Annotated in this window: 47 protein-coding genes and 2 pseudogenes (2 of these 49 only partly in view); 17 read left to right on the top strand and 32 right to left on the bottom strand. The window is 73.1% G+C overall.

All coding sequences use genetic code 11. The annotated features are described in order from the left end of the window. Positions 1–319: the 5' portion of a helix-turn-helix transcriptional regulator gene (locus ACFWFZ_RS01705; protein WP_387115005.1), read on the bottom strand. It extends 647 nt beyond the left edge of the window; only the first 319 of its 966 coding nucleotides appear in the window; the start codon lies at positions 317–319; the stop codon falls past the left edge of the window. Positions 320–436: 117 nt separating this feature from the next. Here ACFWFZ_RS01705 and ACFWFZ_RS01700 point away from each other — a divergent pair, with 117 nt between their 5' ends. After that, entirely contained in the window at positions 437–847 is a 411-nt protein-coding gene (locus ACFWFZ_RS01700; protein ID WP_387115002.1) for a DUF3224 domain-containing protein, read from the top strand. A gap of 85 nt (positions 848–932) precedes the next feature. Here ACFWFZ_RS01700 and ACFWFZ_RS01695 read toward each other — a convergent pair whose 3' ends face one another. The 3 genes and pseudogenes from ACFWFZ_RS01695 to ACFWFZ_RS01685 form a co-directional block, all read right to left on the bottom strand. Further along, positions 933–3,665, bottom strand: coding sequence for a DNRLRE domain-containing protein (locus ACFWFZ_RS01695; protein WP_387114999.1), 2,733 nt, complete (start codon positions 3,663–3,665; stop codon positions 933–935). 123 nt (positions 3,666–3,788) lie between these two features. Then, a pseudogene (locus ACFWFZ_RS01690) lies at positions 3,789–3,975 on the bottom strand (XRE family transcriptional regulator); the annotation flags it as partial. A gap of 48 nt (positions 3,976–4,023) precedes the next feature. Beyond that, on the bottom strand, positions 4,024–5,973 hold the full coding sequence (locus ACFWFZ_RS01685) for a glycoside hydrolase family 5 protein (protein ID WP_387114996.1): 1,950 nt from the start codon (positions 5,971–5,973) through the stop codon (positions 4,024–4,026). A 283-nt stretch (positions 5,974–6,256) separates the two neighbouring features. Here ACFWFZ_RS01685 and ACFWFZ_RS01680 point away from each other — a divergent pair, with 283 nt between their 5' ends. The 3 genes from ACFWFZ_RS01680 to ACFWFZ_RS01670 all read left to right on the top strand — a co-directional run bounded on the left by ACFWFZ_RS01680 (position 6,257) and on the right by ACFWFZ_RS01670 (position 8,231). Beyond that, the gene (locus tag ACFWFZ_RS01680) at positions 6,257–6,559 is read left to right on the top strand and encodes a hypothetical protein (protein WP_387114993.1); all 303 of its coding nucleotides are present in this window, start codon (positions 6,257–6,259) and stop codon (positions 6,557–6,559) included. Positions 6,560–6,691: 132 nt separating this feature from the next. Further along, positions 6,692–7,153: a Crp/Fnr family transcriptional regulator gene (locus ACFWFZ_RS01675; protein WP_387114990.1), complete on the top strand. Its 462-nt coding sequence runs from the start codon at positions 6,692–6,694 to the stop codon at positions 7,151–7,153. A 634-nt stretch (positions 7,154–7,787) separates the two neighbouring features. Continuing rightward, positions 7,788–8,231 carry a subtilase-type protease inhibitor gene (locus ACFWFZ_RS01670; RefSeq protein WP_387114987.1) on the top strand — a complete coding sequence of 148 codons (444 nt, stop codon included), beginning with the start codon at positions 7,788–7,790 and terminating at the stop codon, positions 8,229–8,231. Between the two features lie 114 nt (positions 8,232–8,345). Here the strand turns inward: ACFWFZ_RS01670 and ACFWFZ_RS01665 are convergent, their stop codons facing one another. From ACFWFZ_RS01665 to ACFWFZ_RS01655, 3 genes are read right to left on the bottom strand one after another with little or no spacing between them, the layout of a single operon-like run. Beyond that, a complete protein-coding gene (locus ACFWFZ_RS01665) occupies positions 8,346–9,200 on the bottom strand; it encodes a GNAT family N-acetyltransferase (RefSeq protein WP_387114984.1) in 855 nt (284 codons plus the stop codon). Further along, positions 9,197–10,156, bottom strand: a complete 960-nt coding sequence (locus ACFWFZ_RS01660) for an ATP-grasp domain-containing protein (protein WP_387114981.1) — start codon at positions 10,154–10,156, stop codon at positions 9,197–9,199. Before ACFWFZ_RS01660 ends, ACFWFZ_RS01665 begins: the two co-directional genes overlap by 4 nt. Before the next feature lie 48 nt (positions 10,157–10,204). Then, positions 10,205–10,663 (bottom strand): hypothetical protein, encoded by a 459-nt coding sequence (locus tag ACFWFZ_RS01655; RefSeq protein WP_387114978.1) that lies wholly within the window; start codon positions 10,661–10,663, stop codon positions 10,205–10,207. A 163-nt stretch (positions 10,664–10,826) separates the two neighbouring features. On the opposite strand from ACFWFZ_RS01655, the gene ACFWFZ_RS01650 reads away from it, so the two are divergent. Beyond that, positions 10,827–11,561 carry an NAD-dependent deacetylase gene (locus ACFWFZ_RS01650; protein ID WP_387114974.1) on the top strand — a complete coding sequence of 245 codons (735 nt, stop codon included), beginning with the start codon at positions 10,827–10,829 and terminating at the stop codon, positions 11,559–11,561. Between the two features lie 90 nt (positions 11,562–11,651). Here the strand turns inward: ACFWFZ_RS01650 and ACFWFZ_RS01645 are convergent, their stop codons facing one another. The 8 genes from ACFWFZ_RS01645 to ACFWFZ_RS01610 form a co-directional block, all read right to left on the bottom strand. Further along, positions 11,652–12,134 carry a VOC family protein gene (locus tag ACFWFZ_RS01645; RefSeq protein ID WP_387114971.1) on the bottom strand — a complete coding sequence of 161 codons (483 nt, stop codon included), beginning with the start codon at positions 12,132–12,134 and terminating at the stop codon, positions 11,652–11,654. A 126-nt stretch (positions 12,135–12,260) separates the two neighbouring features. Continuing rightward, positions 12,261–15,836, bottom strand: a complete 3,576-nt coding sequence (locus ACFWFZ_RS01640; RefSeq protein ID WP_387114968.1) for a CDP-glycerol glycerophosphotransferase family protein — start codon at positions 15,834–15,836, stop codon at positions 12,261–12,263. 193 nt (positions 15,837–16,029) lie between these two features. After that, positions 16,030–16,404: a hypothetical protein gene (locus ACFWFZ_RS01635; protein ID WP_387114966.1), complete on the bottom strand. Its 375-nt coding sequence runs from the start codon at positions 16,402–16,404 to the stop codon at positions 16,030–16,032. Between the two features lie 107 nt (positions 16,405–16,511). Further along, a complete protein-coding gene (locus ACFWFZ_RS01630; RefSeq protein WP_387114965.1) occupies positions 16,512–16,931 on the bottom strand; it encodes a roadblock/LC7 domain-containing protein in 420 nt (139 codons plus the stop codon). A gap of 68 nt (positions 16,932–16,999) precedes the next feature. After that, the gene (locus tag ACFWFZ_RS01625) at positions 17,000–17,791 is read right to left on the bottom strand and encodes a transcriptional regulator (protein WP_387114963.1); all 792 of its coding nucleotides are present in this window, start codon (positions 17,789–17,791) and stop codon (positions 17,000–17,002) included. After that, the gene (locus tag ACFWFZ_RS01620) at positions 17,788–18,195 is read right to left on the bottom strand and encodes a hypothetical protein (protein WP_387114961.1); all 408 of its coding nucleotides are present in this window, start codon (positions 18,193–18,195) and stop codon (positions 17,788–17,790) included. The genes ACFWFZ_RS01625 and ACFWFZ_RS01620 overlap by 4 nt, the downstream gene beginning before the upstream one ends. Before the next feature lie 160 nt (positions 18,196–18,355). Beyond that, a complete protein-coding gene (locus ACFWFZ_RS01615) occupies positions 18,356–18,598 on the bottom strand; it encodes a helix-turn-helix domain-containing protein (RefSeq protein WP_356812795.1) in 243 nt (80 codons plus the stop codon). A 221-nt stretch (positions 18,599–18,819) separates the two neighbouring features. Further along, entirely contained in the window at positions 18,820–20,304 is a 1,485-nt protein-coding gene (locus ACFWFZ_RS01610) for a helix-turn-helix domain-containing protein (RefSeq protein WP_387114958.1), read from the bottom strand. Between the two features lie 673 nt (positions 20,305–20,977). Here ACFWFZ_RS01610 and ACFWFZ_RS01605 point away from each other — a divergent pair. After that, entirely contained in the window at positions 20,978–22,402 is a 1,425-nt protein-coding gene (locus tag ACFWFZ_RS01605) for a PP2C family protein-serine/threonine phosphatase (RefSeq protein WP_387114955.1), read from the top strand. Positions 22,403–22,653: 251 nt separating this feature from the next. On the opposite strand, the gene ACFWFZ_RS01600 is transcribed toward ACFWFZ_RS01605, so the two are convergent. After that, entirely contained in the window at positions 22,654–24,150 is a 1,497-nt protein-coding gene (locus ACFWFZ_RS01600) for a hypothetical protein (protein ID WP_387114952.1), read from the bottom strand. 229 nt (positions 24,151–24,379) lie between these two features. Between ACFWFZ_RS01600 and ACFWFZ_RS01595 the strand changes: the two genes are divergently transcribed. The 3 genes from ACFWFZ_RS01595 to kstD all read left to right on the top strand — a co-directional run bounded on the left by ACFWFZ_RS01595 (position 24,380) and on the right by kstD (position 28,192). Beyond that, positions 24,380–25,504, top strand: a complete 1,125-nt coding sequence (locus ACFWFZ_RS01595) for an aminoglycoside phosphotransferase family protein (RefSeq protein WP_387114950.1) — start codon at positions 24,380–24,382, stop codon at positions 25,502–25,504. 198 nt (positions 25,505–25,702) lie between these two features. Further along, complete coding sequence (locus ACFWFZ_RS01590) at positions 25,703–26,320, top strand: hypothetical protein (protein ID WP_387114948.1); 618 nt, start codon at positions 25,703–25,705, stop codon at positions 26,318–26,320. A gap of 78 nt (positions 26,321–26,398) precedes the next feature. After that, a complete protein-coding gene (kstD, locus tag ACFWFZ_RS01585; protein ID WP_387114945.1) occupies positions 26,399–28,192 on the top strand; it encodes a 3-oxosteroid 1-dehydrogenase in 1,794 nt (597 codons plus the stop codon). An 83-nt stretch (positions 28,193–28,275) separates the two neighbouring features. On the opposite strand, the gene ACFWFZ_RS01580 is transcribed toward kstD, so the two are convergent. The 8 genes from ACFWFZ_RS01580 to ACFWFZ_RS01545 all read right to left on the bottom strand — a co-directional run bounded on the left by ACFWFZ_RS01580 (position 28,276) and on the right by ACFWFZ_RS01545 (position 37,344). After that, entirely contained in the window at positions 28,276–28,776 is a 501-nt protein-coding gene (locus ACFWFZ_RS01580; protein ID WP_030030746.1) for a hypothetical protein, read from the bottom strand. Positions 28,777–29,141: 365 nt separating this feature from the next. After that, positions 29,142–31,997, bottom strand: a complete 2,856-nt coding sequence (locus tag ACFWFZ_RS01575) for an ATP-binding protein (RefSeq protein ID WP_387114941.1) — start codon at positions 31,995–31,997, stop codon at positions 29,142–29,144. Positions 31,998–32,122: 125 nt separating this feature from the next. Beyond that, positions 32,123–32,530 (bottom strand): ACT domain-containing protein, encoded by a 408-nt coding sequence (locus ACFWFZ_RS01570; RefSeq protein WP_387114938.1) that lies wholly within the window; start codon positions 32,528–32,530, stop codon positions 32,123–32,125. Between the two features lie 177 nt (positions 32,531–32,707). Beyond that, positions 32,708–32,935: a DUF397 domain-containing protein gene (locus tag ACFWFZ_RS01565; protein WP_370466718.1), complete on the bottom strand. Its 228-nt coding sequence runs from the start codon at positions 32,933–32,935 to the stop codon at positions 32,708–32,710. A gap of 132 nt (positions 32,936–33,067) precedes the next feature. Further along, the gene (locus tag ACFWFZ_RS01560) at positions 33,068–34,234 is read right to left on the bottom strand and encodes a thiolase domain-containing protein (RefSeq protein ID WP_387114935.1); all 1,167 of its coding nucleotides are present in this window, start codon (positions 34,232–34,234) and stop codon (positions 33,068–33,070) included. Further along, a complete protein-coding gene (locus ACFWFZ_RS01555) occupies positions 34,231–35,304 on the bottom strand; it encodes a thiolase domain-containing protein (protein ID WP_387114932.1) in 1,074 nt (357 codons plus the stop codon). The genes ACFWFZ_RS01560 and ACFWFZ_RS01555 overlap by 4 nt, the downstream gene beginning before the upstream one ends. Then, complete coding sequence (locus ACFWFZ_RS01550; protein WP_387114929.1) at positions 35,304–36,284, bottom strand: Zn-ribbon domain-containing OB-fold protein; 981 nt, start codon at positions 36,282–36,284, stop codon at positions 35,304–35,306. Before ACFWFZ_RS01550 ends, ACFWFZ_RS01555 begins: the two co-directional genes overlap by 1 nt. 259 nt (positions 36,285–36,543) lie before the next feature. Continuing rightward, complete coding sequence (locus ACFWFZ_RS01545) at positions 36,544–37,344, bottom strand: crotonase/enoyl-CoA hydratase family protein (RefSeq protein ID WP_387114927.1); 801 nt, start codon at positions 37,342–37,344, stop codon at positions 36,544–36,546. A gap of 187 nt (positions 37,345–37,531) precedes the next feature. On the opposite strand from ACFWFZ_RS01545, the gene ACFWFZ_RS01540 reads away from it, so the two are divergent. From ACFWFZ_RS01540 to ACFWFZ_RS01520, 5 genes are all read left to right on the top strand, one after another. Then, positions 37,532–39,190 (top strand): acyl-CoA synthetase, encoded by a 1,659-nt coding sequence (locus ACFWFZ_RS01540; protein ID WP_387114924.1) that lies wholly within the window; start codon positions 37,532–37,534, stop codon positions 39,188–39,190. Between the two features lie 329 nt (positions 39,191–39,519). Then, a complete protein-coding gene (gene paaK / locus ACFWFZ_RS01535) occupies positions 39,520–40,836 on the top strand; it encodes a phenylacetate--CoA ligase PaaK (protein WP_387114921.1) in 1,317 nt (438 codons plus the stop codon). A gap of 116 nt (positions 40,837–40,952) precedes the next feature. Further along, positions 40,953–41,366, top strand: coding sequence for a cytidine deaminase family protein (locus ACFWFZ_RS01530; RefSeq protein WP_387114918.1), 414 nt, complete (start codon positions 40,953–40,955; stop codon positions 41,364–41,366). Positions 41,367–41,471: 105 nt separating this feature from the next. Next, complete coding sequence (locus ACFWFZ_RS01525; protein ID WP_387114915.1) at positions 41,472–42,041, top strand: hypothetical protein; 570 nt, start codon at positions 41,472–41,474, stop codon at positions 42,039–42,041. An 83-nt stretch (positions 42,042–42,124) separates the two neighbouring features. Continuing rightward, entirely contained in the window at positions 42,125–42,664 is a 540-nt protein-coding gene (locus tag ACFWFZ_RS01520; protein WP_387114912.1) for a hypothetical protein, read from the top strand. On the opposite strand, the pseudogene ACFWFZ_RS01515 reads toward ACFWFZ_RS01520, so the two are convergent. Further along, positions 42,661–43,225 (bottom strand): annotated as a pseudogene (locus tag ACFWFZ_RS01515) (flavoprotein). The gene ACFWFZ_RS01520 and the pseudogene ACFWFZ_RS01515 sit on opposite strands and share 4 nt — an antisense overlap. 129 nt (positions 43,226–43,354) lie before the next feature. Between ACFWFZ_RS01515 and ACFWFZ_RS01510 the strand changes: the two are divergent. Beyond that, positions 43,355–44,206, top strand: a complete 852-nt coding sequence (locus ACFWFZ_RS01510; RefSeq protein ID WP_387114909.1) for a YhjD/YihY/BrkB family envelope integrity protein — start codon at positions 43,355–43,357, stop codon at positions 44,204–44,206. Positions 44,207–44,405: 199 nt separating this feature from the next. Here ACFWFZ_RS01510 and ACFWFZ_RS01505 read toward each other — a convergent pair whose 3' ends face one another. From ACFWFZ_RS01505 to ACFWFZ_RS01490, 4 genes are all read right to left on the bottom strand, one after another. Beyond that, positions 44,406–44,636, bottom strand: a complete 231-nt coding sequence (locus ACFWFZ_RS01505) for a hypothetical protein (protein ID WP_387114906.1) — start codon at positions 44,634–44,636, stop codon at positions 44,406–44,408. Positions 44,637–45,175: 539 nt separating this feature from the next. After that, positions 45,176–46,348 (bottom strand): calcium:proton antiporter, encoded by a 1,173-nt coding sequence (locus tag ACFWFZ_RS01500; RefSeq protein ID WP_387114903.1) that lies wholly within the window; start codon positions 46,346–46,348, stop codon positions 45,176–45,178. Positions 46,349–46,827: 479 nt separating this feature from the next. After that, a complete protein-coding gene (locus ACFWFZ_RS01495) occupies positions 46,828–48,411 on the bottom strand; it encodes an acyl-CoA synthetase (RefSeq protein WP_387114900.1) in 1,584 nt (527 codons plus the stop codon). A 5-nt stretch (positions 48,412–48,416) separates the two neighbouring features. Further along, positions 48,417–49,532, bottom strand: coding sequence for an NAD(P)H-dependent flavin oxidoreductase (locus ACFWFZ_RS01490; RefSeq protein WP_387114897.1), 1,116 nt, complete (start codon positions 49,530–49,532; stop codon positions 48,417–48,419). 327 nt (positions 49,533–49,859) lie between these two features. Here ACFWFZ_RS01490 and ACFWFZ_RS01485 point away from each other — a divergent pair, with 327 nt between their 5' ends. Continuing rightward, complete coding sequence (locus ACFWFZ_RS01485) at positions 49,860–51,827, top strand: serine hydrolase (protein ID WP_387114894.1); 1,968 nt, start codon at positions 49,860–49,862, stop codon at positions 51,825–51,827. A gap of 14 nt (positions 51,828–51,841) precedes the next feature. Here ACFWFZ_RS01485 and ACFWFZ_RS01480 read toward each other — a convergent pair whose 3' ends face one another. Both ACFWFZ_RS01480 and ACFWFZ_RS01475 read right to left on the bottom strand, forming a co-directional pair. After that, positions 51,842–52,216, bottom strand: a complete 375-nt coding sequence (locus tag ACFWFZ_RS01480) for a VOC family protein (RefSeq protein WP_387114891.1) — start codon at positions 52,214–52,216, stop codon at positions 51,842–51,844. Between the two features lie 333 nt (positions 52,217–52,549). Beyond that, positions 52,550–53,182, bottom strand: a complete 633-nt coding sequence (locus ACFWFZ_RS01475) for a TetR/AcrR family transcriptional regulator (protein ID WP_387114888.1) — start codon at positions 53,180–53,182, stop codon at positions 52,550–52,552. A gap of 77 nt (positions 53,183–53,259) precedes the next feature. On the opposite strand from ACFWFZ_RS01475, the gene ACFWFZ_RS01470 reads away from it, so the two are divergent. Continuing rightward, a complete protein-coding gene (locus ACFWFZ_RS01470; RefSeq protein WP_387114885.1) occupies positions 53,260–54,525 on the top strand; it encodes an FAD-dependent monooxygenase in 1,266 nt (421 codons plus the stop codon). Positions 54,526–54,624: 99 nt separating this feature from the next. On the opposite strand, the gene ACFWFZ_RS01465 is transcribed toward ACFWFZ_RS01470, so the two are convergent. Continuing rightward, positions 54,625–55,407, bottom strand: partial view of an alpha/beta fold hydrolase gene (locus ACFWFZ_RS01465; protein ID WP_387114882.1) — the 3' portion only. Its footprint extends 222 nt past the window's final position; the window shows 783 of its 1,005 coding nt (coding positions 223–1,005); the start codon falls outside the window, past its right edge; it ends in the stop codon at positions 54,625–54,627.

The following is a 55,407-nucleotide window of genomic DNA, read 5'->3' as shown; positions in this document are numbered from 1 at the left end:
CCTGGAGCTTGAGCTGGGCGGCGGCCAGGTCCGCGCCGAGCCCGAGGTCCTGCGCGGGTCCGGGGGCGCCGGCCAGGAAGAGCGAGCCGGCCTGGGTGTCGGTGAGCCCGGTGAGGCGGGTGCGGTAGCCGTCGGCGAGCCGGTAGCCGCCCGCCGGGCCGCGGTCGGCGAGGACGGGGACGCCGGAGGCGCCGAGCGCGTCGATGTCGCGGTAGACGGTGCGCACGGACACCTCCAGCTCGGCGGCGAGCTCGGGGGCGGTCATCCGGCCGCGGTTCTGGAGCAGCAGGAGCAGGCAGAGGAGCCGGTCGGCGCGCATGGGGCCATTCTCTCCGTACCTGGCAGCCGTACCTGACAGAAGGTGTCAGGTACGCCTGCCAGCCTGGGTCGCGGAACGCCGGGCGGATGGTCCGTCCGGCCCGCCGAGAGGACTGTCATGACCGCGCCCGTAGAGACCCGTGGCCGCTTCACCTTCGCCGACTGGGAGGAGAACCCCGTGGGGCCGTCGCAAGTAACCCCTCGGCTCGCGCATGCCCGCGTCACCAACACCTTCAGCGGCGGTATCGAGGCGGCCGGTACCAGCTGTGACTACACGATCGCCTACACCGGTGAGAACACCGGGAGTTACGGCGGTATGGAGCTGCTGTCGGGCAGTGTCGACGGCCGCAAGGGCAGCTTCGTGCTGGAGGAGCGCGGCTCCTTCGACGCGGGCGGCACCGTCTGCCGCTTCGAGGTGGTGCCCGGCTCCGGCACCGGGGACCTCGCGGGCCTGACGGGCTCCGGCGGCTTCACCCACCGCCACGGGGACACCTCCGTCGAGTACGCGTTCACGTACGCGCTGGCCTGAGACCGCACCGGCCCCCGGACCTGCCTGGGGCGCGGACCGGTGTGGTCCGCGCCCCAGGTCTGCGTAGCCGGTCGGCGGCCTCAGGTCACGGCGCGCCGAAGGTGAGCGTCAGCTGCGGCGTGCCCTCGTTGGCCTGCGCCTCGGAGGACCACAGCCACAGGGCGTCCGTACCGGAGCTGCTCAGCGCCAGGCCGAGGCTGCCGCCGAGCGCCGCCGCGACGGATCCCGTCGTCAGCGTGGTGGTGTGCACGGCCGAGCCGTCCGGGATCCCCGGGTAGGCGCCGAGGGCCGGACCGCCCAGGGCGGGGCGGTTGTTGTACGTCGTGGTGCCTTCGCTCCACGCGCCGGTGACCGGGACGACCGAGACGGTGTCCGTCGTGCCGGCGCCGCTCGTCGTGCTCGTCTTCACGCTGAGGGTGGCCGACTTCAGCACCGTGCCCGCGGGAGCCGCCGGCAGGTCGAAGCGCAGGTAGCTCGCGTAGAACGAGGTGCCGCGCACGGCGAGCGAGGAGGAGGTGCCGTAGTTGGTACCGGGGGCTCCCGCGTTGGCGTAGGTGTCCTCCGCGGCGGTGGCCTGGATCACCGAGTCCGCGGGAGCGGTGGCCAGGGCGTAGTGGTTCTGCACCTGGGCCGCGCTCAGCACGGTCGGGTAGACGGCGCTCTCGTCGAGCTGTCCCGCCCACATGTCGCTGGTCGGGCGGTTGGGCCAGCCCCCGAGGCTGTCGCCGCCCGCGTGCCAGTAGCCGGAGTAGTTCTCGTGGGCGGTGACGGCGAGGGTGCCCCGCTGGACGCCGTCCACGTAGAGGGTCATCCCGCCGGGGCCCTGGGTCGCGACCGCGTGGTGCCACTGGTTGTCGTTGTACGCGCCGCTGGTGGTGATGGTGCGGGTGGCGCCGGTGTAGACGCCAAAGACCAGTCGGCCGTCATTGGTCATGTAGAGGTGCTTGTCGTACTGGTAGCTGCCGCGGTCCTGGTTGCTGCCGAAGCCGAAGAGCTTGCCGCCGCGGGTGGTGTTCGTCCTGAACCAGGTCTCGACGGTGTAGGCGCTGCCGATCGTCTGCCGCTTGTCCGCGTAGATCCGGGAGTCCGTGCCGTTGAAGCCGATCGCCGTGCTCGCGCCGGAGACAGCGCCCGGCGTCTGCCGCAGGGCGGGGCCGTTCATGTGCACGCCGTTCTCGTTGCCGCCGGCCGAGGAGTCCGCGGCGTAGGGCAGGATCGCGTCGTCGTAGCGCCAGTACAGCCGGGCCCCGTCGGCGCGGACCTGGCTCGGGTAGCTCTCCGGCCGGGTCGGCACGGTCACGCTCGCCGTGGCGGACAAGGCGCTGGTGTTGCCGGCCGCGTCGGTGGCCGTCACCCGGTAGGTGTACGACTGGCCCGCGGCGACGGTGGTGTCGGTCCAGGAGGCCTGCGGGCGCTTGAAGAAGAGCGAGTCCGCCGCGACCGTGGCGATCGGCGTGGCCGCGCCGTTGCGGTAGATCCGGTAGGTCAGCGCGCTGTCGTCGAGGTCGAGGCTGGTGCGCCAGCGCACCTGGACCTCGCCCGGCTTGAAGCTGACGGCGCTCGCCACGGGCACGGTGGGCGCTCCGGTGTCCCCGGTGGAGGCGAACCGCGTCAGGCTCTGCTGCGCCGCGCCGTTGACGGTGGTGAACTCGCCGCCGACCCACAGGTACTGCACACCGCCCTTGGAGCCGACCGTCATCACACGCGGGCCGATGCCCTCTCCGATGCCGTCGTTGGTGTCGGGGGCCCAGCCGAGTTTTCCGACGGCGGTGGTGGGCTGGGCGAGCAGGTGGTGGCGCCGGCCGTCGGGGAACTCGCCGACGCCGGCGCAGTCGTGCGCGTGCGAGGCGCTGTAGAGGACGTTCTGGTACGGCAGCACCGCCTGGGTGGCGCCCAGGCAGGTGTCGCGCCAGCGCTGGCCGAAGCCGGGGAGGTCGAGCGCGATCCGGCCGTCGAAGACGCCGCCGCCGGTGCCCTCGTTGGCCGTGTAGAAGCCGGTCGCGTCGGTCGCGATGTCCTTGACGACGGAGTTGGTCTCGATGAAGCCGGGGTAGGACTTGGTGAGTGCGCCGCTCGTGGCGTCGACGACGGCGAGCGCGTGGCTGTTCGTGCCGTTGACGGTGAAGAAGTCCCCGCCGAGGACCACGTTCCCGCCGTCGGGGGTGACCTCTACGGCGCGTCCGGGCTCGTCGGCGTCGGCCCTGAAGCCCTTGAGCGCCCCGTCGGCGGCGCCGACGGCGGCGAACCGCGCGCGCGGCTGGCCCGCGACGGTGAGGAAGTCGCCGCCGGCGTAGACCGTGTCGCCGGTGACGGCGAGGGCGCGGACGGTGGCCGCGAAGGCCGGACGGAACGCCGTCTTCACGGTGCAGCTGGCCACGTCGATGGCGGCGAGGCTGGAGACCGCGGTGCCGTTGACCGCGCCGAAGTACCCGCCGGCGTAGAGGGTCGACTTGTCCGGTGAGAGGGCGAGTGCCCGGACCGTCGCGGTGCCGGACCCGATGGTGAAGGACAGTTTGCAGGAGGTCGGCGCGCCCGTGGCGGCGTCCAGCGCCACGAAGTTCACGGCCTGCTGCTCGCTGCCGGCGCCGCCCGCGGGCGGGCGCACGGTGGAGAAGGTGCCGCCGGCGAAGACCTGTCCGCCGGCCTCGGCGAGGGCCCATACGACGCCGTTGGGCTGCCACGTGGACAATGCGTCGGCGGTGAAGGCCACGGGCGGGGTGAGTGCCGCCGCCTGTGGGGCGAGGGCGAGACCCAGCCCTGCTCCGGTTCCGGTCAGGGACAGGGCGAGAGAAAGCGCCAGCCCACGGTATCTGCGCATGAACCCCCCAGTTCGGTGTGCGGTGCGACCGTGGGGCACGGTCGGCGGCTCATGGCCGGAAACCGCCGTACTTACGTACACGGCCATGCTTACGGCGCACCCTAGAGCGAAACGGCGAGCAGTTCACCCTTCTTGACGCATTGGATGCCGAACCGCACGGGGCTTGGCACGGACGTGCACGCGCTCCCCCTGCCGCCCGAACAGGCTGAGGATCTCCCCCGGGGCGCCCGTCGTCGCTGGTGAACCGGTGCGGCAGCCGTGTGTCGCACTCGGCCACCCCGCCAGCGCCGAGGACCAGGTGGTGCCCGGCCCGGGGCTCCTCGGACGACGGGCCCGGTTGTTCGGCGAGACCGCCCTATCAGGGTCCGTCGGGACCCGGCAGCGGGCGGCAGAGCAGGGCGGCCGGGGACGGGCGCGAAGCGAACCGGGTCGTGAAGGCGATGCCCGCCGCGTACTCCGTGGGCAGGCACTGGCCCTTGTGGCTCCCGAAGGCGAAGTCACCGCCCGGGCCGCCCGGTGGGCGGTTGTCCCCGCGGTCGAACCAGAGTGTCCGGCCGCCCGCGGGCAGGACCGTACGGGCCGGCGCGCACAGCGCGGCCGAGACCCGCTCACCCCGCAGGCTGTAGCCGGTCATGAACTGGCCGGCCGGGCACTGGAACTTCGTGTACCCGGTGGCCCAGTCCCCGCCGGCGGGCACGTACCTCTCGTCGCGGACCACGGTGTGCCCGCCGCTCGGGGCTCGCAGATCGGAGCTGGTGCACAGGCCGCGGCCGCCGGTGTGGGCGAGGCCGGTGAGGCGGGCGCCGTCGGGGCAGACCGCCTTGCGGGCGCCGCTGTCCCAGTCTCCGCCGGCCCGGGTGAGCAGCGAGGCGTTGTGATCGCGGTGGTCGGTGGTCAGCTGGTACCAGGAGGTGCCGGCGCTGACGGGACCGGTGCGGCCGGGAGCGGTGAGGAGCCCGGACCAGCGTGCGGTGCGCCAGTCCCCCGGGTCCAGGACGCCGGAGCGGCGCCCGGCCGTGTCGTAGCGGAGCAGGGCCCAGGTGTCGCCGCCGGGGGCGCCCTGGGCGGTGGTGCTCCAGCCGACGAGGGGCCAGTAGGCGAAGTCCGCGTCGTTGCGGGCCAGTTGTCCGGTGAGGCGGTCGAACCAGGTGCGCGGGGCGGCGCCGCTCTCGTCGGCCCCGATGCCGAACTCGCTGATCCAGACGGGGGCGGTGAAGTGCGCGCCGGTCTCCGCGGAGACGAAGAAGGCCTGGTCGTAGAGGGTCTGTTCCAGTTCCGACGCGGTCATGTCCTGGTAGCGGGCGTCGTGGGTCTCGCCGATGCCGGTGGCCCCGCTGTGCCGGGGGCCGGTGTATCCGTAGAAGTGGGCGGCGTAGACGAGCTTGTTCGAGACGACCAGGGTGTGCGAGAGGGTCCGTACGGGGGTGAGGGTGGGGCGGCCGTGCGGGAAGCCGTCCACGGGCAGGCCGAACCAGTTGATGCCCTCGACCACGATCAGCAGGTTCGGGTTGGCCTCGGTGAGGATGCGGTCGGCGGCCTCCTGGGCTGCCGCGTGCCAGTCGTGGTTGTCGCCGAGGCCCCAGTTGGGGTCGTCCCAGACGTCGCGGCGGACCTCGTTGTACAGGTCGGCGCCGACCACGCGCGGGTTGTCGCGGTAGCGGCGGGTGAGGAAGACCCAGTCGTCGGCCCACTGGGCCGTGGAGCGGCCACTGTTCCAGCGTTCGTTGCCGTCGAGGCCGCAGCACCAACGGGTGGTGACGGTGTGGTTGTTGAGGATGACCGCGAACCCGGCGTCGGTGAGGGCGGCGACCACGGCGTCGTAGACCTGGAGGGGGGTGCGGCCGCGCAGCGACGGGTTGGCTGCGACGGCCGCGTCCGGGACCGGGGTGGTGGTGCGCAGCATCTCGTTGGAGAAGGGCAGCCGGATACTGTTCAGGCCGAGGGCGCGGAAGTCGGCGAGCAGGGTGGGCAGCGGGACCCGGTCCAGGCCGAGGGGGATGCCGTGGGCGTTCTGGCCGCTGTGGTGCGTGGCGGGGTCGTTGCGGTCGCCGGAGCCGTTCCAGGAGCCCTGGGCTCCGTCCCAGTTGCCGGAGCGCAGGCGGAACCGGTTGCCGTTCGCGTCGACGACGTACCGGCCGCGCGTGGAGAGCGGCGGGGTCCAGGCCTCGGCGGCGGCGGCCGGAGGCGCCCCGGCTGCTCGGGCCGCCTGGGGCGCTTGTGCTGCCTGGGCGGCTTGTGCTGCCTGGGCGGGCACGGTGCCGGCCGTCAGCAGGAGGGCGCACAGGACGGCGCGTAACAGGCTTCTCATCTCACTCCTGCCGGGTTCGGCCCCCCGGTCGGGCGGCTGCCGCGGGCCAAGTTACCGGCGGGTCGCGTCCGGGGGAAGGCGAACGCCCGCACGCTTTCGACGGGACTCCGCCGCTGTCGCGAGCCGGCCGGAGCCGGCCGGAGCCGCCGGACCTGCCGGACCCACCGGATCCGGCCGACCGCGCCCGCTCACGCACGGTCACCCTGCGGAAACGGCCCCGCGTGGGGCCGCGCCCCTCTACCGTGCCCTGAGTGGACGGGGCCGGCGGCGGAAGGCGGGGCGGATGAACGAGGAAGAGGACATGCGGCTGGCGGGGATGACTCCGGAGATCTCCCGCCGCACCCTCGTCATGCTGCGCGGCCTCGCGGGCCTGGAGCCGCCCGAGCAGGTCCCGGAGGAGGCCATGGTCGTCGCCGACGCGGTCCTGGCCGAGTACGGCACGGACGGGCTGCGGGTCCTGGTGATGACGCTGGCGGCCTGGGCCACGGCCCAGATCGAGAACGTCGCGGAACTGAGCGGGCGCAGCCACGAGGCCGTACTGGACGCGATGGAGCTGGCGTGCATGGAGGCGAACGCGGACGATTGAGAGGGTCTCCGGCGCAGTGAAGGGGCGATCCCGGCGGGAAAGAAAGGAGTGTCGCAGGCCGATCCGGATCGGGCCGCGTCAGCGACACTGGGAGCAGCAGGAGCGTCGCGGGGGGTCCGATCGGAGGCCGTCGTGAGCACACCTTCCACCATCCGCATAGCCGCCGTGTTGTCCACGGAGCACCGTGAACGGCTGATGGCGCAGGCCCGTGAGGTCAATTTCCCGGAGAACGCACGGATCTTCGACGAGGGCCGCCGGGCGGACTCCTTCTGGATCGTGCGCTCGGGCACGGTGACCCTGGAGGTGCCGGTGGCCGGCCGCCGACCCGCGCAGGTGGAGAACCTCGGCCCCGGCGAGCTGGTCGGCTGGTCGTGGCTGTTCCCTCCGTACGTGTGGCAGCTCAGTGCGGAGGCGATGACACCGGTGCGCGCGTACGAGTTCGACGCGGCGGCCGTACGGATGCTGATGGACGCCGATCCCGCCTTCGGGTCCGCGGTCGGGCACTGGGTCGGTCGCGTGCTCGCGATGCGACTCCAGCAGACGCGCACCCGGCTGCTGGACCTGTACGCCCCGCGCCTGGGCGGGCCCGGCTAGGGTCTGTATCGAGTTGCCCCGTGGAGCAAGGAGCGGCGTTCGGTGCGCCGAGGGTGCGTGCCGGGCGTCGCGACGCCGCGGGGCAACTCGATGCACTGGAAACCCCGCGAAGTACCGGACCGGGTCGGTGACCCGGCCGCGACGAGGGGTATGCCGGCGGCGCGGGCTCCGGAGCGGATCAACGCGACGCCCTCCCCCCATACGTGCCGGGCACCGCCCGCACGCGTTCCACGGCGCGACGCGATCCGACTCCGGCGCGCCGGCCGGGTCCACACGGCCGGCCGCCGCCCGGCGGATCAGGGTGGGGCCTGGGCCGTCGGGTCGGTTACGGCGGGCTCGGCCGGGCCGGTTCCGTGTCCCGACCCGGCCCCGCCGCAGGGCCGCTACACCCCTCCGGCCCTCCGTTTCGGGCGGATGACGGCGGGCCGCCGCATGTTTCGGGGAGGTCTTCCGGTCGGTGTTCGGCCGATTCGGCTGCCCGCTGCCGCACAGGTCACGCCTCCGCCGCGGCTGCGGTCTGCACTCATCCGTACACGATCGGTGACGAAAAATGGGGGGCCGAACGGGCGTTCGCGGCTCCCGTCGGCAAGACTCTGTCCGCTATCCGCAACACCAACCCAAGGGAGTGTTCGAAATGCGGTCCATCGCAAGGGGTCTCGGACTCGGTTCCGCCGCCATGGCGCTCACCGCGCTCACCGCGCTGGCCTGGCCCGGGACGGCCGGCGCGGCGCCGGCCGGTACGCAGAGTCTGTACGCGCCGTCCGCGCTGGTGCTCAGCGTGACGGCCGGCCCGGACGCCGACACCGGCACGGTGCTGCGGGCGGTGACGCTCGTCTGCTCGCCCGGGCCCGGCGGGACCCACCCGAACGCGGCAGCCGCGTGCCGTGAGTTACGTGCGGCCGACGCGCAGCTCGACCCGCTCGCGGCGCCCGCCGCCGACGCCGTCTGTACCAGGGAGTGGAACCCGATGACGGTGACGGCCGACGGGGTCTGGCAGGGCCGTCGGCTCAACTACACCTACACCTTCGCCAATCCGTGCGGCCTGCGGAACACCACGGGCGCGCTCTTCGGCTTCTGATCCCGCGTGACGCGATGGGCCGGGCGACGCCGTGCGACCGCCGCCCGGCCCCCAGCGGTCCGCATCCTCAGCGGCCCGCATCTCCACGGACCCGGCGCACAACGGTTTCTGGCCTCAGCCCAGTTCGAGGCTGGTCACGCCGAACAGCTCGGCCAGGGCGAGGTCCGGGACCGGGCCGGTGTACATCCGGGCGGTCTCGAAGGTCGGGACCAGGCCCAGGTCCTTGAAGAGCGCGGTCGCCTCCGGGTTCGCGTCGGGTACGTCCACGGAAACCAGCCCGCCCGGAGCGTGCCGCGCCAGCCGCCGCAGCAGGGTCGCCGCCACCGCGGGAGTGGCCGCGTACAGGGGGCCGATCCGGTGGGCGGCACTGCACGGGCGGATCACCCCCAGGCCCTCGATCCGGCCGTCGCGTACGGCCGCCAGGGCGGTCCGTCCGGGCAGCCCGGTCCAGGCGGACAGGAAGGCGTCCCGCGGTGCGGGGAAGAACCGCCGGTCGTAGGCGGCGAGCAGGCCGAAGGGGAGCGTGGCGGCGTCGACGATCTCGACGCCGTCGCCGGTGTCCGCGGCGTCGTCGCCCTGGGGCACGCCTTCGACGCGGATGTTGTTCCATGCGGAACGGAAGCCGGACTTGCGGTAGTTCTCCTGCTGCTCGACGACGCCGTCCAGGCCGACGAGCCGCCCGTCGAGGCGTTCCATCCCGGCCCGCCAGAGCCGGATGCCGTAGCCGCGGCCGCGGAAGGCGGGGCGGGCGATGTAGAGGCCGATGAAGCCGAAGCCGGCTCCGTAGCGGACGGCGGAGATGCAGGCCACCGGTTCCCCGTCGAGCCGGCCGACGAGGAAGCCGCCGGGGTCGGCCACGGCGAAGGCGAAGCGGTCCGAGTCCCCCGGGTTCCAGCCCTCCTCCTCGGCCCAGCCGCGGATCATCTCCATGTCGGCGGCGCTCGCCCCGGTGATCTCGAATCCCGTCATAGCGGTGTTGTACCAGATGCCGCCCGTGTACGCAGGGGTGCCTGACCGGCCGCCAAAATCCGGATGAAGGCGTCGAGATCGGCCCCGTGGTGCAGGTCGCTGACCTGCCCGTCGCCCACTTCGACGACGCGCCAGACGCCGTCGGCGCGCAGGGCCAGGTCGGTGGTCACGAAGGGGCATCCGAGCGCCTCGACGGCCTCGCGGACCGGTCCGAGGTCAGGGGTCACGACGTCGGCGACCGGGCTGTCGGGGTGGGCGGTCACCAGCCGCGGCTCCGCGTCCCGCCACCACACGCGCACCTCCGCGGCGACCGCCGTACCCGCTCGCGTCGGCGGCGCGACGAAGTCCTCGAAGACCCTCAGGACCACGCCGCCCGCCAGGAACTCCTCCTGGAGCGCGACGAACCGGCCGACCACCCGGTGCAGAGCGGCCGCGTCGCCGAGGTCGGGCACGTAACAGGCCTCGTCCCACTCGTGCTTGCGGGACTTCACGTAGTCCTTGACCACGCCGGCACCGGGCGGGAGGCCCGCGGCGAGGGCCGCGAGCCGCTGCGGGTCCGGCGTCCGCCCCGGATCCGCCGGGAGCCAGGCGCTGGCCGGGGTGAGGTCGGCGAAGGCCCCGTACCAGCCGGGGAGTTCATGCGCCCGGCGGTATTCCTCCGCGGTGACGGCGAGCCGGCCGCCGCGGCGGCGCAGGGCGGCGTCCAGTGCCCCGTACCGGTCCGCGGGCACCATCCAGCCCCGGTACCAGACCGCACCCGCGCCGTCAGGCACCCGGGCGAGGGCCCGCTCGGCGTCCCTGGCGAGCAGCGCGTCGTGGTCCACGAGCAGCACCCTGCCCCCGGCGGCGCGCAACCGCCGGGCCTCCTGCGCGAAGTGGGCATCGACCCGGCGCCCGTTCAGCGGGTCGCGGCAGTACAGGACGGTGGCGGTCGCGTCCTCGGTCGTCGTGGGCATGCGCCCACCTTACGGAGGACGGCGCGGACCGCCGCCGAACGGCCGGACTCAGCCCGCGCAGATCACGTCGTCGATCCGGATCGGCTTGGAGTCGAGGCGTACGTACGCGGTGAAGGTGTCGGTCCTGTCCGCGTCCCAGTGGGTGGTGACGGTGGCCCAGCCGACCCCGGCCGCCTGGGCGACGGTGACCGGGCCGATACCGATGTCCCGCGGTTCGTTCTGCGCGCAGAGCAGGACGTCGGACTGCGTGGTCGCCTGTCTTTCCAGGAGCACCTGCGAGACGTGGTGGCGGCGGTCGTGCGCGGACGGCCCGTGCGTCCTGTAGAAGCGGGCGAGGAAGCGGCCGATCTGGTCCGCGGTGTGCCCTCCGGGGGCGGCGGCGGGCGCTACGGGCGCGGCTGCGGCGGGGCCGGGGTCGGCGAAGGCGACGGCGGGGGCGGGCGCCATCACCGGCAGGGCCGACAGGGTCAGCAGCAGGGCACCAAGGCTGTGGGGCTTCAGCATCATGTCCGGTGTGTACCCGCCCCGCCGGCCCACCGGGAACCCCTGGCCCGGATCTCACTCCTGCGGGGGTCGGGATTCACCGCAGAAACGCCCCTGCCTCCCCCGTGCGGTCGGCGCGCGGTAATGGGGTCGCGGGCGGGCGGAAATCCTCCGTAGGGTCGGGCGCATGGGGAAGCCGCTCGTCGCAGTGTTCAGTGGGGCCGGGATGTCCACCGACTCCGGAATTCCGGACTACCGGGGGCCGCAGGGCCTGTGGCGCCGTGACCCGGACGCCGAGAAGCTCGTGACCTACGAGTACTACATGGCCGATCCGGAGGTCCGGCGGCGGTCCTGGCTGATGCGGGCCGAGATCGGCGCGCTCGGAGCGCGGCCGAACGCCGCACACGTGGCCGTGGCCGAGCTGGAACGCGGCGGCACCCCGGTACGGGTCATCACCCAGAACGTGGACGGACTGCACCAGCTCGCCGGGATGCCCGCGCGGAAGGTGTTCGAGCTGCACGGAACCGCCCGGTCCGTGGTGTGCACGGCGTGCCACGCGCGGTCGGAGATGGACGCGGCGCTGGCCCGGATCGCCGCCGGGGAACCGGATCCCGCTTGCCTGGCGTGCGGCGGGATCCTCAAGGCGGCGACCGTGATGTTCGGCCAGCGGCTCGACCCCGTGGTGCTGGGGCAGGCGATGGCCGTGGCCAAGGGATGCCAGGTCTTCGTCGCCGCCGGGTCGACGCTGCGGGTGCAGCCGGCCGCCTCCCTGGCCGGAATGGCCGCGGAGGCAGGAGCCCGGCTGATCATCGTGAACGCGGAGGAGACCCCGTACGACACCCTCGCCCACGAGGTCGTCCGCGAACCGATCGGCACCGCCCTCCCGGCCCTCCTGACCAGGATCGCCGCAGGCGCGGCGTAGCCGGTGCCGTGACCGCAGACGTTCGCTAGTGGACCTAGTGCCGCGTCAGGCAACGTTCGCCCCGTCGGGCAAACGTTGCCTGGCGCGGCACTAGCCTGCGTCGGCTGCGCGGCGCATCTCCGCCACGTCCAGCTTCTTCATCTTCAGCATCGCGGCCGTGGCCCGGGCGGCACGCCCCGGGTCCGGGTCGCTGACGAGCTCGACGGCACCGGGCGGGACGACCTGCCAGGACACCCCGAACTTATCCTTGACCCAGCCGCAGGCTGACTCCTGGCCGCCGTCCCGGGTCAGCGCGTCGTAGTAGTAGTCCGCCTCGGACTCGTCGGCGCAGTCGATCTGAAAGGAGATCGCCTCGGTGAAGGGGAACTGCGGTCCGCCGTTGAGGCCGACGAACCTCTGCCCGTTGATTTCGAACTCGACGGTCATCACCGAGCCCTCCTGCTCGGGGGTCGCGTGCGTGTAGCGCGCGATCCGCCCGATCCCGCCGTCCTTGAAGACGGACAGGTAGTAGTCGGCCGCCGCTTCCGCGTCGCCGTCGAACCACAGACACGTGGTGAAACCGTTGCCGCTCATCTCTGCCTCCAGGCCGGTGTATGGACGGTGGATACCGCTTCCACACATACAGACCGGCCCCGGGCCCGAAATTCATCGGTGGGCCCGGGGCCGGTCGTCATTCGGCCGGGAATTCGACCGTACGGCCTACTTCGCGGGCTCCGCGCCCAGGGCGAGCATCCGGTCGACGACGCGCTCGGCGGCGTCGCCGTTGTCCAGGTCGCAGAACTCCTCGCGGAACGCCGCCCGCGCCGCCGCGTACTCGGTTCCGACCGCGTCCGCGTTGCGCACGGCCTCGATCAGGCTGTCCGAGTCGGCCAGCAGCGGTCCGGGCGCCTTCTCCTCCAGGTCGAAGTTGAAACCGCGCAGCGTGTCGCGGTAGTGCTCCAGGTCGTACGTGAAGAGCAGGATCGGCCGGTCGGTGAGCGCGAAGTCGAAGATCGCGGAGGAGTAGTCCGAGATCAGCACGTCGGCGACGAGCAGCAGGTCGGCGGCGTCGGGCCAGCGGGACACGTCGACGACGAAACCGTCGCGGACGCCTTCGCGGACCTGCTCGGTGACGTGGTGGTGGCCGCGGATCAGCAGGACGTGGTCCTCGGCCAGCTCGCGGCGGGCCCGGTCCAGGTCGATCCGCTGGTCGAGCTTGTAGCCACCGGACCAGCCCTCGCAGTTCTCACGCCAGGTGGGCATGTAGAGGACGACCTTCTTGCCCTCGGGCAGGCCCAGCCGGCGCCGGACCTCGGCGATCCGCTCAGCGTCGGGCCGCACCAGCGCGTCGGTGCGCGGGCTGCCGGCCTCGATGACCTCGCCCTCGTAGCCGAGGGCGCGCTTGAGCAGGGGCGTCGCGTAGGAGCTCGGGGAGGCGAGCAGGGTCCACTGGGCACTGTCGTGCGCGAGGCCCTCCAGGATCTCCGGGCTCGTGTAGTAGTCGTGCACGAAGTCGTGGCCGATCTGCTTGATCGGCGTACCGTGCCAGGTCTGGACGACGACCTGGCCGGGGCGGCGCTGGAACAGGGCCGGCACGCTGTCGTTGGTCACGAAGTAGCGGGCGCGGGCGAGGACCTCCCAGGACTCCACGCTGCCGTACTGCACGGCGCGGGCGGTCGCGGGGACCTCGGCGCGGCCGTCGCGGACCAGCCAGACGTGCTCCAGCTTCTCGCCGCGGCGCAGCAGTTCCTCGTGGATGGCGCGGGGTGCGTCGCCGGCGCCCTGCCCCTGGAAGGTGTCGTAGACGACGATGTCCCTGACCGGCAGGGCGCGCTGCGCCGGGTACGTCTCGAAGCGGGCGACGCGCTGGGCGTAGCGGGAGCGGTCGTGCGGGCTCAGCAGCGGGTCGGCGACGAGGGCCATGCGGTCGTGGAAGCGGGTCTCGATCCGCATCCGGCGGCCCTGCGCGGTGAGGGGGTGCGGGCCGGCGAAGAGGAGGCCGGGTGCCATCTGGACCGGGGCCCCGCGGTCCACGCCGAGCAGGCCGGCGGTGGTGCCGCCCTGGGCGACCGGACGCAGGGTGGGCCACCAGCGGCCCTCGGGGAGCGTGGTGCGGCCTGCGAACGGCTCGGGGAGCACGGGCTTGAAGGTGGTCTCGAAGCCGTCGCCGTCGCGGGTGACCGGGTAGCTGAACTCCATGCCGTGCGCGTTGTGCAGGACGAGTTCGTAGGGCTCGTCGGTCGGCGCGACGAACCGGCCCCGCAGGGTCAGGGCGCCGTCCTCGACCTCGACGGCGTCGACGAGCGGCGGGGAGGGCTGCACGGAGAGGGTGAGGTGACCGGTGTTGCCGCGCTTGACGAACAGGGTGCGGCCCGCGGCCCCGCCGGGCAGGGGCACGACCAGGCCGTTGAAGCCGCCGCGCTCGTCGTGGACCAGGCGGTGCTCGGTGCCGTCGGCGCCGATCACGGAGAGGCTCCACGGCTCGGGGGTCCATTCGCCGGGCTCGCACTCGGCGTCCGGTACGGCGGCCAGGTCGGCCAGGGTGACGCGGGCGGTGAAGGGGGTGCGCCCGGCGGTGGCGGCGCCCTTCTCCACCGGGAAGTCGACGGTGGTGCCGGTGGAGACGTGGACGGCCTTGAGGCGGGCGGCCTCGACGCCGGCGGAGAGCTCGCCGACGATCTCCACGGCGTCGCCGCCGGCGGGCCGGGCGCCCAGGGCGCGGGCGCGGGCGATCTCGACCTGGATGGTGAGGGCGCCGGAGACCGCCGGGACGATCCGGACGTCGGGGGCGACCCAGAAGGGGGGCGGGTTCTGGCCGGTGTCGTGCTCACCGCCGCGGAGGCGGGCGCGGTGCAGGCCGCCGGCGCCGGTGACGGCGATGGACGTCGTCCATATCCCGTCGTTCCACTTGCCGCCCGACTGGAAGATGGAGGGGTCGACGACGGCGGTGAAGCCGGCCCAGTCGGCGTGCCGCAGCGCGAGGTGCGGGGACTTCACGGTGGCCATCGGGGAGGCCACCGTACGGGTGCTGACGACGGAGCGGCGGCGCTTGCCACCCTCGCGGAAGATCAGCATCTTGCGGGAGCCGAGGCGGCTCTCCGCACCGAGGTGGCCGGGCAGGGCGTAGCCGCGCAGCAGCAGCTTGCCGTCGGACCAGGCCGCCTGCTCCAGGCGGCTGACGACGCGGCGCTCGCGCGTGCCGAGGGTGAGGATCTTGGCGGGGACCGGCGGGCGGCCCTGCAGGAAGGGGTAGTCGGCCTGCGGGCGGGCGAGGCCCTTGACCGGCACGCTGTAGTGGTAGTCGCGCTGGTGGTGCAGGAGCGCGATGAAGTCCTCGACGCGGCCCTCTCCGGCGAGGTAGGCCTTGAGGCGGTCGGCGACGGTCAGGTCGGGCCAGGGGCCGGTGCCGATCTCGCGGACGAGGCCGCCGACCTCCTTGACGAACGCTGCGCGGAAGTCGGGGCCGCCCTCGGCGACGTACTTGTAGATGAGCGGGAGTTCCTCGCTCAGCACGTTGTAGTCGTAGTCGCGCAGGTAGCGGACGTACTTGGGGCCCTGCTTGGCCTTGAGGGACTCGCGGACCAGGCGGACGGACTTCACGCGGTCGATGAGGGAGATCGGGTCGGTGGAGCGCTGGGTGATGGAGCGCTCTCCGGTCTCGCGGACGCGCCAGTGGTAGACGCAGTCGCTGAGGATGTCGACGCTGGAGGCGAAGTAGTGCGCGGGGATGCTGACGGGGGCGTCCTCGTAGAGGATGCCCTCCGGGTACTGGAAGCCGTGCTCGTCCCAGAAGGTGCGCCGGTAGACCTTGTTCCAGGCGGTACGGTCGGTGACCAGCGCCGGGAACTTGGAGATGTGGGTCTTGAGCTGGGTCTTGGCGAAGGCTGCCCGGTGGCCCCACGACTGGTTCATGCCGACCGAGCGGAAGCGCTTGACGTTGCCGCCGGCGAAGTCCGAGCCCGTCTCGTCCAGGGCTTCGATCAGGCGCTGGTAGGCGTAGTCCGGCATGGTGTCGTCGCTGTCGACGAAGGCCAGGTACTCGCTGTCCGGGTGGATGTGGCGGGCGCCGGCGTTTCGGGCGGCGCCGAGGCCGGCGTTCTCCTGCATGACGACCCGGAAGCGCTTGTCGCGCGCCGCGAAGGCCTTGGCTATGACGGCGCTGGTGTCCGTGGAGCCGTCGTCCACGAGGATGGCCTCGAAGTCGCCGAAGGTCTGAGCGGCGATGGATTCCAGGCACTCGTCGAGGTAGAGCTCGACGTTGTAGACGGGGACGACGATGCTCAGGCGCGGGGGCATGGGTGGCGGTTTCTCCAGCGTTTTTTTTGCTTTTTCGATGATCAGCTCACAGCATCTTACTCTGTAACAGAGCTATAAACTCCACCCATATGGGGCATAGGGCGCTGATCGCCGGGGCGGACGGCAAAGAATTCAGCCGTCCGCCACTTCGCCGCTGTGGATGGGACGCGATCTGTCCCGGCCGGTGACCCGCTCAGATCTCCAGTTCGGCTTCGATCTTCTTCAGCTGATGGCGCGCCATGGCGAGGTTGGCCCGCTTCTTGTCGAGGGCCAGATAGAGGAAGAAGCCCACGGAGCCCCGTCCCTTCATGAGCCGGATCAGGTGGTACTGGCTGCCGAGGGTGATCAGGATGTCCTCGATCTCGTCCTTGAGGCCGAGGAGCTCCATCGTGCGGACCTTGGCGCGCACCACGTCCGTGTTGCCGGCTGCCGCGACCGCGAGGTCGAGGTCCTTGCCGCCGCCGATGGTGCCCAGGGCCATGCCGCTGCCGTAGTCCACCAGGGCCGCGCCGAGCGCACCCTCGATGACGGTGGTGGCTTCCTTGAGCGCGGTCTCCACATTGACCATGAGAGGTTCCTCTTTCCGTTTCGCTGTAGCTGGTTGCTGTTTCGAGATGACTGGCTGTAGTTGTCTGGAATGCGACGGTCCGCCCCTGCGGTCGGCCCGTGCGCGGATCAGTCGGGCGCGGTGCCGGAGCCCCTGCGCGCGAGGGTGTGTTCGATGAGTTCCGCTATGCGCAGGCTGGAGCGCCGGGCCTCCAGATGGAGGCGCCCGACGTTGACCCGCGGCTCGGCGGTCAGGGTGAGCACGGCCGCCATGCCCGCGGCGTAGGTCGCGACGTATCCGTCGGACCCTCGCACGAGAAGTTCGCGGAACGCGCCCTGTCCGGTGCTGTCGCTGAGCCGCTGGGCCACGCCGAGGGCGGCGGCGGTCAGGGCGGCGACGGCCTCTGCCTCGGCGGCGGCGCTGTCCTGGGCGAGGACGAAGCCGTCGGTACTCGCGGCGAGGGCGCCGGTGAGCTGGGGTAGGCGGGCCCGCAGCCTGCGGAGCTCGGCGAGTATCTCGGCCTCCGCCTCGGGGGGCAGCGTACTCATGTCCTTTCTCCTTTCGGGCTGCCTACGCTCGGAGCGGTCGGCGCGCAAGGCCGGTCGCAGCGGGAGCCTCACAGGCTTGCCTCCAGTGCGTCGCGTAACCGGCGGAGCAGCGCCACGTCCGGGGATTGGGCCTGGGTCATCCAGTCGGGCAGGGGTACCTCGACCGGTGGGGGGGCCGGGCTGTGCGGCGTTTCGACCAGTCCGGCAGCCGCGAGGCGGCGTACGTCGAGCAGTGTGTGGAAGGCGGGCCTGCCCAGCGCCCAGGCCAGGTCCGCCGGGGTGCGCACGCCGTCGGCCCGGTCCAGCAGCATCCGCTGCCGGGCGGTGACGGTCTGGCCCGGCGCGGCCGCGCGGGCCACCACCGGGGCGGTGTCGAGCAGGGGGTACGGCCAGACGGCGTCGAGCAGTTCGCGGCGGCGCCGCGTCTCGCGTTCGACGGCGGCGGCCGCGACGGAGCGGAGGGAGCCGATCCAGTGGGTGGCCCCGCGGCGGAACCGGGAAGGTCCGCTGCCCGGGGACAGTGCGAAGAAGGCGGCGTCGAAGATGGCGGCGAGGTGGCATATCTCAAGCTCCCCGTCGGCGAGCCCGCCGCTGTCCACGAGGAAGCGGGCGACCTGCCGGCGGGCCCCGGCCCGGTCCACCGCCTCGCGCCACCTTTCAGGGGCGAGGCCGCCGCCGGTGGTGAGGAGGACGTCGAGGCCGGGGGTGGCGGGGCTCTCCGCGTGGACTATTCGCCCGTCCTCCAGGAAGAGGGTGCCGCGGTCGCGGAGCAGAGCGCCGGTGGCCCGCTCCGCGGCGAGCCGGGTGAGGAGGGGGGAGACGGCCGCGAAGGTGCTCGGGGCCGTTGCCGGGACGGTCATCTGAGCACCAGTCCCTCGGCCAGGGCCCTGAGTCTGAGGCGGGCGAGGGCGAGGTTCCCGTCCGCCCGGTCGAGCCAGACGTGCAGGAAGACGCTGCTGTCGAAGCTCGTCTCGACGAAGCGCAGGAGGTGGAAGCCGCCGCGGGTCGTGACGATCAGGTCCTCGACGGCCGGGCCGGCGGTGCCCGCCCCGTCACCGGGACCCGTCTCCGCGCGGGCGAAGGACTCGTACTCCGCGGCCGCGCGGGCCAGCTCGGCGGTCTCGGCGGCGGTGGTCTCGTGGTCCCCCACGGGGGATTCCCCGATGGTGCCGAGAGCCAGACCGCTGCTCCAGTCGACCAGCGCGGCCCCCCGCGCACCAGGCAGGGCCATGGCTTCGAGCAGGCATTCGTCGATCCCGGGCACGCGGGCTCCCCTCCCGGCCGGACGTGCGGTGTGCACGGTAGTGCGGCGCGACAGGAGGGAACTTACTCAAGTTCCGCAGGGCGAAAGGGCGTTCTGGCATTTTCCGCTGGAACATGCCATTCAGCGTGTATGAGCTTGGCCGGAACGCGTCGGAATCTGATCACGAAGCCAGTGGAAGATCGTCCGCGAGACGGAACGACCCGCCCTCCCGCTCCACGTAGCCCTCGTGGCTGAGGGTGCGGAGCAGGTGGTAGACGGTCGGCAGGGGGATCCCGGTGACCCGCGCGAGCCGTTTGGCGGTCGCCCCGCCTTCCGCGTACATCGCTTCCACAAGGCGCAGCGCGCGCTGCACGGAACCGATCAGGGTAGGTGTGCTGTCCTTCTGGATGCGGTCGGTTCCCATGACTGGTCCCCCTGCTCCGGTGCGAGGCCTGGCACACCCATCAAAGTCGCTCGCCGCCCCCAAAACCAGCGGACGCGCGTAAACCCGAGCATAAGATCACCGGACCCGGTGGCTCCGGCCATCGCGTGCGGGTGACATATGCGGAAGCGGGAACCCCGGCCGGCGGCCGCCGCGGCCGGCACTCCGCGCCGAGACCGCATCTCCTTCGGTGAACATCCCCTTCACGGCGTGAGTCCCCCGGCGAGCTCTTCGGCCCGGTGGGCCAGCCACAGGTCGTACCGGACGCTCGGGGACTGCAGCAGCGAGCGCTCCAACAGGGTCTCGACCCGGGCCAGCCGCTTGCGGGCGCCGGGGACGGAGACCCCGAGCGCGGCGGCGGCCGGTGCGAGCCGGGCGTCGTGCTCCAGCCAGGTGCGGACGGTGGTCCGGGCGCCGGCCGGGGCGTCCGGGCCGGTCAGCCGGCTCAGGTGGGCGCGGGCCCACTCGGTCAGCCGCGGATCGCGCAGGACCGCGTCCAGCTCGGGGGCGGCCGCCGGGGCCGCGGTGCCGCTCCCCCGCCCCGCGGCCGGGGTCAGCCGGAGCGCCAGGGAGAGCGCCGCCTGGTCGCCGAGGCGGCCGAGGTCCAGCCCGAGCAGCGTCTCGACCAACCGGACCCTTGCGGCCAGGGTGTTGCGGTGGACCTTCAGCAGCCGGGTGGCGTGCGGGCCGAAGTCCAGCCAGGCGTGGGCGGTGGCGCGCAGTTCCTGCCCGCCGGGGTCCTGGGGGCGCCGGGGTGCGTACGAGTGGAGGGGCGCGAGCAGGGCTCCGGCCCAGTCGGCCCCGGCCTCGTGGGCCGCGAGAGCCAGCTCCGGACCGGGACCGAACCGGGCGTGCCGTTCGTCGCGGCCGCGGGCGACGGCCAGGGCGTGGAAGGCCTGGGTGTAGGCGGTGGGAGCCTGCCCCAGGGCCAGCTCCCCGCTGACCCCGACCGCACAGTCCGGGGCGGTCGCCGTCAGCGCCCCGGCCAGGGGGTCGTGCTCGGCGGACACCGCTTCCGCGTCGGCCGGGACCAGGATGATGAGGTGGCGCACGTAGACCGGGCAGCGCACGACCCAGGCCCGACCGCCGGTCAACTCCTGACACAGGCGGGCCACTTCGGCGCGCCGGCCGGTGCGGCACTCGGCGACGTACATCCGCATCGGGTCGGGCAGCGGGGGCCGCAGCGCCTCGGCGATCTGGTGGGCGGTGGAGAGCCGGTCGTTCATCAGCAGGTGGAGCACGGCCTCGCGGGCACGCGCCTCGGCGATCAGGGCCCTCTCCTCCCGCCGTTGGGCCTCCTCGGCACGCAGCACGAGGGCCAGCGGTACGGCCGCGTCCGCCAGCAGCGCGGGCGCGTCGGGCGGGTGCGGCAGCGGCAGTACGGCAGCCAGCGCACGTCCGGTGTCCCCTGCCCGCCCCGCGTCCAGCGCGAACAGCAGGGTGGCGGACCCGTCGCCGTGCAGGACGGCCGACCGTACGCCGCGGGCGCTCATCTCGGCGGCGCCCCGGACGGCGGCCGCGGGCGCTTGCCCGGCCTGCTCCCGGTCCGCCTCGGCAGCGCCGGGACCGCCTGCGCGCACCACCCCGGCCCATCCGCCGAGGCGGGCGGCGAGCCACTCCAGCAGCGCGGCCGACCCTCCGGTGTGGGCGAGCCGGTGGACCTTGAGTACGTCGTCGGACCGTGACACCGGCGCATTGAACCACCCGCCGCACACTGTGCGCTGTGATACCGGTCTCGGCCGGTCACTGGGCACACCGAACCCTGCGGACGGCCGCGCGCCCGCATAGGTTGGTCCACGAGCGGACGGATCCCGGCGCCCATGAGTACGAACACGGGGGAGGCACCGGGATCCGCCGCTCACATCCCGGCGGGCCGGCCCTGCGCAGGCGCCCCGGGCCTCTCGGGCCTCCCGGGCCTCCCGGGCCTATTACCGGCGCGTAGGGTAGCGGCTGGGACACCTGCCGGGAAGCCCCGATCACGCCGCCGTACCGGGCGCGGGGGTCCTCCGTTCGGGGGTACTGCGGTGCGCGCCCTGAACCGGTCCCGGCATGGACGGCGCGGCCGAACACCTCGTACACATCGGGCTTCTGATCGAGTCACAGCGTTCGGACGGCCGGATTCCGGCCATCGGTTCCCCGACGCACCTTCCGCCCCACCAGCAGACCCGCGCACCACGGCCCCGAAGCCCCTGACCGGATTCGTTCGCACACGGCGGCGGGCCCGCAAGGCCTGGGGCATATACCAGAAGCAAGAACGTAGCGGATGTTGCCAAACGTCTTACACAGTGTCGCCGCCTGTGCAACAGTCGTTACCGGTCCTTCCTTCAGACTTGGCCGTGCCGCGCCTGTATCGGAGTTCTCATGCCGTCCCACCTGTTCGCGGACCGTCCCGCGCAGCCGCCCGAGCCGGGGTCGGTGGACGCACTGATCTCTCAGACCCGGCGCCTCCGGGGGGACGTGGACGCGGTCCGCCGCGACACCGTCGTGGACGACGACGACGCCCAGGGCCGCTGGCAGCGCGCGCTGTGCGATCTCGCCGTGCACCACCTCGACGACCTCCGCGAGCACCTCGGCCAGCTCAAGGAGGGCCTGCCTCCGGTCCCCGAGGCAGCCGCGGCGTTCCCGCAGGCGGCTCCCGAAGCCGCGCCCGAGGCCCAGACGCGGGTCGGCAGCGCCGAGTGGAACCTGCTGACCGACGAGGTCAGTTGGTCCGACGAGCTGTTCCAGATCTTCGGCCGGTCCCCCGAGGCGGGTGCACTCCCCCTCGACGAACTGGGCTCCACCCTGTTCTCCGAGGACCAGCCGCTGCTCACCGCATGGGTCACCGCCTGCCTGGTGGACGGCAGGCCCATCGACGGGGAGTTCCGCATCGTCCGCGCCGACGGCCGGGTCCGGACGCTGCACATGAGGGGCGAGCCGGTACTCGACTCCGACGGCTGCGCGGCCTCCATGTGGGCCGTGCTGCGGGACGTGAGTGAACTGCGCCGCAGCCAGCGGGCGGTGCGCGAGTCCCGTGACTCGCTGCAGCGCCAGCGGGAGATCGCGCAGACCGAGCACCGGCTGGCGGTCGAGCTGCAGGAAGCCGTGCTCCCCCCGTGGCGCGGCTCCCTGCGGTTCCCGCACAGCGACGCCGGCTCGCTGGACGTGGCCGCGCACTACCTGCCCTCCGCGACGAGCGCACTGATCGGCGGGGACTGGTACGACGCGCTCGAACTCCCGGACGGCTCCTCGCTGCTGACGGTCGGCGACCTGACGGGACACGGCGTGACCGCCACCTCCGGCATGGCGATGATGCTCGGCGCCCTGCGCGGCATGGCCATGGCCGGGATCGCGCCGGGGCCGCTGATGGGCTGGCTCAACCAGCTCCTGGAGACCTCCGTCCAGCCCGCCCTCGGCTCGGCCGTGTGCTGCAGCTACGACCCCGTGCGCCGGGTACTGACCTGGGCCCAGGCGGGCCACCCGGCCCCCCTGCTGTTCCGCCGCGGATCGGGCCGCGCCCTGGCGCCGCCGGAGGGCATCCTGCTGGGCGCGACCTCCGGGGCCTCGTACGGGCAGGCCGAGGAGCGGCTTGAGGTCGGCGACCTGTTGGTCCTGCACACGGACGGCCTGACGCCGCGCAGCATCGAGTTCAGCCGGGCGGACGGGACCGAGCGGCTGCTCGCCCTCGCACCGCGGCTGTCGGCGGCGCGGTCGGCGCAGGACTGCGTACGGCTCGTGGTCGAGGAGTTCGGCGAGGCCGAGCGGGAGGACGACGCCTGCGTGCTCGTCGCACGGGTCGGCGGATAGGGCACCGGGCCGGCCGCGGGACCGTTCGTCCGCACTTCAGGGCCGCGCCGGACGGCGCGGCCTCTCTCGTCTCTTTCGTCTCGTGTGCGCTCTCGTGGTCTCGTGTGTGCGCTCTCGTGTCTGCGCACCCGTCGTCGACACGTCGGCGTACCCGGACTCGCAGGGCCCGGTCTCGACGTGCCGGTCTCGTCCTCGCACCGGCCGTGGAGGGCATGTGGAACCCGATGCGGCGCGGGGGCCGGCCGGGGGTCTTACGCCCCCGCCGACCGGCCGCTCGACGCCGGGGTGTCGGGGAGGGCCAGCTCGATCTCCTGGCGCAGGTCCTCGATGCGTGCGTACCCCGCGTACTGGGCGGTGAGCCGGTACATCTCGCGCAGCCGGTCCCAGGTCCGGTGCGAGGAGGTCTCGTTCATCGAGACGAGGGCCAGGCGCGCGTAGCGGTCAGCCTGTTCCGGCTCGTCGGCGATGAAGCAGGCGGAGGCCAGGGAGATGTAGTCGAAGATCTGCGAGCGCTGGTAGCCCTCGCCGCGCAGCCGCAGGGCTTCCTTGGCGTGGCGCGCCGCGATCGGCGCCGCCGTGGCGTCGTGGTCGGCGAGGGTCCGGTAGGCGAGCGCCTGCATGCCGTGCAGGTCCGCCTCGTCGAAGTGCTGCATCCAACTCGGCGGCGGGACGTCGCCCTTGTCGGAGACGAACAGCTCCTCCGCCTCGCCCAGGGTGCGGCGCATGGCCTGGCCCTTGCCCATGGCGGCCTGCGCCCACGCCTCGATGGTGTGCAGCATGGCGCGGGTGCGCGGGAGGGTCTGCTCGCCGGAGCCGGACTGGGCGAGCTTCATCAGGTCCAGGGCCTCGTTCGGCTTGCCGAGGTGGACCATCTGGCGGGCGGCGCGGGACAGCGCCTCACCCGCGCGCGGGCGGTCGCCGCCCTCGCGGGCCGCGTGCGCGGCGATGACGAAGTACTTCTGCGCGGTGGGTTCGAGGCCCACGTCGTGCGACATCCAGCCCGCGAGGACCGCCAGGTTGGCCGCCACCCCCCACAGCCTCCGCTGGAGGTGGTCGGGGTGGTGGTAGGCGAGCATCCCGCCGACCTCGTTGAGCTGCCCGACGACGGCCTTGCGCTGCAACCCCCCTCCTCTGGAGGCGTCCCAGGCGCGGAACACCTCGACGGACCGCTCCAGCGCCTCGATCTCCTGGGAGCCGATCGGGGCGGCCTCGTAGCGGTCGTAGCCCGCTGGGTCGGCCTGGAAGGAGTCCCCGAAGCGCGCCGGGGTCGTCTTCGCCAGGGCGGGGTCGGTGTGCAGCCAGTCGTACATGGCGTTGCTGAGGGCGGAGCCGGCGGTGAGCACGGCGCCCGCGCCCATCAGACCGCGACGGTTGAGCATGAGGTCCATTCCCGTGAATTCGGTGAGGACCGCGGCTGTGCGTTCGGGCGCCCAGGGCATGCCGTCGGGGTTCTCGCGAGCCCCGTCCGGCTGCCGTCTCGAGGTGCGCCGCTGCCGTACGAACCCGAGGTCCTCGATGGTCACGACACGACCGAGCCGCTCGGTGAACAGTGCTGCCAGTACCGTGGGCACCGGTTCGCGGGGGCTTTCCCCCATGTCGATCCAGCGCCGCACCCGCGAGGTGTCGGTGGCCAGTTGGGGGTGGCCCATGGCCGCCGCCTGCCGGTTCACCATCCTCGCCAGTTCGCCCTTCGACCAGCCGGCCAGGCCGAACAGGTCGTTCAAGCGGGTGTTTGGACCTTTGCTCACGTCAAGCCCCCAGGTTCTCGGCTGAGTTGACAGTAGCCCCCCGTCAGATGCCCAGCGACTATTCGCCAGGCTTCGCCAGGGCACGCCCGATGGTTCGCCACCTTGCGCCGGGTGTCAGGTAGGAATGCGCCTCCCCGCCCCGGTCACCGGCGGAACTCCCCAGGGTGAAGCACGGGATCGGCGGGGTGGCGTACGCAACTCGTCGGCGCACGAAGGGATCCGTATCACCATGTACGCAGCAACGTCCTCCGTGTCCGCACCGGTCCGGTCGCACCGCACGCTCCCGGCGGGCGGCGGCCCCTACCTCGAGCCGGGCCGCACGTCGGCCGCGGCGCAGGGCACACTCCGGGCGCGGCGGATGCCGAGCGCCGGGTCCCAGCCCGTCAGCGGAAGAATCGATCTCTCGGGGCCGCAGGGTGCGCAACTGCGCACCGCGCTCGCCTCGGTGCAGCGGATCTGTCCGGAGTTCGCGCCGGTACAGGTGCTGCGGCGCAGCGGCCGCTCGGTCCTCCTGGTGGGCACCACCGGGCGCATGACCGCCGTGGCGAAGGTTTTACTGGACCACTCGCCCGAGTGGCGTGAGCGCTACCGGCACGAAATAGCGGCATACCGGACGTTCGTCCGGCACCGCCCGCCGGTCCGGGTGCCGCGCCTGATCGCCGCCGACCCGGAGAACTGCACGCTCGTGGTCGAGAGGATGGCGGGCCGGGTCGCGGCGCTCCAGCGGCACCCGGTGGAGCCGCCGCCGCGGGTGGACCTCCGTGCGGCCCTGGGCGCGGTGTGCCGGGTCAACCAGTGGCAGCCGCCGGCCGAGCTGTTCGGCACCCCGATGAACTACGCCCGGCGGATCGCCCGCGACTACGAGTTGGGCCTGCTCACCGACCGGGACCTCGGCGACCTGCAGAAGCTGCTGCACGGGGTCAAGGTGTCGGGAACCGCGCTCCAGTTCAACCACGGCGACGCGCTGCTGTCGAACCTGCTGCTGTCCCCCGCCGGTCCGGTGCTGCTCGACTGGGAGCACGCGGGCTGGTACCTGCCGGGCTACGACCTCGCCACCCTGTGGACGGTGCTCGGTGACGCCCCCGCCGCCCGCGCCCAGATCAGCCGGCTCGCCCAGTCCGCCGGTCCGGTGGCCCGGGACGCCTTCCTGATCAACCTGATGCTGGTGCTGACGCGGGAGATCCGGATGTCCGAGACGGCGGTGCAGCGCTCGATGCTGGCGACCGCCCCGGCCCAGCCGCTGCCGATGGGCGCCCTGTCCTCCGGGGAGGAGCAGCGGCTGCTGCTCCGCCGCCTGCACGACGACGCCGGGATGGCGCGCAGAGCGGTGCGCGCGGCGGTCGGCACGCGCTGACCGTCCCCCGTACGCGAAGTCCTGTGGCCCCCACCGCCACGGGACTTCGCTCGTGCGCGGGCGCGTACGCCGCGAGGCTGATCCTCCTCCCCCGTACGGTGGCAGCGAATCCGTCCGGCGGGCGATCCGCGCGCACCGGGGCGGCTGCGATCTTCGGAGCAGACCGGGCAAGCAGTGCCCGCCGCTCCGGAGGAAGTCATGTCCGTTCATGCCGATGCCCGCCCGGCGGGCGGTCGCGTCAGCGCCGCCTGGAAGGCCGCGCACACGCCGGTGGCGGGGGTCCCGCGCTGGGCGCGGATCGCCGCGTACGCCATCCCCTTCGCCGTCCTGCCGTCCGGCCTCTGGCGGCTGGGCCTCCTCTTCGTGGACCACTCCGCGGCGGACAGCGGGAGTCTGCCGGACTGGCTGCCGCTCGAAATGTACGTCGTCATCCTTTCGGTCCTCTCCGAGCTGCTGGCGTTCACCGCGGTCGGGCTGGTGGCCGCGTGGGGGGAAGTGGTCCCCCGCCGGCTCCCGCTGCTGGGCGGCCGGCGGATCCCGGTGGCGGCCGCCGTCGTCCCCGCCGCGCTCGGCGCTCTCGCACTGACCGCCCTGTGGACCGTACTCGCGCCGGTGACCCAGGTGGCCGGTACCACCCTCCAGGGCGATCCGATGCCCGCCGACTTCCCCAGCGAGGCGGGAGGCTGGACCGCCCTCTGGTTCTACGTCTGCTACGCCCCGCTGGTGCTGTGGGGCCCGCTGCTGGGCGTGGTGACGGTGGCGTACTGGAAGCGGCGTACGGCAGACGCGGGCGCCGGATGCCTTGACATCACATGATCCCCCGAACACCTTTTCTGACTCAGCATCAGACATGCTGGAGTCTTCCCCTTCCCCCGACACCGCTGGAGCCTGCCCATGTCCGCAAGCGCTTCCCGCACATCCCCCGCCGCCCTCCCGTCCAGACGCGCCGTCCTCGCCGGTACGGGGGCCGGGGTGCTCGCCGCCACCGTGCTGCCGTCCGCCGCGGCGCGGGCCGACGGGGCCCAGGAGGGGCCTCCGCTCGGCGAGTACGACGTCGTCGTGGTGGGATCCGGGGCCGCCGGGATGACCGCCGCGCTCACCGCCGCGAAGCGCGGGCTGAGCGTGCTGGTGGTCGAGAAGGCGCCCACCTTCGGCGGATCGGCGGCGCGCTCCGGGGCCGGTATCTGGCTGCCGAACAATGCGGTGATCCTGGGCGCGGGCGTGCCGGACACCCCGCAGAAGGCGGCGACGTACCTCGCGGCCGTGGTCGGGCCGGAGGTTCCGGCCGACCGCCAGGCCGCGTTCCTCGCCAACGGGCCCCGGATGCTGGACTTCGTGATGGCCAACAGCCCCCTCGGGTTCCGTTTCATGGAGGGGTACAGCGACTACTACCCGAATCTGCCGGGCGGGCTGCCGAACGGCCGGTCCATCGAGCCGGACCAGATCGACGGCCGTCTCCTGGGCGGCGAACTGGCCCACCTGAACCCGGCGTACCTACCGGTGCCGGCCGGGATGGTGGTCTTCAGCCAGGACTACAAGTGGCTGAACCTCGCGGCGGTCAGCGCCAAGGGGCTGGCCGTGTCCACCGAGTGCCTGGCACGCGGGACGAAGGCGGCGCTGCGCGGCGAGAAGCCGCTGACGATGGGGCAGGCCCTGGCGGCCGGGCTGCGCGTCGGACTGCAGCGGGCAGGGGTGCCGGTATGGCTGAACAGCCCGCTGGTCGATCTGGTCCAGGAGGGCGGCGCGGTGACCGGGGTGGTGGTGGAGAAGGAGGGCGTCCGGGGCACCGTACGGGCCCGGCGCGGGGTGATCGTCGGCTCGGGCGGCTTCGAGCACAACGCGGCGATGCGGGCGCATTACCAGCAGCAGCCGATCGGCACGCAGTGGTCGGTGGGCGCGAAGGAGAACACGGGCGACGGCATCCTGGCGGGTCAGCGGGCCGGGGCGGCGCTGGCCCTGATGGAGGACGCGTGGTGGGGGCCGTCGATCCCGCTGCCCGGGGAGCCGTACTTCTGCCTGGCCGAACGGACCCTGCCGGGCGGGCTGATCGTGAACGCGAACGGCACGCGCTTCGTCAACGAGGCGGCGCCGTACAGCGACGTGGTGCACGTGATGTACGAGAAGGACCGGGGCGCGGCCGGGTCGCACATTCCGGCATGGCTGATCGTGGATCAGAACTACCGCAACAAGTACCTGTTCAAGGACATCCTGCCGACGCTTCCCTTCCCGGATTCGTGGTACCAGGCGGGCGCGGCGAAGAAGGCGTGGACGTGGGACGCGCTGGCCGGCCAGATCGGGGTGCCGGCGGCTGCGCTGCGGGCGACCCTGGGCCGGTTCAACGCGCAGGCGTGGAGCGGGACCGACTCCGACTTCCACCGGGGCGACACGGCGTACGACCACTACTACACGGACCCGAACGTGCTGCCGAACTCGTGCCTGGCGCCGGTCTGGGTGCCGCCGTTCTACGCGTTCAAGATCGTGCCGGGGGATCTCGGTACGAAGGGCGGCATCGTCACCGACGCACGGGCCCGGGCGCTGCGGGCGGACGGCTCGGTGATCCGCGGCCTGTACGCGGCCGGCAATGCCAGTGCCGCGGTGATGGGCCACAGCTATGCGGGGGCCGGGTCGACGATCGGCCCCGCGATGACGTTCGGCTACGTGGCGGCCAACGACATCGCGGACGCGTGACGTGATCGGACCCGGCCGCGGGCTCGGTCCGGGCAGCGCGCCCGGCCTGGGGGCCAGGGGTCCGGCCCGGGGGGTGAGGCGGGTCAGCCCTGCTGGAAGAGCTCGGCGGGGAGCGGCTTCAGGAGCGCGTAGAGGTCATCGGTGATCGGGCGGTCCCAGCTGGCGATGGTGACCAGCACGTTGTCGCTGCGGTCGAACTGCACGCACGAGATGCGGGACTCCGACAGCTTGATCTTCCGGACGATGAGGAGGTTGTCGCCCTGCATGACGGGGCAGTCCTCGACGCCCGTGACCTCGACGTCCTCGTCGTTCTCCAGCGCGTCGAGGAGCTGGGCCACCTCGAAGGGGACCTGGCCGTCGGTGAGGTCCCGGGCCGGGGACCCCTCGGGCAGGTTTCCGATGATCATCGCGGGGCCGCGTCCGCCGAACAGGTCGTAGCGGAGGAAGACCCCCTGGCAGCTGCCGTCGGGCGCGGGCAGCAGCCCGGCCCCGAGATTGCCCGGCCAGTCCCCCGGGTCCATGGCCAGGACATCGAAGTCCGGGCCGGCGGGTGTGGCGGCGCGGTGGCGGCGGAGGAAGGACATGCGGCCATGGTACGTGGCCGCGCGGGTTTTCCGGCCCGGGGGTCCGCATCCCGGGACCTGCCCAGGCCGGGTCCGACGGTCCGGGCCGTCGGACCGGCGGGACCAGGGTGAACCCGTGCGTGAGCAGTCCGGTGTCACCTGTGACGTGCAGGGTGGTGGGCGGTGGGCGGTGGGCGGCCCAGAGGAACAGGGCGAGGCCGCCAGGCCGTGCCCGCGACCTCGACGTCCGCCGATGAGGTGAGAGCGGGCACCGTGCGGACATCGTCACCCGAGAAGAGGACCCTCCAGGATTCCGGACCGTCGGTACGCCGGAAGCGGTACGTCTTGTCCGGCCCTAGGTCCTGTCCGCCGGGCGGCGGCTCCGATCATGCTGAGCTACGGGCGAAGGCCTCCAGTGCGGCGCGCAGCCCGGACCGGTCGGTGCCGAGTTTGCGGCAGGCGGCCGACAGCACCCAGTCGGGGGACGCCGGCCCGGGCTCCTTCTCCGACCGTACGGCCAGGTCGGCAGCCCGGATCTCCTCCTCGGTGACCCAGTCCGCACGGGGCCGCGCGGCGGGCAGGGCGCCGCCCATGCCCGTCAGGATCTCGGTCGCCTCCTCCACCAGCCCGTCGGCACCGCATTCCCGGGCCGTGACCACGGACGCCGCCAGCAGGTCCGCGTCGCGCAGCCCGTAGCCGAGGGCGGCCAGGGCGCGGGCGAGTTCGTAGCCGGCGGGTGAGGCCGAGAGCAGGGTGACGGCCTCCCGGAGGAGCTCGGTGCGGTCCCGTGGCGCGGCGACCTCCGCCGCGACCCTGAGGGCCTGGCCGATGGCGGACGGGGCGCCGAAGGCCCTGGCCCGGCGGACGGCGTCGGCGGCGAGGGCGCGGGCCCGCTGCGGATCTTCGGAGGCGACGGCCCGCGCGAGGTGCAGCTGCCACGGGCACCAGGCCGGGTTCTGGATGCCGCGCGGGGTCAGCCGCCGGTCCACCGACTCCAGTTCGGTGACGGCCGCGCGCACCTCGCCGCGGGCGAGCAGCAGTTCGGCGTAGACGGTCTGCGAGTCGGGGAAGACCACGGCGGCCGGGAAGGGGGCGCCGAACTGGTGCTCCTGTGCGAGCTCCCAGGCCTCGTCGACGCGGCCCCGGGCGAGCAGGGTCGTGAGGAGGATCGCTATGGCGTACCAGTGCACGGGGGTGCGCCGGCCCACGCGCTCGGCGAGGCGCAGTCCGGAACGGGCCAGTTCCTCGGCCTCCACGAGCCGTCCGCGCCGGTAGCGGATGTAGGCGCGCAGGCTGTACGCGAAGGACAGGTGGGCGCCGCGCCAGCCCTGGCGCTCGAACTCGGCGGTGCCCGCCTCGAACAGCTCCTCCGCGCGGCCGGGGCGGTCGGCGTACATGTGCACCATGGCGGCGAGTACCGGGACCTCGAAGCCGCGGTCCTCGTGGGCCCAGCTGAAGGGGCGCTCCAGCACCCGGCCGGCGTGGTGCAGGACCACGTCCACCGGTTCGCCCCGCAGGCAGGCGTCCCAGGCGCGCAGTGCGATCACGTACCGCTCGGTGAGGTCGCGGCCGGTGAGGCGGTCGGCGAGCCGGGCGAGGCGGCGGGAGCGGGCCGGGGAGTCGGTCTCGGCGGCGTTGAAGGCGTCCCACATGAACTGCTCGGACTGCAGGCGCAGGCGGGCGCGTACGTCCGAGGTCTGCGCGATCTCGCGGGCGAGTGATTCCGAGGCCTCGGCGAGGCGGTCGCTGTGCGCGAGGACCTGGGCGAGCCGGATGACGATGCCCTGGCGCAGCGCCGGGTCGTCGAAGGGCTCGGCGAGGGCCGCCCGCAGGTGGTTGACGGTGTTGGCGGGCTCGGTCAGCAGTGAGGCGCAGCCCAGTTCGTACAGTACGGCGGCTCGTTCGTCGAAGTCGGGTGGCTCGCGCAGGGCGCGGGCGAGCTGCCGGCGGGCGGCGTCGGGGGCTCCGGCGCGGAGGTTCTCCGCGGCTGCCTCGCGCAGGGTGCGCACCACCCAGGGGTCGTTCTCGGGGTGGGTCTCCAGCAGGTGGCGGGCTGCTGCGGAGGAGCCGAGGCCCGCGTCGACGACGGCCGCCGCGGCCTTGCCGTGCAGGGCGACGCGCAGTGCGTCGGGGATGGCCTGGTAGATGGCGGTGGCGATGAGGGGGTGGACGAACTCCAGCCCCGTCCCGGGTTCGTGGTCGGACGGGGATCCGGCGGCGGACAGGATGCGGGCGGCCCGCAGGCGTGCGGTGGCGCCCGCGGCTTCCTCGGTGCCGAGGGCGGCGACCCGGGCGGCGATGTCCTGCGGGATGGCGGTGCCGAGGACGGCGCAGGCCCAGGCGAAGCGGACGGTGGAGGGGCCGAGGCGTTCGAGGCGGGCGACGAGGCCGCTGCCGCGCTGGGCGGCGGCGAGGTCGGCCAGCTGCGGGGCGTTCTCCTCGACGGGCCGCAGTCCCCTGCCGCGGATCTTGGCGGTGAGTTCGACGGCTTCGAAGGGGTTGCCGCCGGTGACGGCCCAGGCTTCCTTGCAGAACGCGTCGTCGGCCTGGTCGCCGAGGGCCTCGCGGACCAGGGCGGCGACGGCGGCCGGGGTGAGCGGGGCGAGGGGCAGCGGAGTCTGTCCCGCCCGGCCGGGCAGCGTACGGAAGGCGTCGGCGTGCGCGGGCAGTTCGTCGGGCCGGTAGGCGACGACGAGGAGCAGCGGGAGGAGTTCGGCGCGCGGGGCGAAGGCGGCGAGCCAGCTGAGGGACTCGGGGTCGGCCCAGTGCGCGTCGTCGAGGACGAGGGCGACGGGGGCGCGTTTGACGACGAGGTGGGTGAGGACCCAGTCGAGCCCGTCGCGCAGGCCCTGGGGGTCGGGCGGGGCACCTTGTTCGGGGGCGCAGAGTCCGAGGGCGGGGCCGACGATGGAGTACCAGCTGCCGAGGGCGGCGCGCAGCTCCTGCTCGGAGGTGCCGGCCAGTTGTGGCTGGATGAGCTGGCGGGCGACGTGGAAGGGCTGGCTCTGCTCCTGTTCGCCGCCGCGTGCGGCGAGGACGGTGCAGGAGCGGGCGTGGGCGCGGCGGCGCAGTTCGGCGAGCAGGGTGGTCTTGCCGAAGCCGGCGGGCCCGGAGAAGGCCAGCAGCGCGCCGCCGGCGTCCGGCCCGGGACCGGTGAGCTGGTCCAGGGCCTCGTCGACGATCGCGAGTTCGGCATCGCGTTCGACCATGGTGCGCCGTATGCGCATCCGGTGGTCCGTCATGGCTGGTACCCCCCAGGCCTGTTCTGGGAGATCAGCGTACGCCCGCGCACATCGCGGGGTGTCCCACTGTCGGAAAGAATCCGATCTTCTTTTCCGACGGGGTTCCGAGAAGGATCCGAGCGCGATCAGTCCTGCCCGGAACGTGTCGCGAGGCGTTCGAGGAGGGCGACGGCCTCGGCGGCCCGGTCGGCCGCCACGAAGAGGTGGTCGTGGTGGTATCCGGCGATGACGTTGCAGCTCAGGCCGTGGGAGCCGAGTTCGGCGGCGAAGGCCGCGGTGAGGCCGACGGCGTCGAGCGCGGAGTGGATCCGCAGGGTGATCCACCCGGCGGTGTAGTCGTAGGCGAGACCGGCCGCGTCGGCGTCCTCCTGGCGCAGGACGAGGGTGAGGCCCTCGGGTTCCAGGACGGTGGCGACCGGTGCGGTCCCGGCGGGAACGGCTCCCCCGGGGACCGTGCAGAACACGTACACGCCGTCGTTCAGCTCGGGGCGCATCCCGCTCAGCAGCTTCCGCAGGTCGCTCTCTCCACTCATGCGGCAACTCTAGTGCCGCGCCAGGCAACGTTTGCCTGTAAGGAGCGGCGTCCGGTGCGTGCTCTCGGCGTGCCGGCCGGAAGCGCTCGTACGGGACGTACGTGGCTTTCGGCCGGTGCGCCGAGAGCACGCACCGGACGCCGCTCCTTGCTCCACGGGGCAACTCGTGGCGGGCGGTCAGGTGAGGTCGAACTCCCCGCCCCGGGCGTTCAGCACGAACTTGTGCCACTCGTCGGGCGAGAAGATCAGGGAGGGGCTCTCGGGGCGCTCGCTGTTGCGCATCGCGATGAAGCCCTCGACGAAGGCGATCTGGACGTCGCCCGCTCCCCGACTGCTCGACTGCCAGTCCGCCTCGGTGAGATCGAGGTCCGGCTTCCCCCAGCCGGCCAGGGGCTGTGAAGTCATGCTCTCGGCCACGTGCGTGCTCCTCCCGGTACGTCGTCCGGGGGCCAGGTTAACCATCGCGGCGGGTGCCGCACAGGCCACGGTGCGTCACTCGTGACCGGTCCGGCACCCGGGCGGGGCCGGCGGCTGCGTTCAGGAGGCGGGCTCCTGCGCCCCCACCAGCCACATGGCGAAGAACTGCGCGCCGCCGCCGTAGGCGTGCCCCAGTGCCCGGCGGGCTCCCGGCACCTGGTGTTCCCCGGCCTGGCCGCGTACCTGGAGGGCCGCCTCCGCGAAGCGGATCATGCCGGACGCGCCGATCGGGTTGGTGGACAGCACGCCCCCGGACGGGTTGACCGGGAGGTCCCCGTCGATCTCGGTGACTCCGGCCTCGGTGAGCTTCCAGCCCTCGCCCTCCTCGGCGAAGCCCAGGTTCTCCAGCCACATCGGCTCGTACCAGGAGAAGGGCACGTACATCTCGACGGCGTCGATCTCCCGGCGCAGGTCGGTGATCCCGGCCTGCCGGTAGACGTCGGCGGCGCAGTCCTTGCCGGCCTGCGGGGAGACGAAGTCCTTTCCGGCGAAGAGGGTGGGTTCGCTGCGCATCGCCCCGCCGTGCACCCAGGCGGGCGGCTTCGGCGAACGGGACGCGCCCGCCCGGTCGGTGAGGACCATCGCGCATGCCCCGTCGGAGGACGGGCAGGTCTCGGAGTAGCGGATCGGGTCCCACAGCATCGGCGAGGCCCGGACCTTCTCCAGGGTGATGCCGTGCTCGTGCAGGTGCGCGTACGGGTTCTTCAGCGCGTTGCGCCGGTCCTTGTACGCCACCAGCGAGCCGACCGCGTCGGGCGCGCCGGTGCGCCGCATGTAGGCGCGCACGTGCGGGGCGAAGAAGCCGCCGGCGCCGGCGAGCAGGGGCTGCTGGAAGGGGACGGGGAGGGAGAGCCCCCACATGGCATTCGATTCGGACTGTTTCTCGAAGGCGAGGGTGAGGACGGTCCGGTGGACGCGGGCGGCGACGAGGTTGGCGGCGACGAGCGCGGTGGACCCGCCGACCGAGCCGGCCGTGTGCACGCGCAGCATCGGTTTTCCGACGGCGCCGAGCGCGTCCGCCAGGTACAGCTCCGGCATCATCACCCCCTCGAAGAAGTCGGGGGCCTTGCCGATGACGACCGCGTCGATGTCGGCCCAGGTCAGTTCGGCGTCGGCGAGGGCGCGTACCGCGGCCTCGCGGACGAGTCCGGCGATGGACACGTCGCGGCGGGCGGCCACGTGCTTGGTCTGGCCGATTCCGACGACGGCCACGGGCTCTTTGCTCACCTTGCGTCCCCTTCCAGGACGGCGACCAGGTTCTGCTGGAGGCAGGGGCCGGAGGTGGCGTGGGCGACGGCCCGGTCGGATGCGCCGCGGTGGATGCGGGCGGCGGCCTCGCCGATGCGGATCAGGCCGGCGGCCATCATCGGGTTGGCGGCGAGCGCCCCGCCGGAGGGGTTGACGGCGACGGTGTCGCCGAGCCCGAGGGCCTTGCGGAGCACCACCTCCTGGGAGGAGAACGGCGCGTGCAGTTCCGCAGTGTCCACGGGGGCGTCGAAGAGCCCGGCGTGCCGCGCCGCGATCCGGGTGGACGGGGAGTCGGTGAGGTCGCGCAGGCCCAGGCCGTGCGCCTCGATGCGGTGGTCGATGCCGGTGATCCAGGCGGGGCGCTCGCACAGCTGCCGCGCGAGGTCGCCGGCGGCCAGGATCACCGCGGCCACGCCGTCGCCGACGGGCGGGCAGTCGCCGGTTCGCAGCGGCCGGACCTGGTAGTCGCCCTGCGGGACGGCGCCGCGCAGCTGGGCGTGCGGGTTGGCCTCGGCGTCGGCCCGGCTGCGCGCCGCGATGGCGGCCAGGGCGGGCTCGTCGGTCTCGCCCGCGTCGACGAGGGCCTGGGCCTGGAGGGCGGCCAGGGCCACCGAGTCGGGCCAGAGCGGGGCGAGGTAGTACGGGTCGAGCTGGCGGGTGAGCACGTCGCGTACGGATCCGGGCGAGGACTTCCCGTACGAGTAGACGAGCGCGGTGTCCGCCTCGCCGGTCTGGATCTTGACCCAGGCCTCGTAGAGGGCCCAGGCACCGTCCATCTCGACGTGGGACTCGGAGATCGGCGGCCAGGCGCCGACCCCGTCGAGGGTCATGGTGAAGGAGAAGGCGCGGCCCGCCAGGTAGTCGCTGGAGCCGGAGCAGGTGAAGCCGATCTCGCCGGCCTTCAGTCCGGTGGCGGCGAGCACCTGGTGGAGGACCGGCATGACCATCTCGACTTCGCTGAGCTCGTCGGTGCGGCGCAGGTGGTCGCTCTGCGCGAAGGCGACGACGGCCACGTCGCGTGCGTACCTGCTCGTCCTGGGCCCGGTCATCAGATGAGCTCCTTGTACGCGTCGTAGTCCGCGTCCGGTTCGCCGGTGGGGCGGTAGTGGTCGGGGTAGCGGCCGCCTTCGGTCCAGACGGGCTCGACGCGCAGCCCCATGCGGACCTGGTCGTACGGGATGCCGCCGATCCTTCCGTGGAGGGCGAGGCCGGCGCCGTCGAGGGCGATGTGGGCGTAGACGTAGGGGACTTCGATGTCGAGGTTCCTGGCTTTGATGTTGACGATGCAGAAGGTGGTGACGGTGCCGGCCGGGCCGACCTCCACCTGGTCGGTGGTGGCGACCCCGCAGGTGGGGCAGGCGCCGCGCGGCGGGACGTACACCTTGTGGCAGGAGGGGCAGCGCTCGCCGACGGTCCGCTGTTCGCAGAGGGCGTCGATGTAGGCGGTCTGGGCGCGGCCGGGGCTGTAGACGTAGTCCAGGCGGGCCTCGGCGACGATGCCGGTGACGGGGTCCTGGAAGACGCCGTCGTGCGGTGCGGGCGCGGCTCCGGCGGCCGGCCCGGCTTCGGGGGTGGGGTCGTCGTACGGTTCGAAGCAGGCGATGTCGGTGATGGCGCCGGTGCGTTCGGCGGCCCAGCGGACGCGTACGCGCATGCCGGTGCGCACTGCTTCGGGGCCGGGGGCGTCGAGGGCGTGCAGGAGGGCGGTGTCGGCGCCGTCGAGCGTGACCAGGACCCAGGCGAAGGGCGTGGCCAGGGGCTGGTGGGGTCGGGGCCGTTCGTTCCAGGCCCAGGTGGTGACGGTGCCGGTGGCGGCGACCTCGACGAGCTCGCGGATCTCCTCGGAGGTGACGGGGTCGTACTCGACGGGCGGGACCACCACCCTGCCGTCCGCGGTCTTCACGCCGAGGAGGGTGCTTTCGCGCAGGCCGGTGAGGAAGGCGCTCTGGACGGGCCCGAGGGACCGGGTGAAGGGGAACTCGACGACGAGAGGCGCGCGGAGCACCTCCGGTGGGGAGGCAGCTGTCATGGTGGCTCTCCGTTGCGGTTGATTCCGGTGATTCCAAACCCAGCGGCGTTCGAGGCGCCGCTCCCAGCCCCGCCGGCGCTCGTAGCGCCCTTCAGCCCCGCCGGCGTTCGAGGCGCGGGAGTCCGGGGGCGGATCCCCCCGCTACGGCGCCGCACCCGGGCACAGGCGCAGCCACGGGTCGGGGCACAGGCGCAGCCACGGGTCCGGGCCCGGGCCGACGGGGCCCGGCCCGGCCCGGCTCGACCCGGCCCGGCCCGGACTACTCGCGCCGGTACACCGGCGGCCGCTTCTCGGCGAAGGCCCGCGCCCCCTCCTTGGCGTCCGCGGTGTCGAAGACCGGCCAGCCGCGCAGAAGTTCGCAGGCCAGGCCCTCCGTCTCCGTGAGCTCGGCGGTCTCGTAGACCGACGCCTTGACCGCCTCGACAGCCAGCGGCCCGCACGCGTTGATCCGCTCGGCGATCTCCAGGGCCGCGTCGAGTGCCGTCCCGTCCGGGACGACCCGCCCGACGAGCCCGATCCGTGCAGCCTCCTCGGCGGAGTACGGGCGTCCGGTCAGCAGCATCTCCAGGGCGTGCGTGCGCGGGATCTGCCGGGGCAGCCGTACGGTGGAGCCGCCGATCGGGAAGAGCCCTCGCTTGACCTCGAAGAGCCCGAAGGTGGCCCCCTCGGCCGCCACCCGGATGTCGGTGCCCTGGAGGATCTCGGTGCCGCCGGCGACGCAGTAGCCCTCCACCGCCGCGATCACCGGCTTGCGCGGCCGGTGGTGGCGGAGCATCGCCTTCCAGTGGAGGTCGGGGTCGGCCTTGAGGCGGTCCCGGTACCGGTCGCCCGCCATGCCCTTGCCGGCCAGGGCCTTGAGGTCCATGCCGGCGCAGAAGTCTCCGCCCGCGCCGGTCAGGACCACGGAGCGGATCTCGTGGTCGGCGTCCGCCTCCAGCCAGCCGTCGTACAGCCCCACCAGCAGTGGCAGCGAGAGCGCGTTCTTCGCCTCGGGCCTGTTCATGGTGAGCACCAGCGTGGCGCCGCGGCGTTCCACGGTGAGGTGTTCCGTCCCACCCATTGCCGTCCTCCCATCTCAAGACCTAGAACAGGTTGCAGTAGGGGAGGGTGCAGTTCAATAGTTTTCTGACACCCAGTCAGATTTCTTGCGTGGCGCCCCTTCCCAGTTGCCGGCCGCGGCGCTCTAATGACCGCCGAGCAGCCGGCCACGGGGCCAGTCGTCGGGAACAACGGGGTCAGGAGGAACGGTGGAGTACAACCTTGCCGACCTGTTCGAATCGGTCGTGGACGTGGTCCCGGACCGCGAGGCCCTCGTGTACGTGGACCACCCCGGTACGGGCGCCGAGCGCCGCCTCACGTACGCGGAGCTGGACGCGGCGGCGAACCGGATCGCGCACCACCTCCTGGACAGCGGCCTGACGGCCGGTGAGCACCTGGGCCTGCACCTCTACAACGGGATCGAGTACCTCCAGACCGTCCTGGCCTGCCTGAAGGCCCGGCTGGTCCCCGTGAACGTCAACTACCGGTACGTGGAGGAGGAGCTGGTCTACCTCTACAACGACGCCGACCTCGCCGCGCTCGTCTTCGAGGGCGAGTTCACGGAGCGGGTGGCGGCCGCCCTGCCGAGGACGCCGAAGCTGCGTCACCTCATCAGGGTCGGCGAGGCGCCCGAGGGGGCTGCGGAGCCGTCGATCGCGCCGGTCGCGTACCCGGACGCGGAGGCGGCCGGGGCGCCGGGGCGCGGATTCCCGGCGCGCAGCGCCGACGACCTGTTCATCATCTACACCGGCGGGACCACGGGCATGCCCAAGGGCGTGATGTGGCGGGCCGAGGACCTCTTCTTCGCGGGGCTCTTCGGCGGCGAGCCCTCGGGCGAGCCGGTGAAGCGGCCGGAGGAGCTGGCGGAGCGGGTGGCGGCGCGCGGCGCCGGGCTCACCTTCTTCCCGGCTCCCCCGCTGATGCACGGAACGTCGACGCTGACCTCGTTCATCGCCTTCAACTACGGCCAGCGGGTGGTCATCCACCGCAAGTACGCCCCCGAGGAGGTGCTGCGCACGATCGAGAAGGAGAAGGTGTCGAGCGTGTCGCTGGTCGGCGACGCGATGCTCCGGCCGCTCATCGACGCGCTGAACGGCCCGCTGCGGGGGACGGACCTGTCGTCGCTGTTCAGCGTCTCCTCGTCGGGGGCGATCATGTCCGAGACGGTGCGCGCAGAGTTCCAGAGGCTGGTGCCGGACGTCCTGCTCCTGAACAACTTCGGGTCCTCCGAGTCCGGGTCCAACGGCCGGGCCACGGACGACTCCGGCCCCGAGAAGGGCTTCCGACTGGAGGTCAACGACCGCACCCGGGTGGTGGACCCGGTGACGCACGAGCCGGTGGCGGTCGGCGAGCCGGGGCGCCTCGCGCAGCGCGGCCATGTGCCGCTCGGCTACTACAACGACCCGGAGAAGACCGCCGACACCTTCTTCCAGAAGGACGGGGAGCGCTGGGTGCTCCTCGGCGACATGGCGACCGTCGACGAGCAGGGCATCGTCACGGTGCTCGGCCGCGGCTCGCAATGCATCAACACGGGCGGCGAGAAGGTCTATCCGGAAGAGGTCGAGCAGGCGCTGAAGTCGCATCCCGACGTGTACGACGCCCTGGTGGCCGGGGTCCCGGACCCGACCTGGGGCAGCCACGTGGCGGCGGTGGTGCAGGTGAGGCCGGGTGCCGAGGCGCCGACGCTGGACGCGATCCAGAGCCACTGCCGCACGAGACTGGCGGGTTACAAGATCCCGCGGCAGCTGGTCGTCACCCCGGCCATACAGCGTTCCCCGAGCGGCAAGGCGGACTACCGCTGGGCGCAGGCGGTCGCGGCGCAGGCGGTCGCGGCGGAGGCGGACACCGACACGGGGACGGTGCGCTGAGACCACGGGCGGGTTGCCCGTCCAGTGCGACCGCCAGGACCAGCGCCTCCCCCGCGAGCCTGCGATGGGCCGCGCGGGTGGCGGGAGGACCGCAGGCGCCGGGGCCGGCGCGGGCGCGCCCCGGGGCGGGCCGCCGCCCGGCGGGGCCTCCTCGGGGCGTCCTCGCGAGGTCTCGCCGACGCCGCGCAGATCGAGGACGTGCGGAGTGCGATCGGCAGCCCCTCGGATCAGACGACCACTCGTTCGAGTCATTGATTTCACCTGCGGAGTCCTGGCAATCTACCGAATGATCGGTCGGTATCCGGGTCTTCTCACCATGAGGTGACGACATGGCGGCGCAGGCGGGATTCCACGACGAGGGCGAGCGGCTGAGCCGCGACGAGCTGGCGGCCCTGCAGCTCACCCGGCTGCGGGCGACCCTGCACCGCGCGTACGAACGGGTGCCGTTCTACCGGCAGGCCTTCGACAAGGCCGGTGTGCATCCCGGCGACTGCCGCTCCCTGGCCGATCTCCCCCTGTTCCCCTTCACCACCAAGGCCGATCTGCGCGACCAGTACCCCTTCGGGATGTTCGCGGTGCCACGTTCCGAGGTGCGCCGCATCCACGCCTCCAGCGGTACCACCGGGCGTCCGACCGTCGTCGGATACACCGACGGGGACCTCTCCACCTGGTCCGACGTGGTGGCCCGTTCGATACGTGCGGCCGGCGGCAGACCCGGGCAGATGGTCCACATCGCCTACGGCTACGGCCTGTTCACGGGCGGCCTGGGCGCGCACTACGGAGCGGAGCGCCTCGGCTGCACGGTCGTGCCCGCCTCGGGCGGGATGACGGACCGCCAGGTCCGCCTCATCGAGGACTTCCGTCCGGAGGTCATCATGGTGACGCCCTCCTACATGCTGACCCTGCTGGACGAGATGGAGCGCCAGGGCATCGACCCGCGCACCACCTCGCTGCGGACGGGGATCTTCGGTGCGGAACCATGGACCGAGGAGATGCGCCGGGAGATCGAGGAGCGCCTCGACATGGACGCAGTGGACATCTACGGCCTGTCCGAGGTCATCGGTCCCGGCGTGGCACAGGAATGCGTCGAGACCAAGGACGGCCTCCACATCTGGGAGGACCACTTCTATCCCGAGGTGGTCGATCCCCTGACGGGCGCGGTGCTGCCGGAGGGCGAGCTGGGGGAGTTGGTGTTCACCTCTCTCACCAAGGAGGCCATGCCGGTCATCCGCTACCGCACCCGGGACCTGACGCGGCTGCTCCCGGGCACGGCACGGCCGTCCTTCCGCCGGATGGAGAAGATCACAGGTCGCAGCGACGACATGATCATCCTGCGTGGGGTGAACCTGTATCCGACCCAGATCGAGGAGATCCTCCTGCGGACAGCGGGGCTGGCACCGCACTTCCAGCTGAGGCTGGCCCGGGAGGGCCGGCTGGACACCTTGACGGTCCGGGTGGAGGCCCGCCGGGAGTCGGACGCCGCCCTGCGGAAGGCAGCGGCGGCCGAAGTGGTCCACGGGGTCAAGGCAGGGATCGGCGTCTCCGTCAGGGTCGAGGTGGTCGACCCGGAGACCCTGGAACGCTCGGTGGGCAAGATCAGAAGACTCGTCGACCTCCGCGCCGTGGACCATCCCCCGACCGGCTGACGACCGCCTCGCAGCACCCCGGTGCGAAGGCCGTCGCGCGGTGGGCGATATCCGCTTGCACGCCGCCGGCCACCCCCGTGGGCAGGGTCGGCTGACACCCGATGAAGGCAGAGCAGATGACCACTCGAAAGCACCACGTCGACCGCGAGCTCGTCGATGCGGCGGCCGACGCAGCCCGCACCCGCTGCCGGGGCGACCACCACACCATGACGGCCGCAGCCCGCGCGCGGGACGGCCGGATCGTCACCGCGGTGAACGCCTACCACTTCACGGGCGGGCCGTGCGCCGAGCTGGTCCTCATCGGCACTGCGGCCGCCCAGGGCGTCTACGCGCTGGACACGATCGTCGCCGTGGGCGACCGCGACCGGGGGGTCGTCGCGCCGTGCGGCCGGTGCCGCCAGGTCCTCCTCGACCACTTCCCCGCCATCGAGGTCATCGTCGGCGAGGGCGACCACGTCAGGAGCGTCCCCATCACGGACCTGCTCCCCGCACGCTACGTCTGGGCCGACCACCGACTGGACACTGCATAAGGGCCGGAGTCGTCTACGCCGAGGAGCCGACGCCGCACCGGCCAACGGTCCGTCGGGCACGACCCTGCGGCTCGCTGACCAGGCATGACGGTCTATCGTGTGCCGATGCAGCCCTCCCCACCGCTCCAGATACCGGCGAACGAACTCCGGCCCGGCCGTCACTGGTATGCCACGGCTGCCGCGATCACGGTCGTCCTGTTCGTGCTGGGGGTGGCCATCGGTGTGTACCGGTTCACGGACGCGTTCAACGCGGTGGATACGGAGCATCGCTTCGCCAACGGTGACACCGTCACACTGCGGCTCGATCCGGAACACGAGAAGGCGATCTGGATCAAGGAGCGAGGCCCCTCACCCGACCAGGCGTGCGACATCACCGGTGCGGCCGACGCCCGTCTCACCGATCCGGGGATCGACGTGTTCATCACCCGCGACGCGTCCTGGAACCCGCTCTACTCCATCCACGTAGCCCGGGCCGGCGACTACAAGATCACCTGTACCTCACAAGAGCCGTCCCAGTACGCCATCGGGGACCCTGGAGGAGTGGTGACGCTTGGAGGTTGGCTGATCCTGGCCGTCCTCCTCCCGCTGCTCGGGCTCGGCGTCGGCGCCGCCATCACCCTCATCACCGCCCTCCGCCGCAGGGGCCATCGCAAGCGGCTGCTCTCCGAACACTGAGCCTCCGCCGACGACCACCCCGCCAAACACACGACCCCAGCCCCCGGCGGCGGTTCGCCCTCCGGGCAGGCCATAATCCCGCCATGAACATGATTGCCGGGCGGGCCCTGTTGGCGTTCCTGCTCATAGGGACCAGCCTGAGCGGATGTTCCGTCCTTCCCCCGTACGAGACGTGCGAGGGAACGGAGGCGGCCGTGGCGGAGCTCGACCAGCTGCCCGCGCTGGACCTGCGCCCGAAGGGTGCCGCGTCCGTCGGCGGCGCGCCGTGGGCCGGTGCCGAATGCGTCGACGACACCGGCGGCGCCTGGCTCTCCGCGACGCGGTTCTACGCCTTCGGCGGGACCAGGAAGGACGTGCTGGAGTACTACGGCCGGGAGGCGTCGGCGGCGGGATGGCGTCCGGTGGACGCCCTGGACACGGGACCGGACGGCCGCGTCGCCGTCTTCTGCTTCGAATCCCCCGACCGCCCGAGCATCACCCTCGCCTTCGACTCACCCCAGGACCTCCGCGAGATCTACGGCAAGGAACCGCACCCCGCGGCTCTGCTCGGAGTGGCCGCCCGCACCTGGTTCTCGCTGTCCGCAGAAGCGGAAACCGACGGCTCGCGCATCAGCTGCTTCTAGGCAGTGCGGCCCCTCCGGCCCTCTCGGACGAGGTCGTCCACCGCGTCCTGGGCGAGGCCCCACGGGTACGGTTCCGCGCCGGCCCGGCCCGGCGGGTGCAGGGTGAAGCCGTCTTCGCCGTACAGCACCCGGACGCCCGCGCCGCGCAGGACGGCGATGCTCTGCTCGAACTGCGGGTGCCGTACGTACGCCGGGTTCGCGCACGGCATGACGGCCGGCGGGGTTCCCTTGCCGATGGCCTCGGCGGCCACGCCGACGACGAACCGGTCCGTGCGTCCGAGCGCCCAGCCGTTGACCGTGTTGAACGTGGCTGGGCGACGAGGATCGCGTCCGCCGCGGGCCACACGTCCGGGTCCGTCGGCCGCTTGTAGCAGCTGCGGACCGGGTGCCCGCTGAGCGCCGCCGGGCCGTCGGTGCCTCCCGCGAGCCAGTCGGCCGCCGTCGGGGTCAGCCCCAGGCACACGTTCCGGCCGTGCGCCTGCGCGCCCTCGATCACGCGGGCGACATCGAAGACCGGGCGGCCGAACCGAAAAGGTACAGGGTGCGCGTCGTGCCCCCCAGTTGACCAGACGGCCCGGCTCGCGTGAGCAGGCGGGTCGGCGCCAGACCGGCCGGGCGAAACCACCCCTTCGGGCCCAATTCGGTCCGGCTCCCGGGAGTGGGTGAGCCTGCCCGGGTAGTGCATGAGGCGTGACCTCGACCCTCCGGCAGCTCCACGACCGGCTCCAGGGCTCCTACGTCGGGCTGGCCTGGAGCCGCGGCCGGGAGATGGAGCTGATGCACCGGGCGATGGGCTTCGCGGCCCTCGGGTTCCTCACCCTGGTGCCGCTGCTGGTGGTCGTGGCGGCCGCGGCGCCCGGGAGCGGCTCCGGCTTCGGCCGCTGGCTCGGCCAGGCCCTCGGGGTGACGGAGTCCTCGCGGACCAGGATCGAGATGGTCTTCGGCGCTGCGGACCTGGCGCTGGAGCGGACCACCGCCTTCGGGCTGGCCGCCCTGGCCGTGTTCGGCCTGACCTTCGGGTCGGCCGTGCAGACCGGCTACGAGAAGGTGTGGGACCTGCCGACGGCACGCTGGCACACCATGTGGCGGCACGTGGTCTGGCTCGCCCTGCTGGTCTGCTACCTCGCCCTGCTCGTGGAGATCCCCGCGCCATCGGACGACACCTTCGGCACGGTCCTCGGCGCGCTCGGCGACCTCTTCGGCACCTGCCTGTTCTTCGTCGGCTCTCAGCGCCTGCTGCTCGGCGGCCGGGTCCGCTGGCGGGCCCTGGTACCGGGAGCGGTGACCACCAGCATCGGGTTGCTCGGGCTGCGGATCTTCTCGCAGCTGGTGTTCTCGCCGCTCATCGCGTCCAACGCCGTGACCTACGGACCCTTCGGGACGCTGCTGGTCGTCCAGTCCTGGCTCGTCGGCGTCGGCTTCGTGGTCTACGGCGGCGCGCTCGTCGGCCGCCTCGTGCACGAGCACCTCACCCTGCGGCGCCTGCGGCGAAGCGGCCTCCTCCCCGAGCACACCGCCCACCACCCTCCACAACCGGAGTGACGGCAGCGGAGCGGCCGGACCCGGCTGTCAGCGCCCCCGGACAACCCCAACATCACGGTACGGGTTCGCCGGCCGTGCCTCGCCTGTCGCAGACGTGGCCGGGACCCCTGACGCTGCGCGGCCGGTCAGGGGCCCTCCATGCTCGTCCTACAGCGCCGGCCGGGCCGGACATGCCCCTTACGCTCCTCCGGGAGTCGCCTCAGGTGTGACTGCGGCTGTTGGTGCCGTTGCGCTGGTCGGCGTGTTCGTCGTCGAACCAGTAGTCGCCTGCCGCGAGGTAGCGGAAGGAGTGCGCGCTGCGGGCGGGCAGGGACACCCGGGCGGCGCGGGCGCGGTCATCGCGGGGTTCACGGGGGTGCGCCGCGGGGCTGCCCTCGGGCAGGGCGAAGGTGACCTGGGGCCGGCCCTTGAGCCGCTTGCGTTCGAGCACGATGATCTCCAGCCGTGGACGTCAGTTGGGGCCCGGGCGTAGTCGCCTGCACGGCATCAGACGCGGGCGTGACGCGCCCGCGACCCTGGCCGTCGGCCACCCGGTCGGTCTCCTGGTCGGTCTCCTGGTCGGTCTCCCGCGATGGCCGCACTGGGCGGACAGCCACGACAGCCGAGGAGGGGCGACGTTCCTGGGGCCGTTGCGGGGCCCGGCCGGGGGCTTCGTCGACCGGCCGGGCCCCGCTTCCATGGACCCTCTCGTCGCCCTGCCACCGTGACACGGCCCGGCCCGCCCCGCCGCACCAGAGCCTGCCGGAGTAGGCCGGTCGGGCGACCCCACCGGAGCGCGGTCGACCACAACCGCCGGTGAAGGCGTACGACATCGCGAGGCTGCCGGCCCGTAGCCATGCCGATGCGGCGCTCTCCCGCCTCGTGCGGGCGTCTTCCCGCCCGGCAGCCACCACGACGGGCAGGGCGGCGCCCCCGTGGCCGAGGTCAATCGGGGCGGGGCCGCGGCCTCTTCCCGGCCCGGCCCGCCCGTCACGGGCTGACGGCCAGGAAGAGGTAAGCGGCCAGCAGGACGATGTGCACCCCGCCCTGGAGCAGCGTGGCGCGGCCGGGGGCGAGGGTGAGTGCGCTGACCACGACGGTCAGGGCGAGCAGCACCATGTGGACCGGGCCCAGACCGAGCAGGAGGGGGCCGGAGAGCCAGATCGAGGCCAGCGCGATCGCCGGGATGGTCAGCCCGATACTGGCGATGGCGGATCCGTAGGCCAGGTTGAGGCTGGTCTGTACGCGGTCGCGGCGGGCGGCGCGGACGGCGGCGAGGGTCTCGGGCAGCAGGACGAGCAGGGCAATGATCACGCCGACGACGGCCTGGGGCAGGCCGGCCTTGGCCACCACCGCCTCGATGGTCGGAGAGACGGCCTTGGCGTCGCCGACCACCGCGACGAGCGCGACCAGCAGCAGGCCGAGGCTGACCATGGCGGCACGGGCGGTGGGCGGCGCCGCGTGGTCGTCCTGCCGGTCCGGGTCCCGCCTGGGATCCGTGCCGCGGCCCGGATCCGCTGCCCGGCCCGGGTTGGCCGCCCGGCCCGGGTCCGCGGCCGGGCCGACGTCCACGGGCAGGAAGTAGTCGCGGTGGCGGACCGTCTGGACGGCGATGAACAGCCCGTAGAGGGCGAGCGACGCGACCGCGGCGAAGGTCAGCTGCGCGGTGGAGAACTCCGGGCCGGGCTTGCTCGTGGTGAAGGTCGGCAGGACCAGGCTGAGGGTGGCGAGGGTCGCGACGGTGGCCAGCGCCGCGCCGGACCCTTCGGGGTTGAAGACGGCCACCCGGTTGCGCAGGGCGCCGACGAGCAGGGACACGCCGACGATGCCGTTGCAGGTGATCATGGCGGCGGCGAAGACGGTGTCCCGGGCGAGGGAGGCGGACTTGTCGCCGCCGTCGGCCATCAGGGTGACGATGAGGGCCACTTCGATGACCGTGACCGCGACGGCGAGGATGAGGGAGCCGAAGGGTTCGCCCACCCGGTGGGCGACGACCTCGGCGTGGTGGACGGCCGCCAGGACCGCGCCGGCCAGGCACAGGGCGACGAGCACCACCACGAGGCCGGGTAGGTCCCGCCCCCAGCTGAAGACCAGCGCGACCAGCGCCACCACGGGGACCAGGACGGTCCAGTCAGCCAGGGGGGATCTGCGCTTCGTACCCATATCAGCCAACTTGCCAGATACGCCCCTCCGGTGCGTCGCACGGCGCGCCTCCGCCCGCTTGACGTGGCATTGCTCGCGGATCCACGCGGCCTGGCCCCCGAGGGCGGGGGCACGGCCTCAGTGGACATTCGTCGGACCGGACCGGACCGACCGGACCGGACCGAGGACGGACCGACGAGGGACCGAGGACGGACCGGCCGGCCTGCACCGCACGGTGCTCCGGGCGCTGCTCAGCCACGTCTCCCCGGCGCCGCGGACCGAACGGGCGGGTAGGGGCCGGTCGCTGCGGGGCGCGCCGCGGCCGCCCGGGTGACCGGAGCCCGCCCGGTGGGCCTGTGGGACGGCCACGACCCGGGTGCGTGCGGTCGCCCACACCTCGGCCGGTGCTCGGCGGGTTCCCGCCGGCCCGGCCCGACACCGTACGGCTGTACGGGGACCCGAGGGGTGACGCGACCGGCCCGCGCACACGCCTGCGGGGCTCACATCGCGCGCTCGCGGCCCTCCCAGTACGGGTCGCGCAGCCGCCGCTTGTAGAGCTTGCCGTTCGGGTCGCGCGGCATCGTCTCGATGAAGTCGACGGTCTTGGGCCGCTTGTACCCGGCGAGCTGCCGCTCGCAGTGGTGCAGGATCTCCGCGGCCAGGGCGTCGCCGGCCGCGAAGCCCTCCGCCGGTTCGATGACGGCCTTGACCTCCTCGCCCCAGTCGGCGTGCGGGATGCCGAAGGCGGCGGCGTCCGCGACGGCCGGGTGGGTGAGCAGGGCCGACTCGATCTCGGCCGGGTAGATGTTGACCCCGCCGGAGATGATCATGTCGATCTTGCGGTCGCGGAGGAAGAGGTAGCCCTCCTCGTCCATCAGCCCGAGGTCGCCGACGGTGAAGAAGTCCCCGATGCGGTTCTTCCTCGTCTTGCCCTCGTCCTTGTGGTAGCTGAAGCCGCCGGTGTTCATCTTCATGTAGACGGTGCCCAGTTCGCCCGGGGCCAGCCGGTTGCCGTCATCGTCGAAGACGGCCAGCTCGCTGATCGGCCAGGCCTTGCCGACGGTTCCCGGCTTCTTCAGCCAGTCCTCGGCGGTCGCGAAGGCGCCGCCGCCCTCGCTCGCCGCGTAGTACTCCTCCACGCAGCCGCCCCACCAGTCGATCATCGCCCGCTTGACGTGGTCGGGGCAGGGCGCGGCGCCGTGGATGGCGTGCCGCATCGAGGAGACGTCGTAGGCGTCCTTCGTCTCCTGCGGGAGGGCGAGCAGCCGGTGGAACTGGGTCGGCACCATGTGGGTGTGGGTGCAGCCGTGGGCCTCGATCAGGCGCAGCATCTCCTGCGGGGTCCACTTGTCCATGAGGACGAGTGGGTGCCCGATGTGCAGGGCGGCGCCCGCGAACTGCAGGACGGCCGTGTGGTAGAGCGGTGAGCAGACCAGGTGGACGTTGCCGTCGAAGGGCCGGATCCCGAAAATGCCGAGGAAGCCGCCGAGGTACGTCTCCTCCGGGAGCTTGCCGGGCAGGGGGCGGCGGATGCCGCGCGGGCGGCCGGTGGTGCCGGAGGTGTAGTTCATGACCCAGCCGAGGGTGCGCTCCGCCGGGGCTGTGGCCGGCTGCCCGTCGAGGAGTTCGGCGTACGCCCGGAAGCCCGGCACCGCTCCGACCGCGTAGCGGTGGCTCGCGGGCAGGGCGGCCTCGTCGGCCGCGGCGGTGGCGGCGTCGGCGAAGCGCTCGTGGGCGATCAGGACCTTGGCGCCGGAGTCGGAGACGATCCAGGCGATCTCGGGGCCCACGAGGTGGTGGTTGACGGGGACGAGGTAGAAGCCGGCCTGTGAGGCGGCGAGGTAGGCGGCGAGGAACTCGACGCCGTTGGGGAGGACGACGGCGAAGACGTCGCCCTTCTCCAGCCCTGCGGCGCGCAGCCCGTGGACGAGCCGGTTGACCTCGCTGTGCAGCCGGTCGGCGCTCCACTTCTCGCCGCCGGGGGCGGTCAGGACGGTGCGTCCGGGGTCGGCGGCGGCCTGGGCCCAGAAGCCGTTGGGGGGCTGCTGGCCGGCGGCGGGGGGCGTGGACGTGGTGGCGGTCATGGCGGTCACGCCTCTCGGACTCGGCCGGCGATGCGGTTGATGCGGTCGATCGCCTTCTCGAAGCCGCTGGTGAGCTCGTCGAAGACGGCCTGGACGCTGCGTTCGCTGTTCATCCGGCCGACGATCTGGCCGACGGGCGTACCGAGCAGAGGCTGGACCTCGTACTTCTGGATGCGGGAGACGGCGTCGGCGACGAGGAGGCCCTGGAGCGGCATGGGGAGCGCACCGGGGCCCTCCGGGTCGTCCCAGGCGTCGGTCCACTCGGTGCGCAGTTGGCGGGCAGGCTTGCCGGTGAGGGCGCGGGAGCGGACGGTGTCGCCGGAGCCGGCGGCGAGGAGTTTCTCGGTGAGGGCGCGCGAGTGGAGGTCGGCCTCGGTGGTGGTGAGCCAGAGCGAGCCGAGCCAGGCGCCCTGGGCGCCGAGGGCGAGGCCGGCGGCGATCTGCTCGCCGCTGCCGATGCCGCCGGCGGCGAGGACCGGGAGCGGTGCGACGGCTTCGGCGATCTCCGGGACCAGGACCATGGTGGCGATGTCGCCGGTGTGGCCGCCGGCCTCGTAGCCCTGGGCGACCACGACGTCGATGCCGGCCTCGGCATGGCGGCGGGCGTGTTTGGCACTGCCGGCTAGGGCGGCGACGAGGATGCCGTGGTCGTGGGCGCGGGCGACGACGTCGGCGGGTGGGGAACCGAGGGCGTTCGCCAGGAGTTTGATCGGGTAGTCGAAGGCGACGTCGAGCTGGTTGCGGGCGACCTGCTCCATCCACCCGGTGATGCGCCAGCCGGAGGCCTCGCCCTCGGCGAGCTCGGGCACGTGGTGTTTGGCGAGGGTGTCGCGTACGAAGGCGCGGTGCCCGGCCGGGATCATCGCCTCGATGTCGGCTTCGCTGATGCCGTCGACGGCCTTCTTGGCGGGCATGACGACGTCCAGGCCGTAGGGCTTGCCGTCGGTGTGCGCCTGCATCCAGTCGAGGTCGCGCCCCAGGTCGTCGGGCGCGGTGTAGCGGACCGCGCCGAGTACGCCGAAACCACCCGCCCGGGTGATCGCGGCGGCGACCGCCGGGAAGGGCGTGAAGCCGAAGATGGCGTGCTCGACTCCCAGTTTCCTACTCAGCTCCGTCTCCATGGGCGGCAGGATGCCGCAGCCCGGCGAGCGAGGGAAGGGATTTCCTGATGCAGTGTCAGATTCTTTACGGGTCCGCCGGTGCGGGGGCTGCCCGGCGGGCGGGCAGATACCCGTTAGCCTGCGGCACGCTCGGCAGGCTCGGGAAGCCCGGGGCCCGTTCGCCTGCGGCGGGCTCGGCAGGTGCCGAGGCCGCCCCACCGGTGCGCACGCAGGACGACGCACATCCGGAAGGGACTGCGGGCGCGGGTCGCGGGTGGGTCGCGGGTCGGCGGGTCGGCGGAGTTGGCGGGTTGGCGGGTTGGCGGGTTGCGGACGAGGAGGCCGGACATGGCAGTACACACGGGGGCCGAAGCGATGGCGGAGGTCGACGCGACGGATCGGACGGAACGGGCGGGCACCACCGGCCACAGGCAGTCGCACGAGCGCGCCGGCGCCCCCGAGGCCGCGCGGCGGCACGACCGCGGGCAGCGGTCGGAGCAGGAGCGCGGTGGCGTGCGCGGGTCCCGGCGCGGGCTGAGCCGGCGGCGACTCGGGGCGCGGCTGCTCGCGCTCGGCGGGGTGCTCGTCCTGCACGCCGCGCTGCCGGGGGCGGCGGGCGCGGCGGGTGCGGGCAGCCCGGCCGAGCGGCGCGCCCTGCAGGGGCTGCGCCTGCGGTACGGGTCCGCCCGGCAGGCCGGGCTGCTGGAGCGGCACTTGGAGGCAGTGGCCGACGAGGCCCGGCGGTTCCTGGGCCCCTCCCCCGAGCACCCCTACTACGCGGGGGCGGTGGTCCTCGCCGGGCGGGGCCGTACCGTCGCCCTGCACCGGGCCATGGGCCACGCCGTGCGATACGCGGACTACGACGGACGGACCGACCGGGTCCGGGAGTTCCCCGCGGCCGAGCGGATCGCGATGGCCGAGGACACCGTCTTCGACCTGGCCTCACTGACCAAACTCTTCACTTCGATCCTGGCCGTGCAGCAGATGGAGCGCGGGCGCCTGGAGCTGGAGGCCCAGGTGCGCCGCTACCTCCCGGAGTTCACCGGCGGCGGCAAGGAGGTCATCACGGTCCGTCAGCTGCTCACTCACACGTCGGGGCTGCGCTCATGGGCGCCCTTCTACCAGGAGTCCACGCGCGAGGGGCGGTTGCGGCTGCTGTGGTCGGTCAGGCCGCAGGAGACCCCGGGGTCCGTCTACCGCTACTCCGACCTCAACCTCATCGCGCTGCAACTGCTCCTGGAACGGATCACCGGTCGCACTCTGGACGTCCTGCTCCACGACGAGATCACCGCTCCGCTCGGTATGCACCGCACTCGCTACAACCCACCGCTCTCCTGGCGCCGCGTCACCGCCGCCACCGAGGTACAGCGGCCGCCCTGGTCCGGCCTGGACCGCGGCCTGGTGTGGGGCGAGGTCCACGACGAGAACGCGTACGCGCTCGGCGGCGTCGCGGGCCACGCCGGGGTGTTCGGTACCGCCTGGGACCTGGCCGTGCTGGCCCGCACCCTCCTCGACGGCGGCGCCTACGCGGGCCGCCGCATCCTGCGCCCCGCCTCCGTGGAACTGCTCTTCACCGACTACAACACGGCCTTCCCGGGCGACGACCACGGCCTCGGCTTCGAGCTCTACCAGCACTGGTACATGGGCGCCATGGCCACCCCGCACTCGGCCGGCCACACCGGCTTCACCGGCACCTCCCTCGTCCTCGACCCCTCCACCGACTCCTTCCTAATCCTGCTGGGCAACTCCGTCCACCCCGTACGCACCTGGCGGGCCGGCAGCGCCCCGCGGGTCGCCGTCGGCAACCGCTTCGCCCGCGCCGTCCCGGTCCGTACGCGGCACGGCGGCGCGGCCTGGTTCTCCGGGACCGACCCCGGCGGCTCGGGCACCCTCACCCTGCCCCCGCTGACCCCGGCCACCGCCGCGGCCCGGCTGCGCTGCGCCGTGTGGTGGGACACCGTGCCCGGCGAGGGCGCCCTGCACCTGGAGGCCTCGGCGGACGGCGCGGACTGGTCGCCGCTGCCGTTCACCACCCTGCGGTCCACCGGCGGCGCCCCCGAGGAGTGGCCGCGGGGCTGGGTCGGCGGCTGGTCCGGGCGCATCTGGCACCGCCTGGAGGCCCCCCTGACGGCCGCCTGGACGGGCCGCGAGGTACGGCTGCGGTTCCGCCACACCGCCACCGGCCGCTACGTCGGCCGCGGGGTCTACGTGGACGTCGTACGCGTGGCGGAACCGGCCCGGCTGCTGTTCGCGGAGAACCGGCCGGACGACGCGGCCCTCGTCGAGGCCGTCGGCTGGACCCGGTCCGCGGACTGAACCGCCCGGCCGGGTCAGTCGCGCACCAAGCAGAAGGGGTGCCCCGCCGGATCCGCGTAGACCCGCCAGCCGCGCCCGTCCGCCCCGTCCAGCAGGGTCCCGCCGGCCGCGAGCACCTCCTCCTGCGCGCGGTCCAGGTCCGGGACGCCGAGGTCGAGGTGGAACTGCTGCGGCCGGCTGGGGTCGGGCCAGCTCGGCGGCACGTGGTCCCTCGCGCGCTGGAAGGCGAGGACCAGGCCCGTCGGCGTGTGCAGCGTCGCCCAGTCCTCGTCCAGCGACCAGCGCCGGTCCGGCTGGTCGACGTTGCCGCCCAGCAGCGACCGGTAGAAATCGGCGAGCACCCGCGGCTCGGGGCAGTCCAGGACCACACACTGCAGTTCAGCGATCACGCCCGGATCCTAGGCCCTGTCTGGAGTTCCCCCGCGGCGTTGCGGCGTCCGGCACCGCCCCTTCTCCCGCGGGCAACTCGATACAGGCCCTAGTGCTGTGGGTCAGGCCCCGCAGCGAACTCCCGCCCGCCGAAGGGGCCCAACAGGAAATCGTGACCCCGAAGAACGCGCGAATCAAGCCATGCGGAGGGGTGTATTTTCGGCCACGCCGGGCGTAGCGTAAGCGCACTCCACCAGGAGGAACGCGCCGGCCCTCCCGCCTTGATCCCGCCGGCGCGTACCGATGGAAGAGCCCCGCCGCCACTCCCCCGGTGCGGCGGGGCTCTTCCGCGTTCAGGCCGGGTCCGCCAGGGCCGCGGCGAGCATCCGGCGGGCGACGGCGGTCAGTTCGGCGAGGTCCGGGGCCGGGCGGGAGCGGGCCAGGGCCCCGGCCAGCCGGTCGTAGAGGAGCCCTTCCGTCCAGGCGACCAGCAGTTCGGCGGCCTCTTCCGGCCGGTCGGACCCGAGCGCGGCGACGATGCCCGCCGCACGGGCCCGGGCTCCCCGCCCCGCCCGGTGGAGGTCCGCCTCCAGATCCGGGTTGCGGGCTGCCTCCAGGCTGAGTTCGAAGCGTGCCAGCTGGCGCTCGCGCCCCACCGTCAGCCAGCGGTACAGCAGCCCGGCCATCGCGGCCGCGGCCGCCTCCCGGCCCGGCGCCGCCCCCGCGAGGACCGGTGGGGCGGCCCCGGGGGGACTCCCCTCGTCCACGTCCGCGAGGTCCAGCTCGGCCAGCCGCTGGTAGCAGGCTCCGATCAGGGCCGTCCTCGTACGGAAGTAGTACGAGGTGCTGCCCGCGGGCAGTCCCGCGGCCGCGTCGACCGCGCGGTGGGTCAGGCCCCGGAGCCCGGCGGCGGCCACGAGGCCGATCGCGGTGTCGGCGATCAGTGTTCTGCGATCGGCGGAGGGTGCAGAGGGAGGGGTGGACATCGGACCACTCTACAGCTGTAGAGTGACGCCATCAGCCTCTACGGATGTAGAGGCCTGGAGGAAGGCAGGGATCCGTCATGTCGGCAGTTCAGCGTCACGCGGTCGTCGCAGGCGCGGGGATCGGCGGACTCACCGCGGCCCTGGCACTGCACCGCAAGGGCTGGCGGGTGACCGTGTGCGAGCGGGCGCCCGGCCCGGCCGCCGTCGGCGCCGGGATCGTCCTCGCCCCCAACGCCCTGCGCGCCTTCGACGCCATCGGCTTCGACCTCGCCCGCGCCGCGGGCCCTGCCCTGCCGGCCGCCATGGGCCTGCGCCGTCCCGACGGCCGCTGGCTGAGCCGCGCCGACACCGCGGCCCTGGCCGCCCGCTACGGCGGCCCGCCGCTCGCAGTGCACCGCTCGGCCCTCGCCGACGCCCTGGCCGCAGCGCTCCCCGAGGGGACCGTCCGCTACGGGGTCGCGGTCACCTCCGTGGACGGCGCCGACCGCTTCCCCGTCGTGCGCACCTCAGCCGGCGGCCTCGACGGCTCCGCCGATCTCGTGATCGCCGCGGACGGCATCCACAGCCCGCTGCGCCGCCGGTACTTCCCGGACCACCCGGGCCTGCGCCACAGCGGGGAGACCGCCTGGCGCACCGTCCTGCCGACCGGCGCGAGCCCGGCCGGGACGGCGACCGCCGAGACCTGGGGCCGCGGCGAGCGCTTCGGCACGGTCTCGCTCACCGACGGAAGGACCTACGTCTACGCCACCGCCGTCGCCCCCGAGGGGTACCGCCCCGCCGACGTCCGCGCCGAACTCCTGCGCCGCTACGGCACCTGGCACCATCCGATCCCGGCCCTGCTGGAGCGGATCGACCCGGCGGCCGTGCTCCAGCACGACCTCTACGACCTGGCGGCCCCGCTCCCCCGCTTCCACCACGGCCGCCTGGCCTGGCTCGGCGACGCCGCCCACGCCATGACGCCGAACCTGGGCCAGGGCGGGTGCCAGGCCGTGGAGGACGCGGTGATCCTCGCCCACCTGCTGGACGGGGCCGGTTCCGGCGGTGTTCCGGCGGCCCTGGCCGCCTACAGCGCGGCCCGCTGCGCCCGCACCGACGCCATCCGCGTCCGGGCCCGGCGCGCGGGCCGGATCGCCGCCCTCACCCACCCCCTGGCCGTGGCCCTGCGCGACCTCGCCGTCCGCGCCACCCCGGCCCGGGCCGCACACCGGGCGCTGGACGACATCTTCGACGGGTTCACCCTTCCGGCCGGAACGGGCTGCGCACTCCACGGCGTTGGGACTTCCCGAGCGGGGCGCGCACCGCGAACGCCGAGGAGCGGGCCGCGTACCGGCCGGCGGGTGTGAGGCACCCGCCGGTACCGACGAGCAGCGGGCCAGAACGGGCCGGGGGATCCCGATCGTGGTGATCGAGCCGGCCGCGCGGGCACGCGGCGGGCCGTCACCTCAGTGGCAGGTCCGCGCCACACGCTCCAGTTCGTCCGCCCACACGGCCGCGTCCTGCGGACCGACGTGCGGCGCGGCCAGCGAGCGTACGTGGAAGCGGTTGCGCGGGGTCGCCTCGTCCGCCTCGCGGATCATCAGGTCCTGGAGGGCGGGCGGGATGGCCCGGTCCTCGCCGAACCGCAGGAAGGTGCGCGGCACCCGCCCCCACCGGTCGGGCAGCCCGCGGGCGTCGGCGGCCCCGATCGCCGCGGACTCGTCCGGTTCGAGGATGTTCAGCAGGGCCCGTACCTGCGCGTCGGACCAGTCGGCCGCCAGCGCGTCCTTGACCGCCGCGAAGAAGACGGGGTCGGCGGAACGCCAGTTGACCCGGTTGACGCCCAGCTCCGGTGGGGTCTTGAAACCGGGGATCCGGAACAAGGCGCTGGTGGCGGCTTCCGGGGTCGTCATCAGCTCCAGGACCGAGCGGTGCCGTGTCGGGCAGAACGCCGACGCGTACACCAAGTGGGAGATCAGCTCGGGCACTTGGTTGGCGACCGCGTTCAGCGTGACCCCGCCCAGGCTCTGGCCGACCAGGACCACCGGCCCGTTGCGGTACGCGGCACGCACGGCCTCGACGACGTGGGCGGCGAAGTCCGCCAGTGTCACCGCCCCGATCGGCGAGGGCTCCGTCGCCAGTCGCTCCAGGTCCTGCGGGGCCTGGTAGGAGACGGGGAAGTAGGCGTCGGGCCCGTGGCCGGGCAGGTCCACCGCGACCGTCCGGTGGCCGCGCAGGCCCAGCTCCCG

The sequence above is a fragment of the Streptomyces sp. NPDC060232 genome (genome assembly GCF_042726555.1).
In the GTDB taxonomy this organism is placed as follows: domain Bacteria; phylum Actinomycetota; class Actinomycetes; order Streptomycetales; family Streptomycetaceae; genus Streptomyces.
The sequence above is the reverse complement of the archived record's forward strand: the minus strand, read 5'-3'. Positions and strand labels throughout refer to the sequence as shown.

Excerpts from the sequence above, each read along its gene's own strand:
- ACFWFZ_RS01625 (WP_387114963.1), bottom strand. The coding sequence starts at position 17,791 with ATGACCGTCCCGGCAACGGCCCCGAGCACCTTCGCGGCCGTCTCCCCC.
- ACFWFZ_RS01665 (WP_387114984.1), bottom strand. The coding sequence starts at position 9,200 with ATGACGGGATTCGAGATCACCGGGGCGAGCGCCGCCGACATGGAGATG.
- ACFWFZ_RS01680 (WP_387114993.1), top strand. The coding sequence starts at position 6,257 with ATGAACGAGGAAGAGGACATGCGGCTGGCGGGGATGACTCCGGAGATC.
- kstD (WP_387114945.1), top strand. The coding sequence starts at position 26,399 with ATGTCCGCAAGCGCTTCCCGCACATCCCCCGCCGCCCTCCCGTCCAGA.
- ACFWFZ_RS01575 (WP_387114941.1), bottom strand. The coding sequence starts at position 31,997 with ATGACGGACCACCGGATGCGCATACGGCGCACCATGGTCGAACGCGAT.
- ACFWFZ_RS01555 (WP_387114932.1), bottom strand. The coding sequence starts at position 35,304 with ATGACCGGGCCCAGGACGAGCAGGTACGCACGCGACGTGGCCGTCGTC.
- ACFWFZ_RS01545 (WP_387114927.1), bottom strand. The coding sequence starts at position 37,344 with ATGGGTGGGACGGAACACCTCACCGTGGAACGCCGCGGCGCCACGCTG.
- ACFWFZ_RS01520 (WP_387114912.1), top strand. The coding sequence starts at position 42,125 with ATGAACATGATTGCCGGGCGGGCCCTGTTGGCGTTCCTGCTCATAGGG.
- ACFWFZ_RS01580 (WP_030030746.1), bottom strand. The coding sequence starts at position 28,776 with ATGTCCTTCCTCCGCCGCCACCGCGCCGCCACACCCGCCGGCCCGGAC.
- ACFWFZ_RS01660 (WP_387114981.1), bottom strand. The coding sequence starts at position 10,156 with ATGCCCACGACGACCGAGGACGCGACCGCCACCGTCCTGTACTGCCGC.
- ACFWFZ_RS01695 (WP_387114999.1), bottom strand. The coding sequence starts at position 3,665 with ATGCGCAGATACCGTGGGCTGGCGCTTTCTCTCGCCCTGTCCCTGACC.
- ACFWFZ_RS01490 (WP_387114897.1), bottom strand. The coding sequence starts at position 49,532 with ATGGAGACGGAGCTGAGTAGGAAACTGGGAGTCGAGCACGCCATCTTC.
- ACFWFZ_RS01485 (WP_387114894.1), top strand. The coding sequence starts at position 49,860 with ATGGCAGTACACACGGGGGCCGAAGCGATGGCGGAGGTCGACGCGACG.
- ACFWFZ_RS01565 (WP_370466718.1), bottom strand. The coding sequence starts at position 32,935 with ATGACTTCACAGCCCCTGGCCGGCTGGGGGAAGCCGGACCTCGATCTC.
- ACFWFZ_RS01685 (WP_387114996.1), bottom strand. The coding sequence starts at position 5,973 with ATGAGAAGCCTGTTACGCGCCGTCCTGTGCGCCCTCCTGCTGACGGCC.
- ACFWFZ_RS01590 (WP_387114948.1), top strand. The coding sequence starts at position 25,703 with ATGTCCGTTCATGCCGATGCCCGCCCGGCGGGCGGTCGCGTCAGCGCC.
- ACFWFZ_RS01700 (WP_387115002.1), top strand. The coding sequence starts at position 437 with ATGACCGCGCCCGTAGAGACCCGTGGCCGCTTCACCTTCGCCGACTGG.
- ACFWFZ_RS01470 (WP_387114885.1), top strand. The coding sequence starts at position 53,260 with ATGTCGGCAGTTCAGCGTCACGCGGTCGTCGCAGGCGCGGGGATCGGC.
- paaK (WP_387114921.1), top strand. The coding sequence starts at position 39,520 with ATGGCGGCGCAGGCGGGATTCCACGACGAGGGCGAGCGGCTGAGCCGC.
- ACFWFZ_RS01525 (WP_387114915.1), top strand. The coding sequence starts at position 41,472 with ATGCAGCCCTCCCCACCGCTCCAGATACCGGCGAACGAACTCCGGCCC.
- ACFWFZ_RS01595 (WP_387114950.1), top strand. The coding sequence starts at position 24,380 with ATGTACGCAGCAACGTCCTCCGTGTCCGCACCGGTCCGGTCGCACCGC.
- ACFWFZ_RS01615 (WP_356812795.1), bottom strand. The coding sequence starts at position 18,598 with ATGGGAACCGACCGCATCCAGAAGGACAGCACACCTACCCTGATCGGT.
- ACFWFZ_RS01570 (WP_387114938.1), bottom strand. The coding sequence starts at position 32,530 with ATGAGTGGAGAGAGCGACCTGCGGAAGCTGCTGAGCGGGATGCGCCCC.
- ACFWFZ_RS01640 (WP_387114968.1), bottom strand. The coding sequence starts at position 15,836 with ATGCCCCCGCGCCTGAGCATCGTCGTCCCCGTCTACAACGTCGAGCTC.
- ACFWFZ_RS01495 (WP_387114900.1), bottom strand. The coding sequence starts at position 48,411 with ATGACCGCCACCACGTCCACGCCCCCCGCCGCCGGCCAGCAGCCCCCC.
- ACFWFZ_RS01475 (WP_387114888.1), bottom strand. The coding sequence starts at position 53,182 with ATGTCCACCCCTCCCTCTGCACCCTCCGCCGATCGCAGAACACTGATC.
- ACFWFZ_RS01670 (WP_387114987.1), top strand. The coding sequence starts at position 7,788 with ATGCGGTCCATCGCAAGGGGTCTCGGACTCGGTTCCGCCGCCATGGCG.
- ACFWFZ_RS01550 (WP_387114929.1), bottom strand. The coding sequence starts at position 36,284 with ATGACAGCTGCCTCCCCACCGGAGGTGCTCCGCGCGCCTCTCGTCGTC.
- ACFWFZ_RS01635 (WP_387114966.1), bottom strand. The coding sequence starts at position 16,404 with ATGGTCAATGTGGAGACCGCGCTCAAGGAAGCCACCACCGTCATCGAG.
- ACFWFZ_RS01530 (WP_387114918.1), top strand. The coding sequence starts at position 40,953 with ATGACCACTCGAAAGCACCACGTCGACCGCGAGCTCGTCGATGCGGCG.
- ACFWFZ_RS01645 (WP_387114971.1), bottom strand. The coding sequence starts at position 12,134 with ATGAGCGGCAACGGTTTCACCACGTGTCTGTGGTTCGACGGCGACGCG.
- ACFWFZ_RS01605 (WP_387114955.1), top strand. The coding sequence starts at position 20,978 with ATGCCGTCCCACCTGTTCGCGGACCGTCCCGCGCAGCCGCCCGAGCCG.
- ACFWFZ_RS01630 (WP_387114965.1), bottom strand. The coding sequence starts at position 16,931 with ATGAGTACGCTGCCCCCCGAGGCGGAGGCCGAGATACTCGCCGAGCTC.
- ACFWFZ_RS01500 (WP_387114903.1), bottom strand. The coding sequence starts at position 46,348 with ATGGGTACGAAGCGCAGATCCCCCCTGGCTGACTGGACCGTCCTGGTC.
- ACFWFZ_RS01650 (WP_387114974.1), top strand. The coding sequence starts at position 10,827 with ATGGGGAAGCCGCTCGTCGCAGTGTTCAGTGGGGCCGGGATGTCCACC.
- ACFWFZ_RS01655 (WP_387114978.1), bottom strand. The coding sequence starts at position 10,663 with ATGATGCTGAAGCCCCACAGCCTTGGTGCCCTGCTGCTGACCCTGTCG.